At 39.5% G+C, this 57,671-nt stretch carries 57 protein-coding genes, 1 tRNA gene and 1 other RNA gene (1 of these 59 running past the window's edge); 2 read left to right on the top strand and 57 right to left on the bottom strand.

From position 1 onward, the window contains the following. Positions 1 to 104: 104 nt before the first annotated feature. From ssrA to AC1UFB_RS18095, 15 genes are all read right to left on the bottom strand, one after another. Positions 105 to 466, bottom strand: a transfer-messenger RNA (tmRNA) gene (gene ssrA / locus AC1UFB_RS18025). Positions 467 to 603: 137 nt separating this feature from the next. Further along, a complete protein-coding gene (smpB, locus tag AC1UFB_RS18030; protein WP_076512327.1) occupies positions 604 to 1,071 on the bottom strand; it encodes an SsrA-binding protein SmpB in 468 nt (155 codons plus the stop codon). Between the two features lie 64 nt (positions 1,072 to 1,135). Then, positions 1,136 to 3,490, bottom strand: a complete 2,355-nt coding sequence (gene rnr / locus AC1UFB_RS18035) for a ribonuclease R (protein ID WP_328100798.1) — start codon at positions 3,488 to 3,490, stop codon at positions 1,136 to 1,138. A gap of 115 nt (positions 3,491 to 3,605) precedes the next feature. Then, entirely contained in the window at positions 3,606 to 4,346 is a 741-nt protein-coding gene (locus tag AC1UFB_RS18040; RefSeq protein WP_025907469.1) for an alpha/beta hydrolase, read from the bottom strand. 273 nt (positions 4,347 to 4,619) lie between these two features. Next, complete coding sequence (secG, locus tag AC1UFB_RS18045; protein ID WP_025907467.1) at positions 4,620 to 4,853, bottom strand: preprotein translocase subunit SecG; 234 nt, start codon at positions 4,851 to 4,853, stop codon at positions 4,620 to 4,622. Positions 4,854 to 5,033: 180 nt separating this feature from the next. After that, entirely contained in the window at positions 5,034 to 6,329 is a 1,296-nt protein-coding gene (gene eno, locus AC1UFB_RS18050; RefSeq protein ID WP_025907465.1) for a phosphopyruvate hydratase, read from the bottom strand. 25 nt (positions 6,330 to 6,354) lie between these two features. Further along, positions 6,355 to 7,887, bottom strand: a complete 1,533-nt coding sequence (gene gpmI / locus AC1UFB_RS18055; protein WP_328100797.1) for a 2,3-bisphosphoglycerate-independent phosphoglycerate mutase — start codon at positions 7,885 to 7,887, stop codon at positions 6,355 to 6,357. Beyond that, the gene (tpiA, locus tag AC1UFB_RS18060; RefSeq protein ID WP_025907462.1) at positions 7,887 to 8,642 is read right to left on the bottom strand and encodes a triose-phosphate isomerase; all 756 of its coding nucleotides are present in this window, start codon (positions 8,640 to 8,642) and stop codon (positions 7,887 to 7,889) included. The genes gpmI and tpiA overlap by 1 nt, the downstream gene beginning before the upstream one ends. Positions 8,643 to 8,829: 187 nt before the next feature. Next, a complete protein-coding gene (locus AC1UFB_RS18065; protein ID WP_025907460.1) occupies positions 8,830 to 10,014 on the bottom strand; it encodes a phosphoglycerate kinase in 1,185 nt (394 codons plus the stop codon). Between the two features lie 306 nt (positions 10,015 to 10,320). Continuing rightward, positions 10,321 to 11,328, bottom strand: coding sequence for a type I glyceraldehyde-3-phosphate dehydrogenase (gene gap / locus AC1UFB_RS18070; RefSeq protein WP_025907458.1), 1,008 nt, complete (start codon positions 11,326 to 11,328; stop codon positions 10,321 to 10,323). A 46-nt stretch (positions 11,329 to 11,374) separates the two neighbouring features. Continuing rightward, positions 11,375 to 12,403 carry a sugar-binding transcriptional regulator gene (locus AC1UFB_RS18075; RefSeq protein ID WP_025907456.1) on the bottom strand — a complete coding sequence of 343 codons (1,029 nt, stop codon included), beginning with the start codon at positions 12,401 to 12,403 and terminating at the stop codon, positions 11,375 to 11,377. A 132-nt stretch (positions 12,404 to 12,535) separates the two neighbouring features. Beyond that, on the bottom strand, positions 12,536 to 12,784 hold the full coding sequence (locus tag AC1UFB_RS18080) for a glutaredoxin family protein (protein ID WP_025907455.1): 249 nt from the start codon (positions 12,782 to 12,784) through the stop codon (positions 12,536 to 12,538). 25 nt (positions 12,785 to 12,809) lie between these two features. Further along, positions 12,810 to 14,117 carry an RNA polymerase factor sigma-54 gene (gene rpoN, locus AC1UFB_RS18085; RefSeq protein WP_100346631.1) on the bottom strand — a complete coding sequence of 436 codons (1,308 nt, stop codon included), beginning with the start codon at positions 14,115 to 14,117 and terminating at the stop codon, positions 12,810 to 12,812. A 117-nt stretch (positions 14,118 to 14,234) separates the two neighbouring features. Next, the gene (locus AC1UFB_RS18090; protein WP_100346630.1) at positions 14,235 to 15,038 is read right to left on the bottom strand and encodes a prolipoprotein diacylglyceryl transferase; all 804 of its coding nucleotides are present in this window, start codon (positions 15,036 to 15,038) and stop codon (positions 14,235 to 14,237) included. A 174-nt stretch (positions 15,039 to 15,212) separates the two neighbouring features. Beyond that, positions 15,213 to 15,284 (bottom strand) — tRNA-Arg (locus AC1UFB_RS18095). A 238-nt stretch (positions 15,285 to 15,522) separates the two neighbouring features. Here AC1UFB_RS18095 and clpP point away from each other — a divergent pair. Beyond that, on the top strand, positions 15,523 to 16,110 hold the full coding sequence (clpP, locus tag AC1UFB_RS18100; protein ID WP_062686797.1) for an ATP-dependent Clp endopeptidase proteolytic subunit ClpP: 588 nt from the start codon (positions 15,523 to 15,525) through the stop codon (positions 16,108 to 16,110). A gap of 32 nt (positions 16,111 to 16,142) precedes the next feature. On the opposite strand, the gene AC1UFB_RS18105 is transcribed toward clpP, so the two are convergent. The 25 genes from AC1UFB_RS18105 to uvrB all read right to left on the bottom strand — a co-directional run bounded on the left by AC1UFB_RS18105 (position 16,143) and on the right by uvrB (position 40,162). Continuing rightward, positions 16,143 to 16,400, bottom strand: a complete 258-nt coding sequence (locus AC1UFB_RS18105) for an HPr family phosphocarrier protein (RefSeq protein ID WP_025907448.1) — start codon at positions 16,398 to 16,400, stop codon at positions 16,143 to 16,145. Between the two features lie 23 nt (positions 16,401 to 16,423). Then, positions 16,424 to 17,368 (bottom strand): DNA-binding protein WhiA, encoded by a 945-nt coding sequence (gene whiA / locus AC1UFB_RS18110; protein ID WP_025907447.1) that lies wholly within the window; start codon positions 17,366 to 17,368, stop codon positions 16,424 to 16,426. 48 nt (positions 17,369 to 17,416) lie between these two features. Beyond that, on the bottom strand, positions 17,417 to 18,373 hold the full coding sequence (locus AC1UFB_RS18115; protein ID WP_061785536.1) for a gluconeogenesis factor YvcK family protein: 957 nt from the start codon (positions 18,371 to 18,373) through the stop codon (positions 17,417 to 17,419). Continuing rightward, positions 18,370 to 19,263, bottom strand: a complete 894-nt coding sequence (gene rapZ, locus AC1UFB_RS18120; protein WP_025907443.1) for an RNase adapter RapZ — start codon at positions 19,261 to 19,263, stop codon at positions 18,370 to 18,372. Before rapZ ends, AC1UFB_RS18115 begins: the two co-directional genes overlap by 4 nt. 53 nt (positions 19,264 to 19,316) lie before the next feature. Next, complete coding sequence (locus tag AC1UFB_RS18125; protein ID WP_025907442.1) at positions 19,317 to 19,775, bottom strand: 8-oxo-dGTP diphosphatase; 459 nt, start codon at positions 19,773 to 19,775, stop codon at positions 19,317 to 19,319. Between the two features lie 284 nt (positions 19,776 to 20,059). Continuing rightward, positions 20,060 to 21,010 carry a thioredoxin-disulfide reductase gene (gene trxB / locus AC1UFB_RS18130; protein WP_100346628.1) on the bottom strand — a complete coding sequence of 317 codons (951 nt, stop codon included), beginning with the start codon at positions 21,008 to 21,010 and terminating at the stop codon, positions 20,060 to 20,062. 88 nt (positions 21,011 to 21,098) lie between these two features. After that, a complete protein-coding gene (locus AC1UFB_RS18135; RefSeq protein ID WP_100346627.1) occupies positions 21,099 to 22,586 on the bottom strand; it encodes a tetratricopeptide repeat protein in 1,488 nt (495 codons plus the stop codon). Positions 22,587 to 22,724: 138 nt separating this feature from the next. Further along, the gene (gene hisIE / locus AC1UFB_RS18140; protein ID WP_100346626.1) at positions 22,725 to 23,354 is read right to left on the bottom strand and encodes a bifunctional phosphoribosyl-AMP cyclohydrolase/phosphoribosyl-ATP diphosphatase HisIE; all 630 of its coding nucleotides are present in this window, start codon (positions 23,352 to 23,354) and stop codon (positions 22,725 to 22,727) included. Further along, positions 23,351 to 24,109, bottom strand: a complete 759-nt coding sequence (gene hisF, locus AC1UFB_RS18145) for an imidazole glycerol phosphate synthase subunit HisF (protein ID WP_025907436.1) — start codon at positions 24,107 to 24,109, stop codon at positions 23,351 to 23,353. The genes hisIE and hisF overlap by 4 nt, the downstream gene beginning before the upstream one ends. Further along, entirely contained in the window at positions 24,106 to 24,840 is a 735-nt protein-coding gene (gene hisA, locus AC1UFB_RS18150; protein ID WP_025907434.1) for a 1-(5-phosphoribosyl)-5-[(5-phosphoribosylamino)methylideneamino]imidazole-4-carboxamide isomerase, read from the bottom strand. The genes hisF and hisA overlap by 4 nt, the downstream gene beginning before the upstream one ends. A 4-nt stretch (positions 24,841 to 24,844) precedes the next feature. Next, positions 24,845 to 25,474 (bottom strand): imidazole glycerol phosphate synthase subunit HisH, encoded by a 630-nt coding sequence (gene hisH, locus AC1UFB_RS18155; protein ID WP_025907432.1) that lies wholly within the window; start codon positions 25,472 to 25,474, stop codon positions 24,845 to 24,847. Beyond that, the gene (gene hisB, locus AC1UFB_RS18160; protein ID WP_025907430.1) at positions 25,475 to 26,062 is read right to left on the bottom strand and encodes an imidazoleglycerol-phosphate dehydratase HisB; all 588 of its coding nucleotides are present in this window, start codon (positions 26,060 to 26,062) and stop codon (positions 25,475 to 25,477) included. It lies immediately after the preceding gene. 17 nt (positions 26,063 to 26,079) lie between these two features. After that, positions 26,080 to 27,348 carry a histidinol dehydrogenase gene (hisD, locus tag AC1UFB_RS18165; protein WP_025907428.1) on the bottom strand — a complete coding sequence of 423 codons (1,269 nt, stop codon included), beginning with the start codon at positions 27,346 to 27,348 and terminating at the stop codon, positions 26,080 to 26,082. 14 nt (positions 27,349 to 27,362) lie between these two features. Further along, positions 27,363 to 27,995 carry an ATP phosphoribosyltransferase gene (gene hisG / locus AC1UFB_RS18170; protein WP_025907426.1) on the bottom strand — a complete coding sequence of 211 codons (633 nt, stop codon included), beginning with the start codon at positions 27,993 to 27,995 and terminating at the stop codon, positions 27,363 to 27,365. Continuing rightward, positions 27,995 to 29,176, bottom strand: coding sequence for an ATP phosphoribosyltransferase regulatory subunit (locus AC1UFB_RS18175; protein ID WP_025907424.1), 1,182 nt, complete (start codon positions 29,174 to 29,176; stop codon positions 27,995 to 27,997). Before AC1UFB_RS18175 ends, hisG begins: the two co-directional genes overlap by 1 nt. A gap of 195 nt (positions 29,177 to 29,371) precedes the next feature. Further along, entirely contained in the window at positions 29,372 to 29,905 is a 534-nt protein-coding gene (locus tag AC1UFB_RS18180; RefSeq protein ID WP_100346624.1) for an acyltransferase, read from the bottom strand. Further along, entirely contained in the window at positions 29,902 to 30,549 is a 648-nt protein-coding gene (gene ppaX, locus AC1UFB_RS18185) for a pyrophosphatase PpaX (protein WP_025907421.1), read from the bottom strand. The genes AC1UFB_RS18180 and ppaX overlap by 4 nt, the downstream gene beginning before the upstream one ends. Next, positions 30,539 to 31,483 (bottom strand): nucleoside recognition domain-containing protein, encoded by a 945-nt coding sequence (locus AC1UFB_RS18190; protein ID WP_025907418.1) that lies wholly within the window; start codon positions 31,481 to 31,483, stop codon positions 30,539 to 30,541. Before AC1UFB_RS18190 ends, ppaX begins: the two co-directional genes overlap by 11 nt. Before the next feature lie 4 nt (positions 31,484 to 31,487). Further along, complete coding sequence (gene lgt / locus AC1UFB_RS18195; RefSeq protein ID WP_100346622.1) at positions 31,488 to 32,312, bottom strand: prolipoprotein diacylglyceryl transferase; 825 nt, start codon at positions 32,310 to 32,312, stop codon at positions 31,488 to 31,490. A gap of 14 nt (positions 32,313 to 32,326) precedes the next feature. After that, positions 32,327 to 33,262: an HPr(Ser) kinase/phosphatase gene (gene hprK / locus AC1UFB_RS18200; RefSeq protein WP_100346621.1), complete on the bottom strand. Its 936-nt coding sequence runs from the start codon at positions 33,260 to 33,262 to the stop codon at positions 32,327 to 32,329. A gap of 147 nt (positions 33,263 to 33,409) precedes the next feature. Continuing rightward, positions 33,410 to 33,772, bottom strand: coding sequence for a phage holin family protein (locus AC1UFB_RS18205; protein WP_025907413.1), 363 nt, complete (start codon positions 33,770 to 33,772; stop codon positions 33,410 to 33,412). 5 nt (positions 33,773 to 33,777) lie between these two features. Continuing rightward, positions 33,778 to 33,972 carry a PspC domain-containing protein gene (locus AC1UFB_RS18210; RefSeq protein WP_025907411.1) on the bottom strand — a complete coding sequence of 65 codons (195 nt, stop codon included), beginning with the start codon at positions 33,970 to 33,972 and terminating at the stop codon, positions 33,778 to 33,780. 63 nt (positions 33,973 to 34,035) lie between these two features. Continuing rightward, positions 34,036 to 35,121 (bottom strand): DUF4097 family beta strand repeat-containing protein, encoded by a 1,086-nt coding sequence (locus AC1UFB_RS18215; protein WP_025907409.1) that lies wholly within the window; start codon positions 35,119 to 35,121, stop codon positions 34,036 to 34,038. Between the two features lie 174 nt (positions 35,122 to 35,295). Next, on the bottom strand, positions 35,296 to 38,175 hold the full coding sequence (uvrA, locus tag AC1UFB_RS18220) for an excinuclease ABC subunit UvrA (RefSeq protein ID WP_328100794.1): 2,880 nt from the start codon (positions 38,173 to 38,175) through the stop codon (positions 35,296 to 35,298). Between the two features lie 7 nt (positions 38,176 to 38,182). Then, positions 38,183 to 40,162: an excinuclease ABC subunit UvrB gene (uvrB, locus tag AC1UFB_RS18225; RefSeq protein WP_100346619.1), complete on the bottom strand. Its 1,980-nt coding sequence runs from the start codon at positions 40,160 to 40,162 to the stop codon at positions 38,183 to 38,185. Positions 40,163 to 40,452: 290 nt separating this feature from the next. On the opposite strand from uvrB, the gene AC1UFB_RS18230 reads away from it, so the two are divergent. Beyond that, positions 40,453 to 42,102, top strand: coding sequence for a sigma-54 interaction domain-containing protein (locus tag AC1UFB_RS18230; RefSeq protein WP_025907404.1), 1,650 nt, complete (start codon positions 40,453 to 40,455; stop codon positions 42,100 to 42,102). A 50-nt stretch (positions 42,103 to 42,152) separates the two neighbouring features. On the opposite strand, the gene AC1UFB_RS18235 is transcribed toward AC1UFB_RS18230, so the two are convergent. The 17 genes from AC1UFB_RS18235 to prfB all read right to left on the bottom strand — a co-directional run. After that, positions 42,153 to 42,314 (bottom strand): hypothetical protein, encoded by a 162-nt coding sequence (locus AC1UFB_RS18235; protein WP_156413431.1) that lies wholly within the window; start codon positions 42,312 to 42,314, stop codon positions 42,153 to 42,155. 117 nt (positions 42,315 to 42,431) lie between these two features. Continuing rightward, entirely contained in the window at positions 42,432 to 43,895 is a 1,464-nt protein-coding gene (putP, locus tag AC1UFB_RS18240; RefSeq protein WP_061786616.1) for a sodium/proline symporter PutP, read from the bottom strand. Positions 43,896 to 44,016: 121 nt separating this feature from the next. Then, positions 44,017 to 45,585, bottom strand: coding sequence for an L-glutamate gamma-semialdehyde dehydrogenase (gene pruA / locus AC1UFB_RS18245; RefSeq protein ID WP_076512312.1), 1,569 nt, complete (start codon positions 45,583 to 45,585; stop codon positions 44,017 to 44,019). 24 nt (positions 45,586 to 45,609) lie between these two features. Then, positions 45,610 to 46,524 (bottom strand): proline dehydrogenase family protein, encoded by a 915-nt coding sequence (locus AC1UFB_RS18250; protein ID WP_100346618.1) that lies wholly within the window; start codon positions 46,522 to 46,524, stop codon positions 45,610 to 45,612. Between the two features lie 202 nt (positions 46,525 to 46,726). Continuing rightward, on the bottom strand, positions 46,727 to 46,966 hold the full coding sequence (locus AC1UFB_RS18255; protein ID WP_482589666.1) for a hypothetical protein: 240 nt from the start codon (positions 46,964 to 46,966) through the stop codon (positions 46,727 to 46,729). Between the two features lie 119 nt (positions 46,967 to 47,085). Beyond that, positions 47,086 to 48,276, bottom strand: coding sequence for a PDZ domain-containing protein (locus AC1UFB_RS18260; RefSeq protein WP_482589668.1), 1,191 nt, complete (start codon positions 48,274 to 48,276; stop codon positions 47,086 to 47,088). Between the two features lie 297 nt (positions 48,277 to 48,573). Further along, positions 48,574 to 48,717, bottom strand: a complete 144-nt coding sequence (locus AC1UFB_RS18265; protein WP_326046382.1) for a hypothetical protein — start codon at positions 48,715 to 48,717, stop codon at positions 48,574 to 48,576. 127 nt (positions 48,718 to 48,844) lie between these two features. After that, on the bottom strand, positions 48,845 to 49,480 hold the full coding sequence (locus AC1UFB_RS18270; RefSeq protein ID WP_061786086.1) for an FMN-dependent NADH-azoreductase: 636 nt from the start codon (positions 49,478 to 49,480) through the stop codon (positions 48,845 to 48,847). 157 nt (positions 49,481 to 49,637) lie between these two features. Beyond that, positions 49,638 to 50,273, bottom strand: a complete 636-nt coding sequence (locus tag AC1UFB_RS18275) for an FMN-dependent NADH-azoreductase (protein ID WP_100346616.1) — start codon at positions 50,271 to 50,273, stop codon at positions 49,638 to 49,640. A 44-nt stretch (positions 50,274 to 50,317) separates the two neighbouring features. Further along, positions 50,318 to 50,635, bottom strand: a complete 318-nt coding sequence (locus AC1UFB_RS18280) for a winged helix-turn-helix transcriptional regulator (RefSeq protein ID WP_025907017.1) — start codon at positions 50,633 to 50,635, stop codon at positions 50,318 to 50,320. A 145-nt stretch (positions 50,636 to 50,780) separates the two neighbouring features. Continuing rightward, positions 50,781 to 52,223, bottom strand: coding sequence for a S41 family peptidase (locus tag AC1UFB_RS18285; RefSeq protein ID WP_482589671.1), 1,443 nt, complete (start codon positions 52,221 to 52,223; stop codon positions 50,781 to 50,783). Positions 52,224 to 52,396: 173 nt separating this feature from the next. After that, the gene (locus tag AC1UFB_RS18290) at positions 52,397 to 53,722 is read right to left on the bottom strand and encodes a murein hydrolase activator EnvC family protein (protein WP_025907020.1); all 1,326 of its coding nucleotides are present in this window, start codon (positions 53,720 to 53,722) and stop codon (positions 52,397 to 52,399) included. 111 nt (positions 53,723 to 53,833) lie between these two features. After that, positions 53,834 to 54,724, bottom strand: coding sequence for a permease-like cell division protein FtsX (ftsX, locus tag AC1UFB_RS18295; RefSeq protein ID WP_061786089.1), 891 nt, complete (start codon positions 54,722 to 54,724; stop codon positions 53,834 to 53,836). Continuing rightward, the gene (gene ftsE, locus AC1UFB_RS18300) at positions 54,714 to 55,400 is read right to left on the bottom strand and encodes a cell division ATP-binding protein FtsE (RefSeq protein WP_061786090.1); all 687 of its coding nucleotides are present in this window, start codon (positions 55,398 to 55,400) and stop codon (positions 54,714 to 54,716) included. Before ftsE ends, ftsX begins: the two co-directional genes overlap by 11 nt. A 303-nt stretch (positions 55,401 to 55,703) precedes the next feature. Beyond that, positions 55,704 to 56,012 carry a cytochrome c551 gene (gene cccB / locus AC1UFB_RS18305; RefSeq protein ID WP_482589674.1) on the bottom strand — a complete coding sequence of 103 codons (309 nt, stop codon included), beginning with the start codon at positions 56,010 to 56,012 and terminating at the stop codon, positions 55,704 to 55,706. A gap of 68 nt (positions 56,013 to 56,080) precedes the next feature. Further along, on the bottom strand, positions 56,081 to 56,878 hold the full coding sequence (locus AC1UFB_RS18310; protein WP_412760521.1) for a YitT family protein: 798 nt from the start codon (positions 56,876 to 56,878) through the stop codon (positions 56,081 to 56,083). Between the two features lie 181 nt (positions 56,879 to 57,059). Next, the gene (prfB, locus tag AC1UFB_RS18315; protein WP_138116421.1) for a peptide chain release factor 2 occupies positions 57,060 to 57,671 on the bottom strand (it continues 487 nt past the right edge of the window). Within the gene, positions 57,060 to 57,671 belong to an annotated coding region that runs on past the window's edge; the region does not span the whole gene.

The following is a 57,671-nucleotide window of genomic DNA, read 5'->3' on the forward strand; positions in this document are numbered from 1 at the left end:
TTCTCATCATCAAAATGCGATGATGAGAACCCTTTTTCATTATTTTTGGCTAGTTATGTCCCAGCCTCTATTATAAGTAAGGTTAGCCACCAAAATTATGTATTTGGTGGAGACGGTGGGAGTCGAACCCACGTCCAGAAATATCGCCACTTAAGCGTCTACGAGTGTAGTCAGCATATTCGCATTTCGCTCATTTATCTGCCTGCTGACAGGCGCCCAAAGAGCTAGTCTGATTAATCTCTTCCTTCGTCCTCAGACGGCGAACTCCGGCGTAGCCCACTTAAAGTGAGTCCCTTACCCTACCACATGGGCGATGGAGGGAGGAACCGCTAAGCTGTTATTAGGCAGCTAAAGCGAAGTTATTGTTAGATTTGCCAGTTATTATTGGCGTTGATGTTTTAACGAGGCCATCTCCTCGACTCGCAACCTAAGCTCGAACTATCCCTGTCGAATCCGTAACGTCCCCATTATGAAAAGGGAGTCGGAATGCGTAAGATTTTTCACTTACAGCAGATAGCGACTTGTGTTTGCAAAAGTCATCTAACGAATAACTATTTTTATTATAGCACAAAACAAGCATTTCGCAATTGTAAAATAATGTAACTATTCTTTTTGACGATCGCGGAAAGCTCGCTCTATATCGCGTTTCGCTTCTTTACGTTTTAAGTCTTCGCGCTTGTCATATTTCTTTTTACCCTTACCAAGACCTAATAAAACCTTAGCAAAGCCGTTTTTTAAATAGATTTTCAACGGTACAAGTGAATACCCTGTTTCCTTGGTATAGCCGATCAATTTATTGATTTCACGCTTGTGAAGTAAAAGCTTGCGAGTACGCAGCGGTTCATGGTTGTAGCGGTTTCCTTGTTCATATGGACTAACGTGCATATTATGTAAGAATACCTCACCGTTTTGAACGCGTGCGAAGGAGTCTTTTAAGTTTACGCGCCCGTTACGAATCGACTTTATTTCTGTTCCTTGTAGGACAATTCCTGTTTCGTACGTTTCTTCAATAAAATAGTCGTGTCTTGCTTTTTTATTTTGAGCAACTACTTTCCCTTCACCTTTTGGCATACTTGCTTATTCCCCTTTCATTCGCTCGTCTTTAGAAGCAGCCGTTAAGGCTGCTTCTATTCACTTATTTACGCTTCTTCTTTTTCTTTTTAAGATTTGGTGCGCCTTCAAAGAATTTTTTCTTTTTCTTCTTTTTCGGCTTTTGTGTTGTCCATTCACCTTTTGAATCGCCTGCTTTATCTTTGCGACGACCTCTGCGGTTTTCTTTATCGTCCTTGCGTGACTTTTGTTTCATGTTAATCACTTTTGGACGGTCTTTTGACAAACGCTTTTGACTTGTCTTCATGCCGACAATAACAAAGTCAATGGCACGCTCGTCTTTATTCACATCAGCAACTTTAATTTCAATTTCATCGCCAATACGGAACACTTTTCCTGTTCTCTCACCAATCATTGCATAATGGCGTTCATCATAGCGATAATAATCATCCGTTAAATCACTAACATGTACAAGACCTTCAATTGTATTTGATAGTTCAACGAACATTCCAAAGTTTGTTACTGAGCTAATAATTCCGTCAAACGTTTCACCAATTTTATCTGCCATAAACTCCGCTTTTTTCATATCGTCCGTTTCACGCTCTGCGTCAACCGATCTTCTTTCCATGCTTGAAGAGTGATCAGCAATTTCAGGAAGCTTTTCGCCCCATTTTTCTTGCGTTGCTTCATCCACCTGATTGTTAATTAAATACGTACGAATTAAGCGATGAACGATTAAATCAGGATAACGGCGAATTGGAGACGTGAAATGTGTGTAGAACTCCGCTGATAGTCCAAAGTGGCCAAGGTTATCTGCTTGATATTTGGCTTGCTGCATCGAGCGTAGCATTACTTTAGAAACCACCATCTCTTCTGGTGTTCCCGCTACTGCTTCTAAAATGTCCTGTAGCGCACGAGGATGAATGTCATTTCCTGTTCCCTTTACAGCGTATCCGAAATTCGTCACAAATTCTAAAAAGCGATTAAGCTTTTCTTCTTTTGGATCTTCATGAATACGGTACATAAACGGAACATTCATCCAGTGAAAATGCTCAGCCACAGTTTCATTTGCTGCTAGCATGAATTCTTCAATTAGCCTTTCGGATACAGAGCGCTCACGCAGTATCACATCGGTTGGATGACCGTCGTCATCAACTAATACTTTTGCTTCTTTAAAATCAAAGTCGATTGCTCCTCGGTCCATACGCTTTTTACGAAGAATTTCCGCCAGTTTTTCCATACGCTCAAACATTGGAATCAGCTCTTCATAACGAGCGCGAACGGCTTCATCTTTGTCTGTTAGAATTTTATTAACATCGGAATACGTCATTCGCTCAGTTGTTTTGATTACACTTTCGAAGATATCATGATTAACCACTTCTCCAGCTGAATTAATTTCCATTTCACAGGAAAGCGTTAATCGATTTACTTTTGGATTTAAGGAACAAATCCCGTTTGAAAGTCGATGCGGAATCATAGGAATTACGCGATCTACTAAGTAGATACTTGTTCCGCGTTCTGCCGCTTCTACATCAATTGGTGAACCTTCCGTTACATAGTGACTAACATCTGCAATGTGAACACCTAACTTATAGTTACCGTTTTCAAGCTCTGTTACCGTTACCGCATCATCTAAATCTTTAGCATCTGCCCCATCAATAGTAACAATCACTTGGTCTCGTAGATCTCGACGACCTTTTATTTCGTCTTCTGAAATCGTTTCAGGTATATTAATCGCTTGCTCTAAAACATCGCCTGGAAACTCCTGTGGAAGTCCATATTTATGAATAACTGAGATAATATCGACTCCTGGATCATTTTTATGACCTAAAATCTGTACAATTTTCCCTTCTGCATTCATGCGCCCTTCTGGATAGCTTGTTAACTCTACAACAACCTTATGTCCTTCTGCCGCCCCATTACGTGCATCTTTAGGAATAAAGATATCTCCTGCGATCTTTTTATCATCCGCAATAACAAACCCAAAGTTTTTACTTTCCGTGTACGTTCCAACAATTTGTTGTGTACCACGCTCAATGATTTTAACAATGGTTCCTTCACGGCGGTTACCTGAAGACTCTGACAGTACGCGAGCTAATACAATGTCTCCATGCATTGCATTGTTTATCTCCGTGGGTGGAATGAAAATATCATCCGCTCCTTGCTCTTCTGGGACAACAAATGCAAATCCCTTGGCATGACCTGTTACTTTTCCTTTAACGAAATTCATTCGTTCAGGTACACCATATCGATTGTTTCTTGCTCGAATTATAAGACCTTGTTCTTCCATGATTACAAGAGCTTTTACAAAATCTTTAAACTCAGCTGAATCTTCAATCCCAAACTCTTTCTCTAATTCTTGGACCGTTAAAGGTTTATACGTTTCTTCTTTCATAAACGTTAACAAACGGTCAATATACTGTTGAATTTCTTGTTCCAAGTCTTTCCCTCCTTTTCGTTGTGCTTATCAATAACACTATTTATCAAAAATAGCATTCATCCGTCCTCATTTACTTTTTTGGCCAACTTTAGGCTCTCATTTTTTGATTAGCCTTTTACCAATCTAATGATTCTAAGAATTGATAAACATCTTCATGCAGCTGGTCTCTTTCCTTATCTAACGTAATAGCATGACCCGATTCTTCATACCATTTAATATCTTTTACAGGTGACTCAACATTATTGTAGATAATATTTGCACTATCTGTATTAATCATATGATCGTTACGTGCTTGTACAACAAATGTTGGTGCATAAATCATATCAACAGAGTCTCTAACTTCTGAAATTAGTCCTTGTAATGCGTTCAACGTATTCATCGGTGTCTTCTTAAATTCTTCCATCTCTTGCTGGATTTGATCTTCAGATTTTCCTTCACGCTTTTTATATTCGCGAGCGTACTCTAAAACACCTTCATACATCACTTCTTCACTTTTGATATACATAGGTGCGCACATTGGGACAATACCCTTTATAGGTACAGTGTAACCTAATTTAAGCGAAAATACGCCACCAAGTGATAGCCCAACTGCTGCAATGCTTTCATGACCACGATCTTTTAAAAGCTGATAGCCATCCATTACGTCTTTCCACCAATCTTCAGGCCCTGTATGTACTAATTCTTCAGGTGCTACGCCATGTCCTTTATAATGAGGTGCATGACACGTGTACCCTTTCTTTTCTAAGAAGCGTCCGAGCATACGAACATCTGCTGAATTACCTGTGAATCCGTGTAATAACAATACGGCTTTATCTCCACCTTCAAAAGTGAACGGTTTTGGTTGTGCAATTTTCATTTCAATTAACTCCTTTTTTCTATAATGTCTACAACTATGAAGAAATCAGTCATTTTTTTATGTGATATGTCTCACAAAGCATGACCTAATCATTGTGTTTGTTTATGTAATTCCATTTGTCCAAGCAAAATGGAATCTTTTTCATTAAATATTCATTATATCATTACATGAATTTAAAGTTAAAGAATTGAACACTTATGAAAAATACCACCTGATGTATACAACTTGGCACATACCAAATTCGTATACATCAGGTGGTATTTACAAACGAACTTACAGTTGAAAATATGATACCGCAATCGTTAATAAGAAAAACAGCACGGATAATACAACCGTTAAACGATGCAGTACTAAATCAAGTCCACGCGCTTTTTGCTTACCGAATAATGTTTCAGCACCACCTGAAATTGCTCCAGATAAGCCAGTGGATTTGCTTGTTTGAAGAACAACAACCACGATTAGCGCAATCGAAACAATAACTAGCAGCGTGATTAGAAATGTGTGCATATGCTACCTCCTGTAGATAAGGAAAATAAACTGTTGCTATCTATACAAACTATTTTTATATGCTAAAAATCAGACTACTTTAAAGTAAATTTATCATAAAATGGCTATTGGTACAAGTCAAGACAATAAAAAAAAGATGGATGAAAAGCTTTCATCCATCTTTTTTATCACTCATATAACTTATTTCTTTAAGTTATAGAAAGATTTAGCGCCATCGTATACAGCTAGAACACCTAGCTCGTCTTCGATGCGTAGTAATTGATTGTATTTTGCAATACGGTCTGTACGAGACATAGAACCAGTTTTGATTTGGCCAGCGTTTGTTGCAACAGCGATATCAGCGATTGTTGCATCTTCAGTTTCACCAGAACGGTGAGAAACTACAGCTGTGTAACCAGCGCGTTTAGCCATTTCAATTGCTTCAAATGTTTCAGTTAATGTACCGATTTGGTTAACTTTGATAAGGATAGAGTTACCTACACCTTGTTCGATACCTTGAGCAAGCTTTTTCGTGTTTGTTACGAATAAATCATCACCAACAAGTTGTACTTTACCACCGATACGATCAGTTAAAAGTTTGTGACCATCCCAGTCATTTTCGTCTAAACCGTCTTCGATTGAAACGATTGGGAATTCGTTAACTAGTTCTTCGTAGAAGTCTACCATTTCAGCAGAAGTTAAACCGTTACGGCCTTCTCCAGCTAAATCGTATTTACCAGTTTCTTTGTTGAAGAATTCAGAAGAAGCAACGTCCATACCTAATTGGATGTCTTGACCAGCTTTGTAGCCAGCTTTTTCGATTGCTTCAACGATTACTTCTAATGCTTCACGGTTAGAACCAAGGTTTGGAGCGAATCCACCTTCGTCACCTACAGCTGTGTTTAAGCCTTTTGCAGATAATACAGCTTTTAACGCGTGGAATACCTCAGCACCCATACGGATTGCTTCTTTAAATGTAGGAGCTCCTACAGGTAAGATCATGAATTCTTGGAAGTCAACGTTGTTATCAGCATGAGAACCGCCGTTGATGATGTTCATCATTGGAGTTGGTAATTGCTTAGCGTTGAATCCACCAAGGTAACGGTATAATGGAAGACCTACGAAGTCAGCTGCTGCATGAGCTACTGCCATAGATACACCAAGGATAGCGTTAGCACCTAGTTTACCTTTATTTTCAGTACCATCTAGCTCGATCATAAGGCGGTCGATACCGATTTGGTCAGTTGCGTCCATACCTACTAATTCAGGAGCGATGATTTCGTTTACGTTTTCAACTGCTTTTAATACACCTTTACCTAGGTAACGAGATTTGTCACCATCACGTAGTTCTACTGCTTCGTGTTCACCAGTAGAAGCACCACTTGGTACGATTGCGCGTCCGAAAGCGCCTGACTCAGTGTATACTTCAACTTCAACTGTTGGGTTACCGCGAGAATCTAATACTTCGCGTGCATAAATGTCAAGAATTGTTGGCATTTTAAAACTCTCCTTTAAAAATCAATTATTTAATTAATGTTTTACCTGTCATTTCTTTTGGCTGAGCTACATCTAAAAGGTTAAGCATTGTAGGAGCTAAGTCACCTAGAATACCATCTTCACGAAGCTCTACGCCTTGCTTTGTTACGATAACTGGAACTGGATTTGTTGTATGAGCCGTCATTGGGTTACCTTCAAGCGTTACAACTTCATCAGAGTTACCATGGTCTGCTGTGATGATTGCTGTACCACCTTTAGCTAAAATCGCATCCACAATTTTACCTAGGCATTCATCGACTGTCTCAATTGCTTTAACTGTTGGCTCTAACATACCAGAGTGTCCAACCATATCTGGGTTTGCAAAGTTTAAAATAATAACATCTTGCTTGTCTCCTTCGATTTCTGCAAGCAACGCGTCCGTCACCTCATAAGCACTCATCTCAGGTTTTAAATCGTATGTTGCTACTTTTGGTGAATCGATTAAGATTCGCTTTTCACCAGGAAACTCTGCTTCACGTCCACCGCTCATAAAGAACGTTACGTGTGGGTATTTTTCTGTTTCTGCAATACGAAGCTGCTTCAAGTTGTTTTGAGATAATACTTCACCAAGCGTATTATCCAAGTTAACAGGCTTGAAAGCTACATATCCGTTAACTGTTTCACTAAAGTGAGTTAAGCATACGAAATGTAAGTTTTTCGGATGTTTTTCACCGCGATCAAACGAGCGGAAGTCTTCGTTTGCAAACGTATTTGAAATTTGAATCGCACGATCAGGACGGAAATTATAGAAAATAACTGCATCTTCATCTTTGATTGTCGCAACAGGTGAACCGTCTTCTTTTGTAATAACAGAAGGTAAGACGAATTCGTCGTATACGCCGTTTTCGTAAGAGTCTTTTACGCACTCTTCTGGGCTTGTATAAGATGGACCTTCACCGTAAACCATTGCGCGATAAGCTTTTTCAACGCGCTCCCAGCGTTTGTCACGGTCCATTGAGTAGTAACGTCCTGAAAGTGTTGCAATTTCCCCAACGCCGTACTCTTCAATTTTTTCATTTAATTCTTTTAAATACTGCTCGGCAGATTGAGGTGCTACGTCACGACCATCTAAGAAACCGTGGATATACACTTTCTCTAGACCTTCTTTTTTCGCTAAGCGAAGAAGAGCATATAAATGCTCGATGTGACTGTGAACACCACCGTCCGATAAAAGTCCGAAAAGATGAAGGCTTGTACCTTTTTCTTTTGCGTGTTTCACCGCAGCTACAAGCGTTTCGTTTTTCTCAAACTCACCTTCGCGAATTGCTACATTCACACGTGTTAAGCTTTGATAAACAATACGACCTGCACCGATATTTAAGTGTCCTACTTCAGAGTTACCCACTTGGCCTTCTGGTAGACCTACAGCTTCACCTGATGCTTGAAGTGTCGCATGTGGAAACTCGTTCCAGTAACGATCGAAGTTTGGTTTTTTTGCATGTTTAACTGCATTACCTTTTTCTTCATCACGTAATGCAAAACCATCTAAGATGATTAATGCTGTTGGTTTCTTACTCATTACTTACCAGCCTCCAAAAGCTGTAAGAATGAAGAAGCTTCTAAGCTTGCTCCACCTACTAAAGCACCGTCGATGTCTGATTGAGACATGTATTCTTTGATGTTAGCAGGCTTTACGCTTCCGCCGTATTGAATACGAACTGCATCTGCTACGTCTTGAGAGAATTGCTCTGCTACTACGCTACGGATATAAGCACAAACTTCGTTTGCACCTTCTGCAGTTGAAGATTTGCCTGTACCGATTGCCCAGATTGGCTCATAAGCAATAACAACTTGTTTTGCTTGCTCGTCAGTTAAACCTGCTAACGCTTTTTGTACTTGGTTAGCTACAACTGTTTTTGTTTGATCTTGCTCATACTCTTCATTTGTTTCACCGCAACAAACGATGGGTGTTAAACCATGTTTGAATGAAGCGATTGTTTTTTGATTTACTGTTTCGTCAGTTTCAGCGAACATTTCGCGACGCTCAGAGTGACCTAAGATTACATAGTTCACGCCTAAATCAGCTAGTGCAACTGGGCTTACTTCTCCAGTGAATGCTCCGCTTTCTTCAAAGTGCATGTTTTGTGCACCAACTTTTAAGTCTGTACCTTTAGTTGCTTGTACTAAGCGGTCTAAGAATAATGCTGGAGCACATACTACTGATTCTACGTTCTCAGGAGATGGTACTGCTCCCTTTACTTCTTCAACAAAGCTTGTTGCTTCTGAAAGTACTTTGTTCATTTTCCAGTTTCCTGCAATGATTGGTTTACGCATGTGTAACACCGTCCTTTGTTTATTGTTGGTTTCCCTTCACTCACGTTGGATTAAAAAGAGGGTGCTGTTCAAAAGAGGTCGGTCCACACTCTTTTTATCTCTTTCATGTCCCACTCGTTACTCTCTTTGATGTTCGTTCTTAGCATCAGTTTTCAGGTCGGTCCTCCATCTAACTGTTACGTTCAACTTACTTATCGTTTAGAGCAACTACGCCTGGAAGTTCTTTACCTTCCATAAACTCTAGTGACGCACCGCCACCTGTAGAAATATGGCTCATTTTATCAGCTAAACCGAATTTCTCAACAGCTGCAGCAGAGTCTCCTCCACCGATTACTGAGTATGTGTCAGTTGCTTCAGCTAAAGCTTCCGCTACTGCTTTTGTACCGTTAGCGAATGTATCTAATTCAAATACACCCATTGGTCCATTCCAGATCACTAGCTTAGAGTTTTTAATTACGTCAGCATAGATTTCACGCGTTTTTGGGCCCGCATCTAAGCCTTCCCAATCGCTTGGAATGTTCTCAATTGATACAGTCTGAGTGTTTGCATCATTTGAGAAGTCATCTGCTACTACCACGTCTACTGGCATGTAGAAGTTAACACCATTTTTCTTCGCTTTTTCCATGAATGATTTTGCAAGATCAATCTTATCTTCTTCAAGAAGAGATTTACCTACTTCATGGCCTAGTGCCTTAATAAATGTGTAAGAAAGTCCTCCACCGATGATTAAGTTATCTACTTTATCAAGCAGATTATCAATTACATCGATTTTGTCTTTAACTTTTGCTCCACCAACAATTGCAGTGAATGGACGGTCTGGGTTTGATAATGCTTTAGAAAGCACATCAAGTTCTTTTTCCATTAAGAAACCTGCTACTGCTGGAATATGGTGAGCAATTCCTTCAGTTGAAGCATGTGCACGGTGAGCTGCACCAAATGCATCATTTACGTAAACGTCTGCTAACTCAGCAAATGCTTTTGCTAATTCAGCATCATTTTTCTCTTCACCTGGGTAGAAACGTACGTTTTCAAGTACTAAAACATCGCCTTCGTTCATGCTGTCGATTGTTTTTTGTACGTTTTCACCAAAAGCTTCGTCAGCTTTTGCTACGTCTTTACCTAAAAGAGCTTGTAAACGCTCTGCAACAGCAGTTAAACGTAATTCTTCAACTACTTCGCCTTTTGGACGTCCAAGATGGCTAGCTAAAATTACTTTTGCACCTTGTTCTACTAGGTGTTGAATAGTAGGAAGAGCTGCACGAATACGAGTTTCATCTGTTACTTTTCCGTCTTTCATTGGTACGTTAAAGTCTACGCGACAAAATACTCGCTTTCCTTTTACATCGATGTCTCTCAACGTTTTTTTATTCATCGTCAAAAGGCCTCCTTAAGTATTATGGGGTACTAAGCGATTAGGCTTCTATGTAAATCACAATATAGCTAGCTGTAGTAACCTTTCATATATTGGCGCCTTACAATATGAAAAATGCCACGACTAGCAACAAGATGACGTTTATGCTGTAGAAGCCGATACATAAATCAAGGAAGAGGGGGGGGGCCCCTCTCTTCCTTAGCAAGTCTTATTATAGTATTTCTCATTTGAGATATCCAATAAAAACAAAGCAGTGTCCTATGGGATATCTATCTAGCTATGACTAAAGAGTCGATTTCGCTGTTCTTATAGTCCTTTAGCAGCGATGTATTGAGCTAAGTCTACTACACGGTTAGAGTATCCGCTCTCGTTATCGTACCAAGAGATAACTTTTACCATGTTACCTTCCATTACCATTGTAGATAATGCGTCGATTGTAGAAGAGTTGATGTTACCGTTGTAGTCACCAGATACTAATGGCTCTTCGCTATAGCCAAGGATCCCTTTAAGATCGCCTTCAGCAGCTTCTTTAAGAGCGTTGTTTACATCTTCAACAGTTACTTCTTTATCAAGCTCAGCAACTAAGTCTACTAGAGAAACGTTTGGAGTTGGAACACGCATAGCTCCACCGTTTAATTTACCTTTTAATTCAGGTAATACTAGAGATACAGCTTTAGCAGCACCAGTTGAAGTTGGGATGATGTTCTCAGCAGCTGCACGAGCACGACGGTAATCTTTATGTGGTAAGTCTAAGATTTGTTGGTCATTTGTGTAAGAGTGAACCGTTGTCATCATTCCACGTTTAAGGCCGAACTTGTCGTTTAACACTTTAGCGAATGGCGCTAAGCAGTTAGTTGTACAAGAAGCATTTGAAATTACGTTGTGGTTAGCTGCATCGTATTTGTCTTCGTTAACACCCATTACGATTGTGATGTCTTCATCGCTTGCTGGAGCAGAGATGATTACTTTTTTAGCTCCTGCTTCTAAGTGTTTTGCAGCGTCAGCGCGTTTTGTGAAGAATCCAGTAGATTCAACAACGATATCTACGCCTTGTTTGCCCCAAGATAATTGAGCTGGGTCACGCTCAGCAGAGATTTCGATTGTTTTACCGTTTACTACTAAGTTGTTGCCATCTACTACTACTTCTGCATCTAATTTACCGTGTACAGAATCATATTTTAAAAGATGAGCAAGCATGTTAGCGTCAGTTAAGTCGTTAATTGCTACTACCTCAACGTTATCGTTTTTTAAAGCTGCGCGGAATACGTTACGGCCGATACGACCAAATCCGTTAATACCAATTTTTACTACCATGGGTATTTCCTCCTTGAATGTAAAAAGTATTTTTTATAATCAGGGATTAATTAAAATCCCTTACTAACTCTTTTGCAGCACCTTCATCTGTAATCAGAATCGAATGATGTGCTTGTTGCATAAATGCTCGAATTGCCTTTGCCTTCGAAGAACCACCTGCTACCGCGATGACACATTTATTGTTCTTTAAATCATCGAGTTGTATGCCAACTGTTTTCACTTTATGAACAACTTCTCCCTTTTGATTGAAGTAATATCCAAAAGCTTCACCAACAGCATGTCCTTTTTTGACTTTTTCTAAGTCTTCAGAAGATGTCCTTCGACGCTCCGCCATTGTCATAGCGTCTCCTATTCCATGAACAACCATACTTGCTGACTTAATTAATTGAATCATCTCCCGAATGGAAGGTTCCCCTACAATTGACTTATAGGCTTCGTCACTTAGCTGGTCTGGGACATGAAGAAGACGATACTGACCCATCGATTTTTCAGCCATTTTTGCGCAAATAGTGTTCGCTTGGTTTTGAACATTTTCACCAAGTCCACCACGAGCTGGCACAAATAGAACATCAGGGTGCTTAATTTCGGGTGTCATCATATTGGCAACAGCGGCAAGCGTTGTACCACCTGTAACAGCAACAATCTTTTTGGAATCAACAAGGCGCTCTTTGATGCACGACACAGCAGCTCTACCCATTTCGTTTTTAACAAAAAGTGAAGAATCGCTATCTCCAGAAACAACAACGACTTCTGCTAAAGAAAAGGCTTCTTTTAATGTTGTTTCCAATAATCGAAGTCCGGAAACTTCTTTCATTACGACTTCTAAATCGTGTAGCAGTAGCTCACCTTCTGTCGTAAGTGTCATTCCAGTTGTCTGCACATCAATTAAATCTTGCTCTTTCAGAAATGTAACCTCACTGCGTAACACACGCTCTGTTAACCCTAAGCTAACAGCTAAGTTGCGTCTACCGATCGGTTGCATTAAGCGTATGTACTGCAAGATTTGATATCGCTTTTGCATAACAGATAGAAGTTCAGGCAATAATTTTCGTTGTACTTCTATTAATGAACGCATGTTTAAATCTCCTTAAGGCGCAAGTTCGTTGGACAACATAAGTCCCATATAGACATATTTTGTCCCACCCACGCAAAAAAAATTCACCCTGTTACATGTTTCATTCTAACAGGAGTGAATCCTTTATTCAACTCATCTGATGGCGTTTTTATAAAGTAAACGCTTTCTTATATTTTCTCTTTGAATTTTCCCATACATAACAACCTCACCATCGATTTCTATAACCGGAATCATAAGATGAAATTGTTCTAATAAACGTTCATCTGAGTAAATATCCTTTTCAATCACACTAAAGTTAAGGTCATGCTGTAAGGCAGTTAACATATCTTTAACCTCTTCACATAAAGGGCATGTTTTTCTTGTATACAAAACAACCTGCATCGACATCACCTTCTTTTTAATAGAGTTATACGTAAACTTTTCTTTGGTTAGATGAAGCAATGTTTAGCTGTTCCCGGTATTTAGCTACCGTTCTTCTTGATATTTTCACATCATGCTCTGTTAATAACTGGTTGGTGAGCTGCTGATCAGATAGCGGCTTCTTTTTATCTTCTTTTTCCACTAACTGTTTAATAAGCTCTTTTACCGTCATAACGGACGTTTCTTCAGTGGTACCCAGCTTTAAACTTGCTGTAAAAAACGACTTCATAGAAAATGTTCCAAAAGGTGTTTGAATATACTTATGAGTTGTCGCTCGGCTCACTGTTGACTCGTGGACGTTAATATAGTCTGCTAGTTCTTTCATCGTTAACGGCTGTAAAAAAGATGGCCCATGTTGAAAGAATCTTTGCTGTTTTTCTAGTAGTCCATGAACAATTGCGTTTAGCGTCTGCTTTCGAGTCTGGAGCCCTTTTAAAATCCATTGAAACTCTCGGTACTTTTCCTGCAAATACGGCTTAACCGCGTGGTTATCTTGGAGCATTAAGCTTTGTCTATATGCATCGTTAACTGATAACCGAAAATCTAACTCTTCATTGACGTAAGCTACTAGCTCATAGCCCTCTTTTTTTATAATATAGTCCGGAATAATAAAGCGCTCTGCTTGAGTGGCATATAGTAATCCTGGCCGAGGGTTCAAACGCTTAATTTGATCATGGTATTTTTGAACTTGCTCCAGTGATATACTGCACTCTTTTGAAATTTTACTCCACTTTTTATACGCAAACTCTTGAAAATATTCTGTCAAAATTATTTCTAACTCATCAGAAAGCTGCCCGCTTTGCTCTAGCTGGATCAGTAAACATTCCTGAAGATTTCTTGCCCCTACCCCTATAGGATCTAACTGTTGAAGAGAATTTAACACCATTTCCACTTCTTCTAAATTACAACTGCATGCTTGTGCTACAAGCATTAAGTCCTCCTTCAGATATCCATGCTCATCCAAGTTCTCAATCATATAGCAAATGATGTCGTGTTCCTTAGTGGTTAATTCCAAAAACACAATTTGACCTAGCAAGTGCTCTGTCAATGTTTCTTGCTTAGAAGCAATTGAGTTTAGTAAGTCTTTATCATCATTAGCGTTCTGCTTATAAACTGAAGGCCTACTTGTAACTAACGGGGCATCACCAAAATCGATAAGCGGATTTTGCATCGCTTGCTCTTGTATAAATGATGCAATATCCAACGATGAATATTGTAAAAGAGAAATTGCCTGCGATAACTCTTTCGACATGGAAAGCTTTAAAGACTGCTGTTGAAATAAACCTACCTCCATTGTTTCTCCCTCCCACTGTTTATTCTACTTTGAACCTTATTACTTAGCAACGAACTAGAAGGAGAAATATATTGAAATAGAAAAGGCTACGAATGTTTCGTAGCCCTTTCCAACGGTTTATTGAATCGTGTTCGCCATTTCAATAAATTTATCTGTTTGCTCAGCTGATTTAGCAAAAATCGTAATCTTAACAGGCTTTGTTCCTTTCGTTACAATAACTTGTACATTCATATCATTAGACTCTGCTTCATACCACTCTGCATTGGCAATCTTTCCTTCTGCAGGAACGCTTGCTTTTTGTACAGCGTTCGGGTCCACTGCCATTGCTGTTTGCTTTACTACTTCTACTGCTTGTTTTTCCGAAACATCTGATAGAAGCTCAATACGCATAAATTGAGAGCCATCCTCTTTATACATTACCGTATCACGACCAGGCTCTTCCCCAGCTAGTTCGTAGCCTTCAAGTACTTTAATTGCATACTCTTGATTATCGCTTTGGACTAATTCTTTGTCCTGAACTTCAGAATTTTCTTCTGGCTGCTCTTCAGCTGACTTTTCGTTTGATGCAGCATCATTTTGTTCTTCTGTTGGCTTCGTTACTTCTGCTTGTTCTCTATCTTCAGGTGACTCGGTTAAAGGCCTTTCCGTTGCCTCTTTACTTGTCTTTTCTTCGACTGCCGGCTCTTCTTTATCTAGTGTTGCTTCGCCTTTTGACTCTACGTCATTGCTTTCAGTCTCCTCTGACTCTTTGTTCGTCTGAGACTCTTTACTGTCAGACTGCTCCTCTGAAACTGTTTTTTCATTTTCTTGTTGCACTTGCTGAGACTTTTCTTGTGTTGCTGCTTCTTCATTCGATCCACATGCGGAAAGCAATAACGCAAGAGATGCACTTACAATAAAAAACTTATTAAGGGATTTCACAATTTTTCCTCCTTAGTTTTACTTTTCCTTATATACTTGTTTTATAGCATTCTGCCAAAATTGGCAACCATGACAAACGAATTAACTTACGAATTATTAGGCCTATCCACACATAAAATATACAGTTTTTACAGAACAAATAAAAAAGCGCTGCAAGTTTGCAACGCTTTTAGACGCCCTCGACAGGATTCGAACCCACCCTAAGAGAACCGGAATCTCTTGTGCTATCCACTACACTACGAGGGCATAAAATAAATCATTATTCCGATGATGACTGCTTTCATTATAGGAAAGAAAACCAATCTTTTCAAGTATACAACGTTTATTTTTGGAGCAATCGGGAAAAATTTATAAAGTACAGAAAAGGAATACATACCAGAAAAAGCGAATATGTGTAAAGAGCAGTTCTTTTGTTTGACCTTTATTGACCTTACATGTATTATAAGGTACATAACAAATTATTCTTGTTGAGGAGGAATTTTATATGAATCTAATTCCTACAGTTATTGAACAAACAAACCGCGGTGAGCGTGCATACGACATTTATTCACGGCTGTTAAAAGACCGTATCATTATGCTTGGAAGTGCAATTGATGATAACGTTGCAAACTCAATTGTATCACAACTTCTATTTTTAGCAGCAGAAGACCCAGAAAAAGATATTTCACTTTATATTAACAGTCCTGGTGGATCAATTACAGCAGGTATGGCGATTTACGATACAATGCAGTTTATCAAGCCAAAAGTATCAACAATTTGTATCGGAATGGCTGCTTCAATGGGTGCTTTCTTACTTGCTGCAGGTGAAAAAGGCAAACGTTTTGCGTTACCAAATAGTGAAGTAATGATTCACCAACCTTTAGGTGGAGCGCAAGGTCAAGCAACAGAGATTGAGATTGCTGCTAAACGCATTCTTTTCTTACGTGAGAAATTAAATCACATTTTAGCTGAGCGCACTGGTCAACCACTAGAAGTTCTTCAACGCGATACAGATCGTGATAACTTCATGACTGCTGAGCGTGCTCTTGAATACGGATTAATTGATAAAATTTTCACAAACGATCCGAAGTAATAAGAAGCCGTTCCCAATTGGGAACGGTTTTTTTATGCATCATTTTCTACATAAGAAGAAAGCGCTTGGATAGCTTCTTCTTCGTCACTACCTTCAGCAATCAGCGTGATAACGGTACCACGATTTAACGCTAAGCTCATTAACCCCATAATGCTCTTAGCGTTTACTACTTTTTCATCTTTCTTTAAAAACACATCCGATGTAAAACGGTTAGCTTCTTGAACAAACATGGCTGCTACTCGTGCTTGAAGGCCTGTTCTCAATTTAATTTCTACTTGTTTTTCCATTATGTTCTCCTCCCATGTCCCTTGCTTTACGTAACTGGTTGTCCAGCACGCAATTTATCGGCAATTTCATCTATCTTGCGTAGACGATGATTAATTCCAGACTTGCTAATTTGTCCGCCGGATACCATTTCCCCTAGTTCTTTTAGCGTTACGTCTTGGTATTCTACTCGTAAACGAGCAATTTCACGAAGCTTCTCAGGCAATACTTCGAGCCCAACTGTCTCTTGAATATAACGAATATTTTCCACCTGCCGAATCGCTGCACCGATGGTCTTGTTTAAGTTCGCTGTTTCACAATTGACGAGTCGATTAACAGAGTTTCGCATATCTCGTACAATACGAACGTCTTCAAAACGTAATAAAGCGCTATGTGCTCCAACAATACTTAAGAATTCCGTGATTTTCTCTGCTTCTTTTAAGTAATTGATATACCCTTTTTTACGCTCAAGCGTTTTACTGTTTAAGCCAAATGTATTCATTAACTCACAAAGGGCATCATTGTGCTCTCTATAGAGAGAAAAAATCTCTAGATGATAAGAGGATGTTTCTGGATTATTAATTGATCCTCCAGCTAAGAAAGCTCCCCTCAAATATGAACGCTTACAACACTTCTTTTTGACAAGCTCTTCTGAAATGTTATGAGTAAATGTGAAGCCTTCATTTAAAATTTTTAAATCCTCCAGTAAAAAACGAGCTTTTTCCACCAGACGAACAATGTAAACATTGTTCTTTTTCAACCTCATTTTTTTACGCACCAACAGCTCCACCGTTACGTTATACGATTTCTTTAGAAGTACATAAATTCTTCTGGCGATGGCTGCATTTTCTGTTTGTACGTCCACTGTTAAGTTACGATTAGAAAATGCCAACGACCCGTTCATTCGAATTAAAGCTGAAAGTTCTGCTTTTGCGCAGCAATCTTTCACTTCTAAATTAGTAAGTTCTTTTTTTGTTTCTGAAGCAAACGACACCTTTCCCACCTCCATTCTGTTGTCGTAGTAAGTTGCGGAAATTGACGTTTACGCCAACATATTAAAGATAAGGCGTGCCACTTTTTTCGTATCGTGACGAATAACACTACCGTCATATTGAATAATCTGTTCTTCCAACACTTCTAGTCCTAATTCAGTCAGCACTTCTCGGTCGTATTCCACAGGCTGTGCTTGTTCAACCTCATAGCGCTTCTTTAACGGTGCAGGAATTGGCGCATTATTTACAATAATTGCGTCTAAAAACGCACAAGGCATATGATCATACAGAGCCTTTACGTGATCACTTGCTTTAAAACCTAATGTTTCCCCTTGCTGGGTCATCACATTACATACATATACTTTTCTCGCTTTTGTCGTACATAGCTCATCTCGAATATCCGGAACAAGTAAATTAGGCAGGATGCTTGTATATAAGCTACCTGGACCTAATATAATTAAGTCAGCTTTGCGAATTGCTTTTAACGCTTCAGCAGAAGGCTTAATATCTTTTGGAGATAAAAATACGCGCTTAATTCTTTTTCCATACTCCGGAATCTTAGACTCTCCTGTGACAATTACTCCGTCTTCCATTTCTGCATGTAGCACTACGCTACGATTAGCAGAAGGTAATACTTTACCACGAACATTTAACACTTTGCTCATCTCACGAATCGCATGCACAAAATCACCTGTAATAGATGTCATTGCGGCTAAAAGCAAATTCCCCAGTGAGTGACCAATCAATTCATTTCCAGTTTCAAAGCGATGTTGAAACAGCTCTTCTACCAACGGTTCAACATCAGATAATGCGGCTAACACATTTCGAATATCACCAGGAGCCGGAATCTCTAGCTCATCTCGAAGCCTCCCAGAACTTCCGCCGTCGTCAGCAACCGTTACAATTGCTGTAATATCAAGAGGATATTCTTTCAACCCTCTTAATAATACAGGTAATCCTGTTCCTCCTCCAATGACAACGACTTTTGCAGGCTGTTCACTATTCATCTATATTTTTCCTTCCTCTTCTCGATGTCTCGATGAGAAATATGTGTTTTATAGTCTTTTTCAAAATGATGGCCGATATGTTCAGCCAAAGTGACTGAGCGATGTTGACCACCCGTACAACCAATCGCAATGACAAGCTGACTTTTCCCTTCACGCTTATACTGCGGCAGCATAAATGTTAAAAGATCAAGCACCTTTTCAACAAACTTCTGCGTTTCGGTCCATTTCAACACGTAGGAAGAAACTTCTTCTTCAAGACCTGTTTTCGGCCTCATATGATCAATGTAGTGCGGGTTTGGCAAGAAGCGAACATCAAAAACAAGATCAGCATCGATTGGCACCCCATACTTAAACCCAAATGACATAACGTTCACTGTAAAAACAGGTGAAGCATGTGAAGCAAACTGCGTAAGAATTTTCTCGCGTAGCTCTCTTGGTTTTAAGTCAGATGTTTCATAAATTAACTGGGCACGTCCTTTTAATTCCTCTAATAGCTCACGTTCCATACTAATACCTTCTAAAGGCAATCCAGAAGGAGCAAGAGGATGTGAACGCCTTGTTTCTTTATATCTTGTTACGAGCACAGAGTCTTTTGCATCCAAAAAGAGAATTTGAGGCATAACCCATGTCGTTTCACTCATATTATCTAAGGCTTCAAATAAGCTATCAAAGAATTCTCGCCCTCGCAAATCCATAACAAGCGCTACTTTGTTCATTTTATTTCCAGATTCTTTCATAAGTTCAAGGAACTTAGGCAATAGCGTTGGGGGAAGATTGTCCACACAAAAAAAACCTAAATCTTCAAAACTTTGAATTGCCACCGTTTTTCCTGCACCTGACATTCCAGTAATAATAACCAATTGAATATCGCTTACAGATCCAGTACTCATTTGTTTACCCCCTATTAAAACCGAATTTTTTCATTGTTTATCTAACCAAATAGTTAGCAAGGATCGATTCGATAAGACAATAACTCAAAGTCAGTCGTGTATGTAAAATTACCGTAGATTACACCAGAACCTTTTGCCACATAATCAATAATATGATGGTCTCCTGGTGCCATTGGTAATTCACTAACATCATTTAAGTTATGCCAACCAAGCTTTCCTTCTTCTGATTCTAGCACATTTGTTCCATCAAAGTCGGTAGCAAAAAAAGTAAACATCATCCACTCTGACGCAATTTTATCATTTTCTTTCATTGTAAACGTAAAAATACCTTTTACCGTTGGATTCTTCAGGTAGATGCCTGTTTCTTCACGAAATTCTCGAACAACGGAATCCTTTACTGATTCTCCTTGTTCCATTTTCCCACCGGGAGCTACCCACCAATTTCGCCTTGGCTTTTGAAGTAATAGTACTTTTCCGTCTTTCACTAATACACAATTCGTAACTCGTTGCATCTTTCCACCTCTTCTTCTCTTCACTTTTCTGTCTATCATTATACTACGAAACAAACAGCCCTCACAACGAAGACACTTACTTAATACTAAATTTTCTGAAAATATATGTCGATGGTACAAAAAACAGTCCAAAAAAAAGGCCTAGGAACAAGTCCTACGCCCGTCAAAGTTACTATTTTATAAAAGGGGGTCAATTACTACTTATATAGTACCCCATAAACATTTCACGTACGTTACAAAAACTTTAAAACAGAATAACTTTTTGTAAAGATATACGTAACAAATTAGTTAACGGCTTTTAACTTTTCTTTCAGTTCTTCAATATAATGTTGAGCTGCTTGAGCAGCAATACTTCCATCTCCCGTTGCTGTAACGATTTGACGAAGTGCTTTTTCACGAACGTCACCAGCAGCAAAGATTCCTGGGACACGTGTTTCCATTTGTTCATTCGTTTCAATATAGCCTTCTGCATTGGTGATGTTTAAGCCTTCAAACGGCTTTGTTAAAGGAACCATACCGATATAAATGAACACGCCATCTGCTCTGAATTCCTGTTCTTCACCAGTTTGTGTATTAACAAGCGTTACGCTACCTACTTTACCGTCTTTTTCATTCACTTCTTTTACAGTGTGATTCCAGATAAAGTCTACTTTCTCATTATCAAATGCACGCTGTTGTAAGATTTTTTGAGCACGAAGTTCCTCACGACGGTGAACAATCGTTACTTTTGTTGCAAAGCGCGTTAAGTACACACCCTCTTCAACAGCAGAGTCCCCTCCACCAACAACAACAAGCTCTTTTCCTTTAAAGAAAGCTCCGTCACATACTGCACAGTAAGAAACGCCGCGTCCTCCTAATTCTTTTTCACCAGGAACACCTAGTTTTTTATACTCTGCACCTGTTGCAATAATAATAGCACGCGCTTTATATTCTTTTTTACCAGCTACAACAGTCTTATACTCTTCGCCTTCAATAATTTCTTTAATGTCCCCATATGCATACTCAGCACCGAATTTCTTCGCATGTTCAAACATTTTATTTGAAAGATCTGGACCTAGAATATGGTCATAGCCAGGGTAATTTTCTACGTCTTCCGTATTTGCCATTTGGCCACCAGGGATTCCGCGCTCAATCATTAATGTTGATAAATCCGCACGAGACGTATATACAGCAGCAGTCATTCCTGCTGGGCCGGCTCCGATAATAATGACATCATAAATTTTTTCTTCTGTCATTGAGTAACACTCCTTTTAGGAATCTATTCATATATTTTTAATTAATTTTATCCTAATACGCTAACGACACTATCGTCTATTTTTTTGCTCACTTCAGCAGGTTATTTACAATTTTGACGTATTTGCGTACCGTTGATAAAGAAATACTATACAGTTGAGCTACCTTTTCCTGAGAAACAGCTTGTTGCTTTTGCTTCCGGTAGCAGTAAGTCGCTGCAGATGCCCATCCATTTACGTTGACATGGTGCCATTCGGCAGCCTGTATGTTATTCAATTCTACATATATGTTAAACCAAAACTGAATGATACCGGCTGCCTCTACTTCAGCTTCAATTTCAGCTTGGATTAAATCTGCAATTTCAAACATGATGTGCTGCTTATTCTGCCATACATACGTATATACTTCATCAAGTAATGAACTTGTATGTATGGATGGCTTAATTTTTTCTAATAGAAGCAACCGTTCTTTATCAGGAAGCTTCTTAGCCATATACAGGCTATACAGCTGATCATGAATATGTGTGCTTTCACATTTTTCTTGAGCGACAACATCGATTTCAGAATAGAAACGACGATTGTTCTTCTCATTAAATTGCCAAGGCGCTTCTAACTTCACCATTGAACCCGAATCACCAACGTTTTTCCATATATCTTTAGCAAACTGCTCAAACCCCACATGATAAGCAGCATAAGAAAGCCAATAATGAAAAGACGAGTCTGCTTGAAATCCTTTTTTATATAAACTCTTTAACCACCCATATGCTAACTTGTATTCCCCGACAAGAGCAAACGTTGATCCTAATTTATATTGATGCTCCAGAGATAAAGGATATACGCAGCTTAGCTGTTGAATCAAATAATTCACGACGTTCTGGTTATGCCCGTAATAGTGAAACACTAATTGATTACACAAAGCATGTAAGTTCCCAGGATTTTTTTCTAACACTTCATCTAATAAACCAATTGCTTTATCTGTTTCATTAAGATAAAAATGAGCTAACGCTAAATTATTGTACGCTGGCCAAAATTCAGGATAGTCTCGAATGATTTCTTCTAATAGCTGAATCGCTTTTTCAAACTGTGCATCTTGAAGCAACTGTTTTGCCTGTTCTTGCTTTAAAATCAGCGCATCTTCCTCATATTCTTCGTCTGATTCTAAATCAATGGAAAGCAGGTCTTCCAGCTCTTCCGCTTCCTCTAACAACTCGCCAGTTACATCTTCTTCCAAATAACATTGAACGTATTTATACGCTTCTTGAAATAATCCAAGATGCGCAAAATTATTAGCAATCACATAATAACAATTGACCATTGTAGAATCTAAATCGTTGATAATATGAAGCAACAGCTCGTTTGATTCTTTATATTCACCTAAATCATTTAAAATAGTCGCTAACTGATATAAAATTAACGGCTCATCCCGGTCTAACTCTGACGCTCTCTGAAGATATCGTTTTGCTTTATATAAATCTTTATATTGATAGGCTTTAAGTGCTTTTTCAAAATATTCTTCTCCCGTTTTAAAAAACGGAATTACCTTTGCTTTCTTCTCGTGCACTTTTGAGTTTTTTCTCATTAAGTCCTCCGATAAGTCCATGATTTCAACGTTGGTAGTATATCATAGTTTAAAGCTTACGGTAACACCTGTATTTTACTGAACCCAAAGAAATATTGGTCAATAAAAAAACTGACCGCAAAGGCCAGCTTTTGTTTATTACTTCGAATGTCTTTCTTTTAATACCGTTAAGACATCGTCAAGCGGAAGCTTTTGCTCACGAAGAAGTACCAATACGTGATAGAACAAATCCGCTACTTCCCATTTTAATTCTTCATGATCACGGTTTTTGGCAGCAATAATAACTTCGCCTGCTTCCTCACCGACTTTTTTTAGGATTTTATCGACACCTTTGTCAAATAAGTAGGTTGTGTACGCTCCTTCTGGCATTTCTGCTTCGCGCTTAGCAATTACTGATTCCAATTCATTAATAATATCAAAACGCCCTGATTGAGGAGATGCACTTTCGTCCTCTAGCAAGTTTTCATTAAAGCAGCTGTATGCACCTGTATGACAAGCAGGTCCGTTTGGATTTACTTTTACAACAATAGAATCCGCATCGCAATCATACGTCATTGCGACAATTCGCTGTGTATTTCCAGATGTAGCTCCCTTGTGCCAAAGCTCTTGGCGAGAGCGGCTAAAAAACCACGTTTCTTTTGTTTCAACTGACTTTTTTAACGATTCTTCATTCATATAGGCTAGAGTCAGCACTTCTTTACTAACCGCGTCCTGCACAATTGCCGGAACTAATCCGTCTTCATTGAATTTAACGTTTTCAATCTTCATCGAATGCTCACTCCTCGTTGTTTTGCATAGGTTTTAATTTCTTTAACAGACGTTTCTTTATAGTGAAAAATAGATGCCGCTAAGCCTGCGTCTGCTTTTCCTTCCGTAAATACGTCCACAAAGTCTTGACCATTTCCTGCGCCTCCTGAAGCAATAACAGGGATACTTACCGCTTCACTTACGGCTTTTGTTAATGCTAGGTTAAAGCCGGACTTGGCACCGTCTTGATCCATACTTGTTAACAAGATCTCACCGGCACCGCGTTTGACAACTTCTTGCGCCCAAGCAACAACTTCCCATCCTGTTGCGTTGCGTCCACCGTGCGTGTATACGCGCCAAGAGCCTAATTCTTCATCATATTTTGCATCAATAGCTACTACAATGCACTGTGCTCCAAAGAAGTTTGACCCTTCCGTAATAAGATCTGGATTTAAGACAGCAGCTGTGTTTAACGACACTTTATCTGCACCTGCTCGCAGCATTCGTTTCATATCCTCAACCGCATTGATTCCTCCACCTACTGTAAACGGAATAGCCAGCTGTGCTGCCACTTCTTCTACTACGTGAACCATGGTTTTACGACCTTCGTGAGATGCTGAAATATCTAAGAAAACAAGCTCATCAGCGCCTTCTTCATCATAAAATTTCGCTAATTCTACAGGATCACCAGCGTCTTTTAACTCCACAAACTGAACACCTTTTACAACGCGCCCTTCCTTTACGTCTAAGCAAGGAATAATACGCTTCGTAATCATGATGTCACCTCTTCAAGCGCCTGGCTTACCGTAAATTGATTTGTGTAGAGTGCTTTTCCAACAATCGCACCAATCACGCCGTCTTTTTCATACGCCTGTAGTGCTTTTAAATCAGCTAATTTACTTACGCCGCCCGATGCGATGACGCTTTTACCTGTTGCTTTTGCCATGCTGACAATACCTTCAACATTTGGTCCTGAAAGCATACCATCCGTTGAAATGTCCGTGAAGATAAACGTTTCAGCACCTGCTTCGGCAAGCTCTTTTCCAAGCTCCGTTGCTTTTACTGTTGACGTTTCAAGCCAGCCTTCCGTTGCTACGTAGCCATCGCGCGCGTCAATACCAATCGCAATTTTTTCACCGTATTGACGAAGCATCTTTTTGACAAATTCAGGATTAGAAATCGCTGCGCTTCCTAAGATCACTCGGTCAATTCCGTTTTCTAAGTAATACGCTACGTCTTCTTCTGAACGAATTCCGCCACCAATTTGTACATTGACCCCAAGCTTTTTCTTAACTTCAAGAACAAACTCATTATTTACTCGCTTTGCTGCTTTGGCACCGTCTAAGTCCACCATGTGAATCCACTTCGCACCTTCACCAGCAAATTGTGCTGCCATATCGACTGGTGAATCTCCGTATACCGTTTCTTTATCATAGTCTCCTTGCAAAAGGCGAACACATTTTCCGCCGCGCATATCGATTGCTGGATAAATTGAAAAATTACTCATGAGTTCAACCTCTTCCTTCTACAAAGTTTGCGTAGTTTTGTAAAATCTTCATGCCAATTTCACTGCTTTTTTCCGGGTGGAACTGCGTACCAAATACATTTTCCTTCCCTACAACTGCTGGAACGGCAACATCATATGAGCTTGTTGCTAGAAGCACATCTTGATCATCTGTCTTTACGTAATAAGAGTGCACGAAGTATACGTGGCCTTCTTCAATGCCCGCTAACAGAGGTGAGTTTACATGCATATGTAACGAGTTCCAACCCATATGAGGCACTTTATAAGCTTCACCTTCTGGCGTCACTCCAGGCAGCAGTTCAACACGTCCTTTTAAAAACCCAAGGCCCGTCGTCTTACCATTCTCATCACTTTCCTCAAACAAAAGCTGCATTCCTAAGCAGATCCCTAAAAGTGGCTTACCGCTTTCCACTTCTTCTTTTATAAAAGCTGTAAGATTGGTTTCATTCAGCTGTTCCATCGCATCTTTAAATGAGCCAACCCCAGGTAGAATATAGCCTTTTGCCTTACGCAGTTCGCTTGGCTCAGATGAAATAAAATAGTCATAGTCTAAACGTTCAAGCGCTTTGCTTACGCTATACAAATTCCCCATGCCATAGTCAATAATACCAATCATTTACAACATCCCCTTCGTTGATGGTACTCCTTTGACGCGAGGATCAACCGTTGTTGCTTCATCTAATGCTCTCGCCAAGGCTTTGAATACCGCTTCGATGATGTGGTGTGTATTTTGACCATAGTGAACGATAACATGAAGATTCATACGTGATTCAAGCGCAAATTTCCATAAAAATTCGTATACAAGCTCCGTATCAAAAGTACCCACACGTGATGCTGGAATATCGCCTTTAAATTCAAAATGAGGTCGATTACTTAAATCAACTACCACTTGTGCCAACGCATCATCCATTGGAACAAATGCATTGCCGTAGCGCTTAATGCCTTTCTTATCACCAAGTGCTTCTTTAAATGCATGCCCTAAGCAGATACCAATGTCTTCTGTTGTGTGATGATCATCGATCTCAATGTCTCCAATAGCTTTTACATCTAAATTGAACTGACCGTGCTTCGTAAATAAATCAAGCATGTGGTTTAAAAACGGGACACCTGTGTCAATTCCCGCTTTTCCTTCTCCATCAATGGCTATTGCAAGTGAAATATCCGTCTCATTTGTTGTACGTTTGATGCTAGCTTCTCTCATCATGTAACCCTCTCTTTACTTTATTTTTTGAATCGTTCTTCAACTGCTCGAGCGTGTGCTTCTAATCCTTCTAGCCTTGCAAAAGCGGCAATTTTCGAACTATTAGCTTTAAGCGCCTGCTCGCTATATGAAATGATGCTTGATTTTTTTACAAATGAATCAACAGATAACGGACTTGAAAACTTGGCCGTTCCGTTCGTTGGTAATACATGATTTGGGCCAGCAAAATAATCTCCTACTGGCTCTGAGCTATATCTACCTAAAAAAATAGCTCCAGCGTGACGAATTTTCCCGAGTATAGTCATCGGTTCATCCGTCATAATTTCAAGATGTTCTGGAGCCAATTTATTAACTACGTCAATCGCTTCTTCAAGCTCTTCTGTGACATAAATTGCACCATACTCTTGAATAGATGCTTCAGCAATCACTTTTCGAGGTAGCGTTTCAAGCTGTTTTTGAACCTCTTGTGCTACGGCTGCTGCTAGATTTAAAGACGCTGTTACCAAAATGCTAGATGCCAACTGGTCATGTTCTGCTTGTGATAACAGGTCAGCTGCCACTTCATTTGGTCTTGCTGTATCATCTGCTAATACAACGATTTCACTCGGTCCAGCAATGGAATCAATATCAACTAAGCCGTATACTTCTCTCTTTGCTAAGGCAACATAAATGTTTCCTGGACCCACAATTTTGTCGACCGCTTCAATTGTTTCTGTTCCATACGCCAATGCTCCGATCGCTTGTGCTCCTCCAACTTTATAAATCTCTTCCACACCTAGCTCAGTAGCTGCAACGAGAACACCAGCTGGTAACGAACCGTCTTTTTGCACAGGTGATACCATTACAATACGCTTAACGCCAGCTACCTGAGCAGGAATTACGTTCATCAACACGGATGATGGATACGCAGCTAAACCGCCTGGGACATAGACGCCAACTGCATCTAAAGGTGTCACCTTCTGCCCAAGAATCGTGCCATCTTCTTTTGTCACCATCCAAGATTGCGTAATCATGCGCTCATGGTAGTCACGGATATTAGCAGCAGCCTCGTTAATAATCTGAATAGTTTCATCATCGATGGCTTCATATGCGTTCTTCCGCTCTGCATCCGACACTTTCAGCGCTTCTAATAACACACCGTCAAACTTTTCCGTATATGAAAATAGGGCTTGATCTCCTTTATCCTTAACGTCTTGAAGAATGTTAAGCACCGCTTCACGCTGTGCTCCCGTGCCTTGATCAATCGTACGTTTTAAGCTAACGTCTTCCGTCACACGTGTAATCTTCATCAAATTCACCTCATTCATGATGCTTCGACAACTTTTGATAATCGGTTAACTAAATCATCAATGCGTTCATCTTTTAACCGGTAGCTAACTGGGTTTACAATTAATCGAGATGTAATATCACCGATATGCTCTAGTTCAACCAGACCATTTTCCTGTAGCGTTCTGCCCGTCGAAACGATATCAACAATACGATCTGCTAAGCCGATAAGCGGCGCTAACTCAATCGATCCATTTAGCTTAATAATTTCCACCTGTTCTCCTTGTTCTCGAAAATAAGTGGACGCGACGTTCGGATATTTTGTCGCTACTTTTTGCGCAATCTCTGATTTTTTCGCATTGGGAAGGCCCGCCACTGCAAGATGACATTTGCTAATCTGCAAATCTAATAGTTCATAGACATCTCTTTCTTCTTCAAGCATCACATCTTTTCCTGCAATACCTAAATCAGCTACGCCATACTCTACGTAAGTCGTTACGTCCATTGGCTTTGCTAAAATAAAGCGCATGTTTTCTTCTGGAATATCAACAATTAATTTACGCGAGTCATCAAACTCTGGAGGAAGTTGAAAGCCTGCTTGACGCAAAAGTTGAGCAGCTTCTTCAAATATTCTTCCTTTTGGCATCGCAATTGTTAGTAGTTCAGTCATTATTGTCCCCCCTTGCCACGTTTACCAATAAGAAACGATACTTCTTCAAGGCCAGCTGTAAATACGTCGACATCATCAACGCCTACAATATCTTGAACAACGACACGTTTACCTGCACGTCTTTGTTCAGCCGCAAGCGCTATTGCTTCTGATAACCGCTCCTGGCTATATAAAACGCCGTAAACAGGCACTTCTTCGTATGCTTCTTCATCTAGCGCTTCAATTAAACGGTCAAGCTGAATACCAAATCCAGTTGCCGGTGTTTTCGTTGAAAATTGTTCTAATAATTGATCGTAACGTCCACCGTTCCCAATATGAAAGCCTACGTGCTCAGCAAAGACTTCAAATAAAATGCCAGTGTAATAACTCATGTGACTTACAAGGTTGAAGTCAATTTTAATTTCTTCCGTTACGCCATAAGCGTCCAGCATGTTCCAAAGGCTTTGAAGATCCTCAGCAAGCTTTTTACCTTCTTTATTTTCAACAAGCTCAATAGCTTCTTGGATTTTTTCTTCTCCACCACGTAAGTTTAAAAGCTGTAAAAGACGCTGTTTATCAATGGAGGAAAGGTTTAAGCTCTTCACGTGATTACGATAACCAACATAATTTTTCTCATATAAAAAGCGGCGTAAAACATTGGCACGCTCTTCGTTTCCGACAATCTCTAAGAACAATGAGTTAACGAATCCAATGTGGCCAATGGCTACTTTAAATGATTTTAGCCCAGCACGCTTTAATGCACTAATCATCAACGCAATCACTTCTGCATCGCTGCTCATTGTTGCATCACCAATTAACTCAACACCAATTTGCTCAAACTCAGCCGGTCGACCACCTTCACGCTGCTGAGCTCGAAAGACATTCGCTTCATACGCAAGGCGAAGTGGTGAGTTATTTAAAAGTTTTGATGCTGCCACGCGCGCAAAAGGCGTCGTCATATCAGGTCGTAAAACAAGCGTATGACCTTCTTTATCTAATAATTTAAATAATTGTTGATCCAAAATGGCCGATGCGCTTCCAACCGTTTCAAAGTATTCAAGAGTAGGAGTAGCCATATATTGATAGCCCCAGCTACTAATTTCTTCTGCTAACTGATTTCGAACTTGCTTTTTCTTTTCAAAAAGAGATGGTAATGTATCCCGCATACCTAAAGGTTTTTCAAACATAAACAGCTTTGACATTATGACACTTCCTTTTCTCAACTTGGTTGCATCTATTTCTATATAAACAACTAATTTTCATCATAGAAGATCACTTTTCGCTTTATCACACTAATGTATTAGCGAAATAACAAATTAAAGTTATTAGTAGTTTACACCCCTTATAGGTAATCGTCAACTCATATAGCGCTATTTTCTTACAAAAAAAGCCACTCCTTATTGATAAGTCGTGGCTGATTCGTTTTCTTCTGTGCGCTTTTGCATTTCTTCTTTTGTATAAATGACCCTCATTGGATTTCCTCCAACAAAAGAGCCAGGCTCTATGTTTCTATGTACGACTGTTCCCGCAGCAACAATTGCTCCGTTACCAATCACTACTCCAGGTAAGATTGTACTATTAGCTCCAATCATTACCTCATCACCAATGATTACATCTCCAAGTCGATATTCTTTAATTAAATATTCATGGGCGAGAATCGTTGTGTTATATCCAATTACCGAGTTTTTTCCAACCGTTATCTTCTCTGGAAACATAATATCAAGCATAACCATCAGTCCAAAAGAAGTTTGAGGCCCTACCTCCATCTGTAAGAACGTCCGGTAAAGCCAGTTTTTAAATGATAAAAAAGGAGAATAGCGAGCAAGCTGAATGACAATAAAGTTACGCATTACCTTCCAAAATGGAACGGTTTTATAGACGTGCCAGAGCGAGTTAGGTCCTTCGACAAGAAATCGCTTCGTCTTTCTCACTGCTCTTTTCCTCCAAGCCATGGAATCAAGTCTTTCATCTCTTCTAAGATAACATCTGGCTCATAAGAAGCAATGTGTTCTCTTCCTTTTGCACTCCAAGCCACACCAGCTGTTTTCGTACCTGCATTTTTACCAGATAGGATGTCATGATGGTTATCTCCTACCATAACAGCTTCTTCTGGCTGTGCATTTAAAAGTACTAATGCTTTTTCGACTGGCTCTGGGTGAGGTTTTGCATGCTGCACGTCGTCAATTGCAACAATTACATCAAAAAATTGATCCAACTTCGTAAGTTTTAGCCCCAGCATGACCGTATTAATCTGCTTTGTTGTAACGATAGCCAACTTATACTTCTGATCATGTAACCATTTCACCGTTTCAAATACGCCTGCAAACTCTGTTACAAGTTCATCATGATGACTTAAGTTATGAGTACGGTACGTGTCAATCATTTCGTGTACTCGCTCTTTATCCATCTGTACAAAAGTGTCATAAAGAGGTGGCCCCATAAACGCCAAGACATCTTCACGTTTATATTGCTCGGGATAATAATGATTTAATGTGTGCATAAAAGATGAAATAATTAATTCATTTGTATCAATTAGCGTTCCATCTAAATCAAATAGAACGGTGTTAATGCTCATATGAAACTTCCTTTCTATGCCTTACTTCATTTTCTTTCCACATCCGTGAAATCACAATGGTTAACACAAGTGCAACAACTACCCGAATAATGAGCAGCGGCAGTACAGGAATACCTAGCGGAATAAAAATTAACGTATCTTCTACTACAGCATGACAAGCGACTAAAAAGATGAACGCAAGCGTTGCGTCACGCTTACTAACTCCCTCTTCTTGTACAGCTTGAATCATGACGCCAGCTCCATATGCCAACCCTAGTAGGAGACCTGTCACAAGCGTTGTAGACGTATTTTCTTTCATCCCTAATAAGCGTGTAAACGGACCAAGCATTGAGGAAAGCTTATCGAGCCACCCAATATCTTTCAGGATTTGAATTCCCACCATAACTGGAATAACAATAAGAGCCAGCTGTAGAATTCCAAAACCTGCTTTTTCAATCGATTGCCAGATGATTGCTCCCCATCCGCTTACTTCCTCGTGCTTCGTTGCTAAAAAACCGTACTGTGCCTGTTCGCCTCCGCCATTCCATACTAAGTTAATGATAATGGCTGAGATCACAGCGAGCCCGATACGAACCGATAAAATAACCCATAGCTTCACACCAACTTTTAAAGCTACGCTCGTTTCAATTAATAAATTATGAGAGAAAGACAGCATAACGGCTAGAATAAATACTTCTTTCACCGTTAAATCCAGTGATAAAATCCCTGCAATTCCCGCATATAAATTTAACAAGTTCCCCAGCACAAGTGGAATGGCTGCATCTCCCGATAGCCCAAATAACTTCATTAAAGGTGAAATTAACGTAGCAAACCAATCCAGCACCGGCGTGTATTGAAGGAGTGAAACAATTAGCGTTACTGGAAAAATGACTTTTCCTAGTGTCAGCGTTGTTTTGAGTCCTCCCATAATCCCCTTTTGTATCGACCTAAGCATTCCCTCACCCCTGTTTCTTTTTACTTGTTTCCAAATACGTTTCCTTATTTGTTTTTCGACGAATAGCAATAATAATGACTGCTACCGCAATTAAGACAAGCGAAATGACTTGTGCGATGCGCAGCGTATCCGTCAACATCAAGCTGTCTGTACGCATTCCTTCAATAAAGTATCGCCCAATTGAATACCAAATAACGTACGTTAAGAACAGTTCACCTCTACGCAAATTGACGCGTCTTAGCGCAATTAACAGAGCAAATCCGGCTAAATTCCAAAGCGATTCATATAAAAACGTAGGGTGGTAATATGTACCGTTAATATACATTTGATTAATAATAAATTCTGGCAGGTGCAAACCTTCTAGAAAAGCACGTGATACTTCTCCACCGTGCGCTTCCTGATTCATAAAATTCCCCCAGCGTCCGATTGCTTGACCAAGAATAATACTCGGTGCCGCAATGTCCGCTAGTTTCCAAAATGAAATCTTTTTCACACGTGAAAAAACAATCCCAGTTAAAATTGCTCCAATCAATCCACCATGAATAGCAATTCCACCTTTCCAGATTTGAGGTATCTCATTCAAATGCTGTGAGTAATAATCCCATTCAAACGCAACATAGTATATGCGCGCACAAATAATAGCAATTGGTACTGCAAATAGCACTAAATCGATAAACGTGTCTTTAGGCAACCCACGCTTCGTGCTTTCTTTTGTAGCAATATACAGAGCAAGCAGCACACCAGCTCCAATAATGACGCCATACCAATAGATTGTCAGTGGGCCTAGCTCTAAAAACACACGATCAAGCGGCTGAATATTTGCTTCCATCAAACCACCCTTTCTTAAATATCTTCTCTGTCACCGTCTTCAATTACATCCGTTAAGCGATTTGAGAACTGCTCAGCTGCATTAATTCCCATCCGTTTCAAGCGGAAATTCATTGCGGCTACCTCAATAATAACAGCTAAGTTACGCCCTGGACGAACAGGTAACGTGATTTTTGTCACATCTGTGTCAATAATCTTCATTTTATCTTCTTCAAGGCCTAAACGATCATAATGTTTATTTTGGTCCCATGTCTCAAGCTGAATAACTAATGAAATACGCTTATAGCTACGTACTGAACCTGCACCAAATAGCGTCATCACGTTAATAATACCAAGGCCGCGAATTTCAAGTAAGTGTTCAATTAACCCCGGAGCATTACCGACCAGCGTATCTTGATCTTCTTGACGAATTTCTACACAGTCATCCGCTACTAGACGATGTCCACGTTTCACAAGTTCAAGCGCGGTTTCACTTTTACCAACGCCACTTTTCCCCATGATTAAGACACCGATTCCATAAATATCTACAAGCACTCCGTGAAGAGCTGTAGACGGTGCTAAACGACTTTCTAAAAAGTTCGTTAAATGACTTGAAAGTCTTGTCGTTTTAGAAGGCGATCGTAGTACAGGAACTGCTTCGCGTTCAGAAGCTTCAATCAATTCTTTCGGCACAGACATATCACGAGAAATAATAATGGCTGGCGTAATATCTGTACACATTTTTTCCGTTCGGACTTTCTTTTCTTCATCATCTAAACGCTCAAAAAATGATAATTCCGTTTTCCCTAATAGCTGTATGCGCTCTGCTGGATAATATGTAAAATAACCAGCCATTTCAATCCCTGGACGTGAAATATCACTTGTTGCAATCGGACGGTCAATTCCTTCTTCTCCACTGATTAACTCTAAATTAAACTTTTCAATTAAGTCTTTAGTACGAACTGTTACCACCTGAAATCCTCCTTTAGTTTAAAACCATGTACCCATTAGCTTTTTGTCTATGATAGTATTTACCATTAAAGGTTCACTCTATTTTATCATTAAAAGCAAGAGAAGAGAAAACAAAGTAGCGCTAGCTTCGTTGAAGCTAGCGCTACTTTATTTGGATCGCAACGGATCAATAATAACCTTTTGAATCAATAGGTTCAGAATGGACATAACAATAGCAGCTAAAATAGCTGTACCAAATCCATCAATAACAAACGAATCACCCATAATACCTTGCGTAATCATTAACGTCGCTGCGTTTATGACGAATAAAAACAGTCCAAGTGTTAGAAATGTCACTGGTAACGTCAAAAGAATTAAAATGGGTTTCACGATAATATTTAAAATGGATAAAATGATGCTGGCAATAATTGCAGCACCAATCGACGATAGTTGAAATGCATCGATATAACCTGCAATTACTACAAGTACAAGAGCATTAATTAAAATGCTAATAATCCCTCTCACAAGCATGCTTATTAGGCTCCTTCTTCATTTGGCAATACAAAGATTAAAATGAAGTAGATAACTACCAGTGGTGTTCCAATAACGAATAGAACGCTCAATGCAAAAATCAGTCGAAGAATCGTAGCACTAATCCCTGTATACTCGGAAATTCCGCCGATAATTCCAGCCAATTTTCTATTTCTGCGTGATCTATATAACTTTTTCATTTATCAATCTTCTCCTTTTCCTAATCATTCTGATTACAAAAGGCTTCTTTATATGCCAACGTTTTACTTAATTGTGATTGAACCAGCTTTAGACTCTGCTAATAATTTATACGATTTAGCTGTTTCAAGATATGCTCGGAAGCGCATCTGCTTCATGACCGTCTCTTTTTTCTCTTCAATTACCTCCATTTGAGGTAAGTTACAGACGAATTTACCTAGATTTGATTTCAAATCTCCTTCGATGCCAAGATGAGACGGCGTATAAAGCTCGATATGCCCCGTAGTCGTTTTTAAAAATGCTAACTCAACACGCTCTCCTTTCAGGTACCCTTCAATATCTCCATTAAAAGTTTGCGCATCGATTTTTTTATAATCCCCATCAAATTTTATAGAGCCGTTAATCGTCTCCATCTCACATTTTGATGAGAAAACGCGTGAGAGCTCAATGTGACCATTAGATGTTTCCGCTTCAAGCTGTCCACTATTCACTTCATAAAAGCGAATTAAACCGTTGGCTGTTTTGGCCTTTAATTCTCTTACATTTAATCTTTCCCCTTCAATAGGTCCATTAAACACACGTACATTCACTCTCTCATACTCGGTTTCAGGTATATAAACAGTCGCCTTCACCTTCATATGTTTTTTTTGCACATTAAATTTTAGCTTCCCGTTCTCAATTGAAAATAAGACATCTTTTAAAAACGCTTGTCGCGCTTGCTCCTGCCCCTCTACCTTATAAACATCTGATTCGCACTCGATTCGCACATCCGGACTTCCCCATGGTTTTACCTTCACACTTCCGTTTGCAATATCGATATCAATTGCCTGAATATAAGCTTCTGTTTGTTGGAAAATATGCTGAACTTTAACTGAGGGCCCAAAGTTAAAGTCTAAATCAACGTCCTTTACTTTTTTGACTGTCTGATCGACAAAGCTAAATAGCTTTTCTTTAAAGGATGCAGACGAAGGTTTAAAAGTCGAAGAACTGCTGCTCGATTTACCAACATAAGGCGTCAACTCCGATGATGCATTCACTTTTACAGTTGGCTCAGGGTTTGCTTCAAGTGAATTTAAAAGCGTTAATGCTTCATCTACCGTCAACTTCCCCTCTTCTACCATCTGTAAAATCTGCTTGCGCTTTTCTAGCATGTGACTCTCTCCTTTTGGTTTATAATTTCATCTATCTTAGCTCGTTATTTCATACTTTCACTGCCTTTTTATTAAAGAAAAAGCAGGCTATTATGTAATACGGTTTATGCTACAAAAAGTTTCAATATACATAAAATAGAAAAAAGCGCTACCTTTAGCGCCTTTTTTTCTATTTTATGCTTTGCCAACTGTTTGAACTTCCTTTATCTTCTCATCTATACGCTTTCGATCACGTTCTAAAATTGGCTTTAAATACTTACCTGTATAGGAACCTTTCACTTCAGCGACTTCTTCTGGTGTACCTGTACCAACAATTTGACCACCTTGATTTCCGCCTTCAGGTCCTAAATCAATTAAATAATCTGCTGCTTTAATAATATCAAGATTGTGTTCAATAACGAGAACCGTGTCACCATTTTCAACGAGTCGTTGCAATACTTTTAGAAGTCGTGCAATATCGTCAATATGCAGACCTGTTGTTGGCTCATCTAAAATGTAAAGCGTTCGGCCCGTTGATCGGCGATGCAGCTCAGAAGCTAGCTTTACACGCTGCGCTTCCCCTCCTGATAGGGTTGTAGCAGGCTGCCCAAGCGTAATATATCCAAGTCCTACGTCATAGATTGTTTGTAGCTTACGCTTGATTTTCGGTATGTTTTCAAAGAAATGCAGAGCATCCTCGACCGTCATATCCAGCACGTCTGAAATATTATGGTCTTTATATTTAACTTCTAACGTTTCGCGGTTGTAGCGCTTGCCATGGCATACTTCACAAGGTACATATACGTCCGGCAAAAAGTGCATTTCAATTTTAATGATTCCGTCTCCACGACACGCTTCACAGCGACCTCCCTTTACGTTAAAGCTAAAACGACCTTTTTTATAACCACGTACTTTTGCTTCGTTCGTTTGGGCAAATACGTCACGAATGTCATCAAAAACACCCGTATACGTAGCTGGATTAGAGCGCGGTGTACGTCCAATTGGAGATTGATCAATATCAATCACTTTATCTAAGTGCTCAATTCCTTTGATTTCTTTATGCTCTCCAGCCCTACTTTTGGCTTTATGAAGCTTTTGAGCAAGCGTTTTGTGTAAAATATCATTTACCAGCGTACTTTTCCCTGAACCTGATACGCCTGTTACTGCTGTAAACGTTCCAAGTGGAATACTTACCTTCACATTTTTTAAATTGTTTTCTTTTGCACCTACAATGTCAATCATTCGGCTCTTATCAATTGCGCGGCGCTCTGTTGGCAGCGGAATAAAACGCTCTCCCGATAGATACTGACCTGTTAATGAATTTGGATCTGCCATCACTTCTTTTGGTGTTCCCTGTGACACAACCGCTCCTCCATGCACACCAGCACCAGGACCAATATCAATTAAATAATCGGCAGCAAGCATCGTATCTTCATCGTGCTCAACAACAATTAATGTATTCCCAATGTCTCTCATATCTTGCATCGTTCGAATAAGGCGATCATTATCACGCTGATGGAGACCAATGGACGGTTCATCTAAAATGTAAAGAACCCCTGTTAAACGTGAGCCAATTTGCGTTGCTAGTCGAATACGCTGTGCTTCTCCACCAGATAACGTTCCAGCTGAACGATTAATTGTGAGGTAATCTAAGCCCACATTCACTAAGAAACTGAGGCGTTCTTTAATTTCTCTTAAAATCATGTCTGCAATTTTCATTTCTTTATCAGAAAGCTGCAGGCTGCTAAAGAAATTGTACGCTTCTTGTACAGAAAAATGCGTCACGTTACCGATATGCTTAGAATCAATTAAAACAGCAAGCGCTTCTTTCTTTAAGCGGTGGCCCTTACACATTGGACAAGGCTGTTCGGCCATATATTTTTCCATTTGCTCACGAATATAATCAGAGCTGGTTTCATGATAACGACGCTCTACGTTTGGAATTACACCTTCGAACAAGATTTCATTTTCACGCACTTGTCCAAAGTCATTTTCATAGCGGAAATATATTTTTTCGCCATCGCTTCCATGCAAGATTTTATCTAATAAATGCTTAGGTAAGTCTTTTACCGGCACGTCCATATCGATGCTATAATGAGCGCAAACTGCTTCTAGCATTTGTGGATAGTACTGAGAACTTGTTGGAGCCCATGGAGCAATAGCATTTTCTCGTAATGTTAACGTATCATCCGGAATCACCAGTTCATGGTCAACTTTAAGCTTCATTCCTAGTCCATCACATGCTGTACAAGCACCATAAGGACTGTTGAATGAAAACATTCTCGGTTCAAGCTCTCCAATTGAAAAACCACATTTTGGACATGCATGATGCTCACTAAATAAAAGCTCTTCTTCACCAATGATGTCGATAATAACCTTTCCATCACCGAGTTTTAGAGCCGTTTCTAGGGAGTCAGATAAACGAGACTGTACGCCTTCTTTTACCACGATTCGATCGATAACCACTTCAATCGAATGTTTTTTATTTTTGTCTAGCTCAATTTCCTCTGTTACTTCGCGCATTTCTCCATCTACGCGCACACGCACGTATCCTTGCTTTTTAATATCTTCTAAGGCCTTTACATGCGCACCTTTTCGCCCAGACACAACGGGAGCCAGCACTTGTAATTTTGTACGCTCTTTGTACTCTAAAATACGGTCCACCATCTGCTCAATGGTCTGAGATGTAATTTCAATCCCGTGGTTTGGACAAGTCGGTCTCCCTACACGCGCAAACAGCAAGCGTAAATAATCATAAATTTCCGTAACGGTTCCTACAGTTGAACGAGGGTTGCGGCTCGTTGTTTTTTGATCGATTGAGATAGCCGGAGACAAACCTTCAATGGAATCCACGTCCGGCTTGTCCATCTGACCAAGGAACTGCCGAGCATACGCTGATAATGACTCCACGTAACGTCTCTGACCTTCTGCATAAATCGTATCAAAAGCAAGCGATGATTTACCAGAACCTGATAAGCCCGTTAGTACGACCAGCTTATCACGTGGAATTTCAATATCGATATTTTTTAAATTATGAGCGCGCGCGCCCTTTATTACGATTTTCTCCATGGCCATCTTGCCATCACCCTTCTGCTTTTAATTCTAAAAGAAGATCACGAAGCTCAGCTGCTCGTTCAAAGTTAAGAGCTTTTGCTGATTCCTTCATTTCTTCTTCCATTTCTTGAATTATTTTTTGCTTTTCTTTTCCAGTCATTTTATCAAACGCAGGTGCTTGATCGTAGCTTTCAGTATCCTCAGCTACAATTGTTGCTCGAATTGCACCTCGAACTTCTTTTTGAATTGTCTGCGGCGTAATGCCGTGTTTTTCATTGTATGCTTCTTGAATGCTGCGACGACGATTCGTTTCACTAATCGCAATTTCCATCGAGTTAGTGATGCGATTTGCGTACATAATAACGTGACCATTAGCGTTACGAGCCGCTCGACCAATTGTTTGGATAAGTGAACGCTCTGATCGTAGAAATCCTTCTTTATCTGCATCTAATATCGTGACAAGTGACACTTCAGGAATGTCGAGTCCTTCCCTTAGAAGGTTAATTCCAACTAAAACGTCAAATTTACCAAGACGCAAATCACGAATAATTTCAATTCGCTCAAGCGTTTTAATTTCAGAATGCAAATACTGTACTTTAATGCCGATTTCTTTTAAATAATTCGTTAAGTCCTCTGACATTTTTTTCGTTAGCGTTGTAATGAGAACGCGCTCGTTTTTCGCAATTCGATCTTGAAGCTCTCCAATTAAATCATCAATCTGCCCTTCAATTGGTCTCACTTCAATATTTGGATCCAATAATCCCGTTGGTCGAATGATTTGTTCAATAACATCAGACGCTTTTTCAAGTTCATAAGGCCCTGGCGTTGCCGAAACGTGAACAATTTGATGGATATGATCTTCAAATTCATCGAATTTCAACGGACGATTATCAAGCGCTGAAGGAAGACGAAAACCATGGTCAACAAGCACTTGTTTTCGCGCTTGGTCCCCGTTATACATTCCGCGAATTTGTGGAATAGTCACATGTGATTCATCGACTACAAGAAGAAAGTCTTCTGGGAAGAAATCTAGCAGCGTGTATGGTGTCGATCCTGGTGGACGTAGCGTTAAATGACGAGAGTAGTTTTCAATTCCGGAACAGAACCCCATCTCTCTCATCATTTCTAAATCATAGTTTGTGCGCTGTTCAAGGCGCTGAGCTTCTAATAATTTGCCTGCTTCTCGCATCTTTTCAAGCTGTTCTTGAAGCTCTTTTTCAATATTTTTAATCGCTACTTTCATCTTTTCTTCTCGAGTGACGAAGTGAGACGCCGGGAAGATGGCCACGTGTTCTCTATCGCTAAGGACTTCTCCGGTTAAAGCATCAACTTCTCGAATACGATCAATTTCATCTCCGAAGAACTCAATGCGAATGCAGCGCTCATCTCTTGATGCTGGGAAAATCTCCACCACATCTCCACGCACGCGAAATGTTCCGCGTTTAAAGTCGATGTCATTGCGTTCATACTGCACGTCCACAAGATCTCGAAGTAGCTGATTTCGCTCCTTTTCCATGCCGACACGAAGCGAAACAACCATTTCTTTATATTCTTCCGGTGAACCTAATCCATAAATACAAGATACGCTGGCAATAATGATAACGTCGTTTCTCTCAAACAACGAAGACGTTGCAGAGTGACGTAGCTTATCGATTTCGTCATTAATGCTTGCATCTTTTTCAATAAACGTATCGGTTTGTGGAACATAAGCTTCAGGCTGATAGTAGTCGTAATAGCTCACAAAGTATTCCACTGCGTTATCTGGAAAGAACTCTTTAAACTCGCTATATAGCTGCCCAGCCAACGTTTTATTATGAGCAATAATTAAGGTAGGCTTATTAACCTCCTTAATTACATTAGAAATCGTAAATGTCTTACCTGTTCCTGTTGCACCTAATAACACCTGCTGCTGTTTTCCTTCATGAATACCTTTGACAATTTTTTCAATTGCCTTGGGCTGATCCCCTTTAGGTTCATATGAGGATACTAGCTTAAATTGATCTGCCACAGAGAGGCCTCCATTTCATTAGTGTTAAAATTATAGCACTGTAATCCTTAAAAACACGAACTTATATTCGTATTTTATCATTTCTTTTTATATAATGGAACTGAATAGTATTGGACTGTTCAAATTTTCCTTATTTCTTCATCTCTCCTTTGTATACCCAGTCTGAGCAAATATATAATCCCATTGCGAATTAGCTGGAAAATCGGACAAAAGAAGCGCTTTGCGACCTTATAAAAAGTGTGATACATTTAATTAAAAGTAAGAATATGAAAGGGGTTTAGTACAATCCAATGAGCTCAATTAAAATAAACGACTCCTTTATTTTAACCAGTCCATCTACATCCATATCCCAAATAAAATCGGAACTTTCTAACTTTGAATATGTCATCGTTTTTGATAAGCATTATTACATCTTTCATACAAAAGAACAGTTTGCCCTCCAGAGTGCTTCGATGAGCATGCCTATTATTGATTGGATTCACAAAACCAACTGGTCTCCTTCTACTATCTCTACTTGGCTTGACCTCAAAACATCAAAGGTTAACTGGGAGCGCCCAGTTCTTATTCAAGCATATGAAACTAATTCTATTCACGGTGTACTTCACCCTTCTGACTGGATTCACTATCTACAAGCTGAAAATGAAGATGTTTTCTCTTATTTTGAAACATTAGGAGAGACGATCAACGACGCCGTAACCGTTGTTGACGATAAAGGGAAAGTAGTGCTATGGAATACCGCCGCTGAAAACACTTACAAAATTGCAAAACAAGCAATTGTTGGCGAGTTCATCAATACGTATTTCGATGATGAGTCCATTGTGCTACATAAAATCTTAAACGAAGGTCGACCGATTCGGGGAGCTTACCATAAGCCAAATAAAGAAACGCACGTGTTAGTGAATGCTTCTCCTATTGTAAAAGGCCATAAAGTTATTGGTGCAGTGGCAACTGAGCATGATATTACCAATATTATTCGACTGCACGAAGAAGTGGAACAAGACCCACTGATAGGAGATAAGAGCTTATTTTCTTCTATTATTGGCGAGAACTCTACCCTTGAAGAAGAAATTGAAATGGCTAAAAAAGTTTCGTCTACAAATATTCCTATTTTATTAACGGGTGAAGTAGGATCTGGAAAAGAGCTTCTTGCTCAAGCTATTCATTATGATAGCACAAGGCGAAACGAACCCTTTATTACGCTAAACTGCGCAACCATTCCTCCCGGCCTCATTGATATGGAGTTATTTGGATATCAACAAGGCGTGTTTTCACAGCCTACAACCGATAAAAGGCCTGGGAAATTAGAGCAAGCAGCAAACGGCACCTTATTTATTCAAGACGTTCACAAGATGCCTTTAGACGTTCAAATTAAACTGTGTGACTATCTGGAAAACGCCGCTTATTACATGACGGGAAGTAATGAGCAAGTTCAGGTTAATACAAGAATTATGGCTTCAACCTCTGTACTGTTAGAGAGCTTAATTGAACAAGGAGAGTTTTATGAAGGTCTCTATTATCAACTAACGGTCATTAATATTCATATTCCACCGTTAAAAGAGCGTCAGAATGAAATTCCAACGCTCATTACACAATTTATTGAAGAATTCAGCACAAAGCACGAAAAGGTAAAACCAACTCTTGATGAAGAAGTGGTTGAAACGCTTTGTCATCACGATTGGCCTGGTAATGTAAGAGAACTTCGAAATACCATTGAACGGTTAATTTTACTTAACGATTTGCCAACTATTACGGCACAGCACTTACCAGCTGAGTTAAAACGCCAAATCACTCTTCATGAACCCTTGAATGAAACCTCATCTGAAAAGCAGCTCATTCAAGATACGCTAAAAAGAACCTATGGTAATAAGAGCGCCGCAGCTGATTTATTAGGGATTTCAAGAGGAACATTGTATAACAAAATTAAAGAATATGGTTTGTAACGAAAAAGAGTTTGGGACATAACAAAATGATTGCTTCTAAAAGACGAACACTAGCTGTTCCCATCTCTTTGATTTGTCTCAACCCGTTCGTTCCATTGCGCTACGGCCACTCGCTTTCCGCGGGGAGGAACCTGAGCTTCCTCGCTGCGCTGCGGGATCTCAGTTTTCCCTCTCTTTCCCGCAGGAGTCGAGTGTCCTACGCTCCATTCCACCCTGTTTCCAACATTGTTTTCACAATCAACAAAAAACCTGAACGATTAAAAGTTATGAACTCTCAGTCGTTCAGGTATAGTAAGGAATGAACTACTTATGTCTCAGTCTCTTTTTCGTTACGCTGATTGATTATATTCTTCAAACTCACTTTGCGTTTTCTCGTTCGGAGCAGGTGTTAATAAGCTTACTACTACAATTCCAACTAAGCTAATTAAGAAACCCGGAATCATTTCGTATAATAAATCCGATAATCCAGGGATTTTTGTCCATACAACAACCGTCACGGCACCAAGCACCATACCTGCTAGCGCTCCCCATTTGTTCATTCGCTTCCAATAAAGGCTCAATAAGATAACAGGGCCAAAAGCAGCTCCAAATCCAGCCCATGCATAGCCGACTAACGATAAGATTGTACCACTTTTATTAAATGCAATCATGACACCAATGATGGATACAAGAAGTACAAATCCACGTCCAATCAACATTAGTTCTTTATCACTTGCTGATCGGCGGAAAAATGTTTTGTACAAATCTTCTGTCAATGAGCTCGAAGTTACAAGAAGTTGTGATGAAATGGTACTCATTACGGCTGCTAATAATGCTGCTAATAAGAACCCTGTAATAATTGGGTGGAATAAAATTGTGCTTAACCCGATAAATACTGTTTCCGGGTCAGCAATTTCTAGACCTTGATTCGTGTAATAAGCTAAACCGACAAACCCTGTCAGCATGGCTCCAACGACTGAAACAAGCATCCAGCTCATTCCAATACGACGAGCAGGCTTGATTTCTTTTACAGATGAGATAGCCATAAATCGCACGATAATATGTGGTTGGCCAAAATAACCTAACCCCCAGGCAAACAGCGAGATGATACCTAAGAAGCTTGTGCCACTAAAAATATTGAATAAGTCCGTATCAATGTTTCGAACCTCACTCATTGCCGGACCAAATCCACCCATCTGTGTAAGAACTACAACTGGCACAAGGATTAAAGCAACAAACATTATAATTCCTTGAACGAAATCGGTCCAACTAACGGCTAAAAAGCCACCAAACAATGTATAAGCTACGACTACTCCAGCTACAACCCATAAGCCTATCTCATAGTCTAGATTCAGCGTTGTTTCAAAAAGAACGCCTCCTGATACGATTCCTGATGAAACGTAAAAAGTAAAAAATAGAATAATAACAATAGCCGAAATCATACGTAGCATTTTGGAATCATCGTTAAAGCGATTTTCTAAAAACGCTGGAATGGTCATTGAATTATTAGCCACTTCTGTATACTTACGAAGACGAGGTGCAACAAACAGCCAGTTAGCATATGCACCTAACGTAAGCCCAATTACAATCCACGAAGCGCTTACCCCCTGAACAAACATAGCACCAGGCAACCCCATCATCAACCATCCACTCATATCTGAAGCTCCTGCACTTAAAGCCGTTACGCCTGGGCCTAGCGAGCGTCCTCCCAATACATAGTCTGATAGATTAGAAGTCCTTCGGTACGCATAATAACCAATTAACAACATACCGATCATGTATACCACAATGGAACTTAACAGCTGAATCTCCATCAAATCTCTCCTCTCAAATTTGCATAGAAATAATATACTAGATTTTAATTCAGAAGTAACCAAAAATTTTATGATAAAAAAATAATCAGAAAGGGCACAGTGCCCCTCTGATTAAATCCATTTAAATCTTTCTAGCTGTCATTTTCCCTTGTGTAAATAGAAGTAGATAGTCATAGCCACCCGCTTTAGAGTCCGTTCCTGACATATTGAAACCACCAAAAGGATGTACTCCTACCAACGCACCCGTACATTTTTTGTTAATGTACAAGTTTCCGCAGTGCATTTCATTTAGAGCAGTCGAAATACGATTCTCATCGCGAGAGAAGAATCCGCCCGTTAACCCGTAATCTGTATCGTTATAAATCTCAATTGCTTCTTTCCAGTCAGCTGCTTTTGCCATCGCAAGAACAGGCCCAAAGATTTCTTCTTTCATGATGCGGGCCTGCGGACTCACATCTCCAAATACAGTTGGTTCGATATAGAAGCCATTCCCTTCAGCCGGACCACCGCCTGTTAGAAGCGTTCCTTCACCTTTTCCAGTCTCAATATACGACAAGATTTTATTGTATGCTTTTTGATCAATTACTGGACCCACTGCATGATTTTCTTCCGGCAGTCCAATGCTAAGCTTTTTCGTACGTTCTACGACCTTTTCTACCACTTCATCATAAACAGATTCCACGATAATTGCACGAGAACCTGCTGAACACTTTTGTCCTTGGAAGCCGAATGCTGCTGCCACAATTCCATCAGCAGCTGCATCTAAATCAGCTGTTTCATCTACTACAATTCCATCTTTACCGCCCATTTCAGCAATAACACGCTTTAACCAAATCTGTCCAGACTGTACTTTAGACGCCCTTTCGTAAATACGACAACCAACTTCACGTGAACCCGTGAAGGAAACAAAGCGTGTTTTTGGGTGCTCAACCAAGTATTCGCCTACTTCAATACCGTCTCCTGGCACAAAGTTTAAGACTCCTTCCGGTAAGCCTACTTCTTTCATGAGCTCCACAAATTTAGCCGCAATAACCGGAGCTGAATCAGCTGGTTTTAAAATAACTGTGTTCCCCGATACAATTGCCGCTACGGTCGTTCCTGCCATAATTGCGAGTGGGAAATTAAATGGTGAGATGATCACCCCTACTCCAAGTGGAATATACGCCATTCGCGTCTTTTCACCATCTACAGGCGTTAATGGCTGATTAATGTGCGTCTCGCTAAGGCGAAGCATTTCTCTTGCATAAAACTCCATAAAATCAATTGCTTCTGCTGTATCTGCATCTGCCTCAGCCCAATTTTTCCCTACTTCATAAACGAGCATCGCAGAGAATTCATGCTTACGTTGACGCATCAAATCCGCTGCTTTAAATAAATAGTCCGCACGCTCAGCCGGTGAAACGTTCTTCCACATTTCAAACGTTGTTAACGCTTGTTGCATTGCTTGCTCCGCTAAAGCCGTTGTTCCTTTGCTCACGCGCCCAATGACGTCATCTTTACTTCCAGGATTGATTGACACAATATAATCTCCTGTATCAATTGTTTCGCTACCAATTGAAATTGGGTAGGTTCCCCCTAGCTTACCCTTTACTTTTTCTAACGCTTTTTCCATCGCTACTTTATTTGCTTCAACTGTAAAATCAGTGAAAGGTTCATTTTTAAATACAGATGGTTTTGTTGTAATTGTCATATTCATCTACCCCTTTATGTGAAATTATTTTACAAAATTCTTTAATACAAACCATACATTCGCCGGGCGCTCAGCTAAACGGCGCATAAAGTACCCAAACCAATCTACACCGTACGGTACGTATACGCGCACCTTGTAACCTTCTTTAATAAGCTTATCTTGTAAATCAACACAAATACCGTACAGCATCTGAAATTCAAATTGATCCTTTGGAATATTCAGTTTTTTAACCAACTCTTTCGTATAGTCAATCATTGCCTCATCATGGCTTGCCACGGCTGTGTAGTTGCCGTTTTCTAAATGCATTTTAATAATTTCTTTAAGGTTTTCATCCACATCTTTTTTTGCTGGAAATGCTACTTCAGGTGACTCTTTATATGCCCCTTTTACTAAGCGTAAGTTTGCTTGATATTGATTTAGGTCTTTAATGTCTTGCTGCGTACGATATAGATATGCTTGAATCACAATTCCAACGTTATCATAGTCTTTTCGCAGCTCTTTATATATATCTAGTGACTGCTGACAATGAGCATAATCTTCCATATCAATTCGAACAAAAATCCCATGCATTTTGGCAACCTCAAGAATTCTGCGCATATTATCCATGCAGAGCTCTTTGCTAATATCTAAACCAAGAGATGTCATCTTCAATGATAAATTCGAATTAACATTTGAATGAGCAATCGCATGTAATGTTTGCACACACATATCGGTAGATTCAGCCGCTTCCTCTTTGGTATACACAAATTCTCCAAGGTGATCTAACGTTGCAACCTTACCTGCAGCGTTCAGCTCTCTACAAGTGTTAATAGCAGATTCAATTGAATCACCTGCCACAAATCTTGCCGCACCCATTCGTAGACCATACCTTTTTGCTAATTTATTCATTGAGTGATTTTTGCCTAACGATTGAAACATCGTTCTCATTAAAACCTCCATCAATACCAAGCCTCCTTCATTACATTAAGATTTAAAAAGATTCTTAACTTACTATATGTTCAGTATACTCTCCTTTCTACAATTTTGTAAACGCTTTCTATATATTTTTTGAACAAATTTGTTTATTTTTTATAAAATATACACTTTTGTTCAATTCGTAACTTGATTATATCTAACACAATAGGAATATACTAGAAAATTGTTAAGACATCTGCCATACTTTTTTTACAAAAAAACGAGTTTGGGATATAACAAAATGATTGCTTCTAAGAGACGAACAATAGCTGTTCCAATCTTTTTGGTTTGTCTGAACACGTTCGTTCCATTGCGCTACGGTCACTCGCTTTCCGCGGGGAGGAACCTGAGCTTCCTCGCTGCGCTGCGGGATCTCCGTTTTCCCTCTCTTTCCCGCAGGAGTCGAGTGTCCTACGCTCCATTCCACCCTGTTTCCAACATTGTTTTCACAATCAACCAAAAAACCTGAACGATTAAAAGTGAGAAACTCTCAATCGTTCAGGTTTATCATTGGCTGAATTACTTATGTCCCAGCCTCTTTGTCACTTAAACAGCTTCCGATGTTAGCTGCTTGTAGTTATGAACGAATAAAATACCTAGCTCGTGATGTTCATTATCATACAAAGCGCGCTGAGCAAAGCGAACCTCGCCAGAATAATCAAGCACCTCTAATTTACAGAAAGCACGATTATTAACCTGAAGCGCTGCATAAAATTTAGCAACTTCTGATACAGGAACACCGTTTACTTTCGTAATTAACTCTCCAACCTGTAAGCCCATTTTTTCAGCGGGCGATCCTGGAATAATACCCAATATGATAACACCTTCTGATTTTTTTGTGAAAAATGGTGCAGCATTCTCATCTGCTAGACGTTGCTTCGTACTAATCCACTGTCTAACCACAATGGCGAGAGCCGCCACAACAAATGAAAATAGCGGAACAACTAATGTCACAAGCGCCACTAAGACCAAACCAACACCTAAAAACAACACTCTTTTTCCAGTAAATGAAATCGATGCGCTTGGCAACATACTTTGAATGCGCTGGCTAAAACCTATAGCAAATGGAACAAAAAATAAGCTAAATGACGTTTGACCTACTGTAAGCACTGGCCACCAGCTGAAGGTAGATGTAATTGCATCACCAGGAACTAATAAAAACACAGGAACAACCCAAAGCTTTTGAGAAAAGTGAGCACCAATCTCTTGGCCTCTTTTGCTCTTAATGATAGCAGGAGAGGTTCCTTTTACGCCAAACTTCCAAATCAAATATCCTTCTGCTGCTACTAGTAGCGCTAACAAAAACGTTAACGATGGTAAATTTGCATCCTTTAATTCAAGTGACCATGTATGAACAATCCCATCTCCAATTCCCACATTTGGAATAACTAGCGTAGCAAAAATGGTTACGCCCAATACATAAGCGGGCGATAACCACCGAAATGTCCACGGCCCACTCAAAAGAAAAGTAATCAAAGCAACAAACACAAGTGTTCCAATCGTTACGTATGTCCCTACTAAAACAGTGCAAATTGAAAGGATAACGCCAATAATAATGCCTGGAAAAAATAAATACTTCGCTTCTAAGATAAAATCAAATACCCGAACATGAAAGTTTTTTCGTTCACGCTTAACGCGTGCCAGACCAACAAAGAATGAAACCAGTAAAAATAAATAGGTGAGCGGATGTATAAAAAGCTTTCCCGCTCCTTTTAGGATTTCTATTACAATTTCCATCTTTCCACCGCCTACTACTCCCTCAACTTCTTATTTTTTATTTATCACCGCAGATTTGTATGTATAACCAGTAATTTCATTTTAACAAAGTATGATAACAACCGCCAATGTTGTTTTTTTCTAAAAAACAGTCCTCCAAGTACTATGAGAAAAGGAACAAATCATTCATATTTGTATGTTAACTGTCCGTTATACACATATGTGTTCAATTCTATTTACCAAAAAAAAAAAAAAAAGAGTTTGGGACATAACAAAATGATTGCTTCTAAAAGACGAACACTAGCTGTTCCCATCTCTTTAGTTTGTCTCAACACGTTCGTTCCATTGCGCTACGGCCACTCGCTTTCCGCAGGGAGGAACCTGAGCTTCCTCGCTGCGCTTTGGGATCTCAGTTTTCCCTCTCTTTCCCGCAGGAGTCGAGTGTCCTACGCTCCATTCCACCCTGTTTCCAACATTGTTTTCACAATCAACAAAAAACCTGAACGATTAAAAGTGAGAAACTCTCAATCGTTCAGGTGTAGTAGAGGCTGAACTACTTATGTCTCAGTCTCTTTTTCTTACTTCTTTATTAAAATTTACGCGCTGCTTCTTTCGCTTTTTCAATGCCGCTTGCTTTAATCTCTTCTGCTTTTGCAGGCATTGCATTATGACCTTCTACAAATAATCCTTCAAATGATGGAACTCCAAAGAAGTTCATCATAATACCAATGTAGCGATGTCCCATCTCCACATCTGCTGCTGGACCTTCTGAATAAATACCGCCGTTTGCTTGGATATGAAATGCTTTTTTATCTGTTAATAACCCAACTGCTCCTTGCTCTGTATAGCGGAATGCTTTTCCTGCTACAGCAACAGAATCTAAGTATGCTTTCATAACAGGTGGGAATGAGAAGTTCCACATTGGATTTACAAATACATATTTATCAGCATTTGCAAATTGATCGCTCAGTTCATTTAAACGAGCAATTTTACGCTGCTGGTCAGCTGATAGCTTATCAAATGCTTCACCTGCTCCTAATTTACCCCATCCACCAAAGATATCTGCATCTAATTGTGGGATATCCTCTTTATAAAGGTCAATGTGTACAACCTCATCGTTTGGATTTTCTTCTTTATATGTGTCAATAAATGCTTTTCCTGCAGCCATACTAAATGAAGTTTGATGGTCATGCGGATGTGCTGTAATATACAATACTTTTGCCATGTTGAATTCGCACCTTTCTTTCACTTTTTAATAACTATGTTACTAATAGTAACTTAGGTAATCTTTTTAGTCAACTATTTTATTCTCATTTAAATGATTACCCTGTTTGTTAGTATGCCTTTTAAACATAAAAAAAAAAAGACTGGTAAAAGTCTTTTTAAAAAGTTGTAGCAATAGTCAACGCTTGATTCATTGCTTTTTCTTTAATTTCTTGTGCTTTAGTTGGAAACTTTACCTGACCTTCAATAATAATGCTTTTAAAGGATTCAATCCCAAAAAAGTCCATCATTACTTCCAAATAGCGATGTCCCATTTCACGGTTCACTTCTGGTCCTTCTGAATAAACATCACCTCGCGCTTGAATATGAAGTGCTTTCTTTCCTTTTAACAAACCTTCAGCGCCTTCTTTTGTATATGTAAACGTCTTGCCTGATACAGCAATTGCGTCAATATAAGCCTTCATAATGGCAGGTACCGAAAAATTCCACATCGGTGTAACAAACACGTATTTATCTGCTAGTAAAAATTGTGCACCTAGTTCTGCTAGGCGTCCTACTTTCATTCGTTCATCTGATGATAACTCTTCTAAAGAACCTGTTTCACGCAGCTTCTTCCAACCGTTAAACACATCTTTATCTAGAAATGGTATGTCAGCCGTATATAAGTCTAAATGAACGACTTCATCATTTCGATTTGTTTCTTGATAGGTTTCAATAAATTGCTTACCTACCGCCATGCTTAATGATTCATCTTCACTTAGTGGATGTGCAGTAACATAAAGAACGTTTGCCATCTTTGACATTCCTTTCTGTAGCTAGTCTTCTGCTTCTGTGCTTGTTAGTCTTTGATCCAACTTTCTGCCCATTGCGTAATCGGACCTAAAATTTGCCCTAATTCTTTTCCTTTTTGAGTCAGCGTATATTCTGTGCGAATCGGACGCTCCGGTATAACAGTGCGTAGCACAATACCATGCTCTTCTAACTCTTTAACTCGCTCAGTTAGTAACCTTCTGCTTAAAGCCGGAATCGCCTCATTGAGCTCGCTAAAGCGCTTTGGACCACTCATCAGTACATAAATGATTAATCCTGTCCATTTTTTACCGATTAGTTCAAAGCTCTTCTCTACCTTTGGCTGTAATTCTTTTTGTTCTTCCATATTAGTGAGCTCCTCCTTTATTAATATGGATGAAAAACCAACTTGTTCACTTATTGTAACAGAAAAAGAGAATAAACATGCTCACTATTTCTACAAAAACCCCCTCTCTGCAAGCCTACAGAGAGGGGGTTTTTCTGTTCATTCATTATTCGCTCGCAAGCTTTAGAGCTGTTTCTAATTGACGGTCATCTTCTTTTGACTTGATTTTTTCGAGCAGCTTTGTCTGAAGTAATGCCGCTGTATCTTCATCAATTTCTCCCGTCACTTTTTGATCATTTGTTTTTTGAAACGCTTTTACAGCCGTTTCTGTTTCTTTACCGAAATATCCATCGGTACGGCCAGGTTCAAACCCTAATCCCTTTAACATTTGCTGTGCATTTTTGATTTGATCATCTGTCATATTAAATTTTAATGTTTTAGTAACTTGAATTGGATTTGTGTAGTAATAGTCAGGCTGTTTTACTTCAACAGTTGGCTTAACTCCTTTTTCATTAATCCAATTGCCATCTGGCGTTAACCATTTGTAGAACGTCAGCTTTAAGTTACTGCCGTCTTCCATTGGCACTGCTTGCTGAACTGTTCCTTTACCATATGATTTTTCACCAACGATGTCATATCCGCCAGCTTCTTTTAATGCACCAGCTAAGATTTCTGAAGCAGATGCACTACCACCATCGATCAGTCCTACAATTGGATAATCTTTTGGTTCTTTTAAAGAAGACTTAACCGTTTGACGATCACCGTCACGCTCTTCAATTTGTACATACGGCTTGTCACCTGTTACAAGTTCTTCTAACATTTTCTCCACGCTTTGGAGATAACCACCTGGATTTCCACGCACATCAAGGACAAGTCCTTCAATATTTTTCTTTTCAAGTTCCTTTAGCTGCTTTTTAAATTCATCTTGGGTAGATTCAGAAAATGACGTAATCTCCATGTAGCCAATTGATTTGTCATTTACTTTCTTCACAGATGAATAAACAGTTTCAATTGGAATTTCATCACGTACCACATCAACTTTCATCATGTCTTTTACACCGGGACGCTGAATATCTAATTTAACTGTTGATCCTTTTTCACCACGAATTTTTAACACAGCATCATAAAGCTCTAATCCTTCAATGCTTTTACCATCAATTTTTAAAATTTGATCGTTGGGCTTTAAACCAGCTTTCTCAGCTGGTGATTCTTTAAATGGTGCTACGATTGTGACTTTACCATCTACCATGCTAACTTCTGCACCAATTCCTTCAAAGGATGAGTCAAGTGATTGTTCAAACTGCTTTGCTGTTTCCTTATTCATATAGGACGAATGGGGATCATCAAGCGTCTGTACCATTCCTTGAATAGCACCTTCTAGTAATTTTTTTTCGTCTACATCCTTATAATATTGGGATGATATAAGGTCATAGGCTTGCTTAATCTTGTCAAATTCACCATTTACATCTACATTATTTGTCCCTGTAGCTGACGAGAGACTTGATAAACCAACGCTTCCAGCGCTTGCATATTGTAATCCAAAATAAGTACCTACTGCTCCAACTACAAGAGAGAGCACCATCAATAATGCCACTATTTTCCGATTCAAGCTCTTTCATCCTCCTCAACCCTGACCCATCTCTTTTTATTATAATAGATAGCCTTGAAACTATGTAATAAAAAGGATGCATGTGTTATTTGTAGCAAAAGGCACCACACAAATCAAGTGTGATGCCTTTTTGTTAAGATTTTATGATAGGCTTGTACAACATATGCACAAAATTAGAAGTTAATATAATTTTCAGGGTTTACAGCAGAGCTGCTTCCTTGCCAGTCTCCTTTGTGAAGTTCAAAGTGCAAGTGTGCACCGAATGAACGACCAGTATTACCCATGTAGCCTAGCTGTTGACCTTTTCCGATTGACTGACCGCTAGACACATTATAACTTTCTAAGTGAGCATAAACAGATACCCAAGTTTGGCCATTGACGTTATGGCGTACAAATACAACATTCCCGAATGATGATGAGTAATACGCTCGAATAACTGTGCCATCCGCTACGGATACAATTGGTACACTACTACCACGTTTTCCAATATCAATTCCGTAATGCATGCGACCAAATTTTTCACGGTAACCATATCGAGATGTGACTGGTCCGTTAGCTGGACGCATGAATGAACCGCTTGTTACAGCTGGTGCTGGTGCAGCTTCTGCTTTTTGAGCTGGCGCTGCGCTTGGTGCCGATTTTGCTGCTGGCTGTGACTGGCTTGCCTTCGCTTCTGCTTCAGCTCTTGCCTTTGCCTCCGCTGCAGCTTTCGCTTTTTCACGCTGCTCTTGTTCCCAAGCTGCCTTTTCACCTTCTGCTGCTTTCTTTTGATCTGCTAGTAGAGCCGCTTCTTCTTCTAAGCCAACAATTTCATCGTTTACTGATTGCTCTTGCGATTGTAACGTAGCAATTAATTTATCTTTTTCATCGACTTGCTTCTCAAGATCTGCTGACAATGTTTCAAGGTCTTTTAGCGCTTTTTCAAGTGACTCTAGTTTTGTTTGAACAGCTGTTTCTTTTGTTTGAAGTTCTTTTTTGTCTTGCTCATGTTGAATTAATAACTCACGGTCTGCTTCTACAATTGTAGATACTGCACTAACACGGCTGATAAAGTCACCAAAGCTTTGTGAGCCTAGTAGAACTTGCATGTAATCCACTGAGCCACCGCTTTCCTGTAACGCTACAGCTCGATCTTTTAACAGTTCATTTCGCTTTTCAATACGTTCTTTTACTTCTTCAATATCTTTTTTTAATTTTTCAATTTCTTTCTTTGTTTCTGATATTTCAGACTCACGATTTCGAATTTTCTCGTTTGTCTCACCGATCTTCTCATCTAAACGCTTCATTTCGGCTTCTGTTTTTTTCTGTTGCTCTTGTAAAGATTTAATTTCTTCTTTACCTTCATTAATGTTTTTGTTTACATTTGAACTTTTTTCATTTAAATCGCTAATCTTTTTATCAATGTCTCCGTTTGCATAAGCGATATTCCCCGAACTTAACCATACACCGCTTAGCCCGACAAAAGCCGCTGCTGTAACCGTTAATACTTTGCGTTTCATTTGTCTGTTCTCCTCATTTGTACGTGTTTTTTTATGTACTTATCATCTTTATATGTAAGAAGACAAATCTAACGTTTAGGCTAGATTTGTCGTGGTACTGAATAATATAACTTATTTTTTTAAGAATTTTCGAACTGATAGCATACTTCCCCAAACGCCGATAAATCCACCGACTACAGCAAGTAATAGCGCAATTTGAAGCGTGAATGGGAACGTTGGTAAAAGCTCAAAATATCCGTTGAATTTTGGCTCAGATTGGTTGAATACAAACGTGTATACACCAATTAAGACACCGATTGGTACAACTGAACCTAATAATCCAAGCAGCAAGCCTTCAATGAAGAATGGCCAGCGAATAAATAGGTTTGTTGCTCCTACTAATCTCATAATCTCAATTTCTTCACGACGAGCAACGATGGTAATCTTAATTGTATTAGAAATTAAGAACATTGCTGTGAAAAGCAAACCGATAATTAAAGCAATTCCAATGTTACGGGCAACTTCTAGGACGTTAAACAGTTTTTCAACTTCACCTTGTCCGTATTGCACATTTGTAACATTCGAGTATTTTTCAACTTCTGTAGCAACCTTAGCTACATCGTTTGGTGTTTTTGTTTTGACAATAAATACGTCATTTAATGGGTTTTGCTGTTCAAAAGGCTCAAATGCTTTCCCTTCTTCACCCATACTATCAATTAAGCTCTTGAGCTCTTTGTCTTTAGAAGAAAATGACACCGTATCAACACGGCTAATTGCTTTTAACTTCTCTTCAATAGCCGACTGCTCTTCATCTGTAGCTGCTGGATCGACGTGTACTCGAATTTCAACGTCGTTTTCAATTAACTTGGCTACGTGATTTAGGTTAAGCATAAGCGTTAAAAAGACACCAACTAGTAGTAGGGTAACTGTTACCGCACTAGCTGATGCAAAAGTCATCCACCCGTTTCGACTAAGACTTTTTGCTCCTTCTCGTAAGTGGCGACCGAATGTTCTAGCCTTCATATCCGTAATCACCTCTTACTTCGTCACGCACAACTTTTCCATTTTCAATAGCAATTACTCGTTTACGAATTGCATTTACAATTTCACGATTGTGAGTTGCCATTAAAATCGTTGTGCCACTTTTATTAATTTCTTCAAAAATGTCCATGATCTCCCAAGAAGTTTCAGGGTCTAGGTTCCCTGTCGGCTCATCTGCAATGACCACTTTTGGTTTATTTACAATAGAACGCGCGATTGATACACGCTGCTGCTCTCCACCAGATAGTTCATCGGGGAACGCTCGCATTTTATTTTTCAGCTTTACAAGATCAAGCACTTCCATTACGCGCTTTTTAATTTCCTCTGGGTGCTGCTCAATCACTTCTAAAGCAAACGCCACATTTTCATATACCGTTAGCTTTGGTAGAAGCTTAAAGTCTTGGAAGACTACCCCAATATTACGACGGAAAATTGGTACCTTGTGACTTTTAATTTTGGCTACGTTTGAGCCATTGACAATGATATCGCCCGTAGAAGGTTTCTCCTCGCGATACATCATTTTAATAAATGTAGATTTACCCGCTCCGCTTGGTCCTACGATATAAGCAAACTCACCTTGATTAATCTTGATGCTAATCCCATTGATTGCTTTCACACCGTTCGGATACGTTTTATAAACATTTTGCATTTCAATCATCAGTTATCACCTAATCAAGTGTGTTATTTTCATTCCCCGTCTTTCGACAAAGAATTACAAAAAAATAAAAAAAAAACGACTCATTTCAGTTGCTTTCTCATTATAACATCACTTTTCGAGAATTTAAGCCCTAAAAATATTACATTTTTATTTCAAATATGACATTAGTCGGATTCATACACCTTCCTATATCCCCCTAAAAAGGAGTCTGCTCTCAAAGAAATTTAGAAAAACAGCAGGACTATCCTCGTCTATATTTTGTAAAAAAATAAAACGAGAAGCTTTTTTGCTCCTCGTTTTGCATCATTTCTTTTCGGCTAACCACTCGGCAATTTTGCTCGCTTCCTCTTCGCTCACCAAGCCTTTTGGCATGCTTCCTTTTCCATTATTGATAATGTCTTCAATTTCTTCTTGTGAATATTTCGCACCAGTCTTCTCAAGGTTTGGTCCTCTTGCACCTTCAAGGTTTTGGCCATGACAGCCCGAACAGTTTTGTTGGTAAAGCTCTTCCCCACTTGCTTCAGAAGCTGTTTCAGAAGACTCATTCCCTCCACCGCACGCTGCCAATGTAAAAGATGCTCCTGCAATGATTGCTAATGCTAATTTCTTCATGGCTATTCCTCCTCATTCCATAATAAAATTAACCATTTTGTGAAGTTTTTCACTCTATTATAACCTACTTACGAACGTTTAAAACCCTCTCCTAGTACCTCTGAAGCGTCTGCAACAATGACAAATGCAGATGGGTCAATTGCTTTAACCGTTTGTTTCAATTTTGTGAATTCTGTTTGTTCAACTACAACCATTAAAATTGGTCGCTCTTCATCCGTATACCCCCCGTAGGCTGACAAACGCGTCACCCCCCGGTCAATTGTATGTAAAATTTCATGGCGCACTTCTTTTTCTTTATTGGTAATGATGAGCACCATTTTTGAGCGCCCGACGCCTACTTGGACAAGGTCAATGGTTTTACTTGTGACATAAAGGCCGATTAGCGCATATAGCCCTCGTTCTAGATCAAATACGAAAGCAGCCGCAATCACAATGAGCCCATCAATTAAAGCTACACAAATACCGAGCGATAACGATGTATACTTATGAATAATTTGCGCAGCTAAATCCGTGCCTCCAGTGGATGCGTGTCCTCGAAACACCAGACCTAACCCAACACCCACACCAATTCCACCAAACAACGCTCCAAGAAGCGGATCAGTTGTAGCTGGCTCAATATCGCTTGTTAATAAGACAACAAACGGTAAAAAAACCGTACCAATTAAGGTTTTAGCTCCAAATTGCCAACCAAGTAGCAACGCCCCTAAAAGAAAAAGCGGTACGTTAAAAGCCCACTGAACATAGGCTGGAGACCAATTAAATAATGCATTTAAAATTGTGCTGATACCGCTTACACCACCAGATGCAATACGGTTAGGAAGTAGGAATATATTAAAGGCTATCGCGACGATACTTGCTCCAACCATGACATAAACAATTTGCAGCAGTCGGTCGGATACAGAAAATACGTCTCGTTTCAATCTTTTCATGATAGTCACCTCAGTTAACGACTTTTACCATAGCGTATGTAACTTTTAAGCAACTCATGCTGTCAGAAAAAAACCCTGGTTCCACGCTTGCGCGAAAATCCAGGGGTAGCTATCACTCTTAAATATGTGAACGTAAGTAGGCATCAATAAATAAATCAATGTCTCCGTCCATTACGCTTTGTGTATTTCCGATTTCAGTATTTGTACGGTGGTCTTTTACAAGAGAATATGGGTGGAATACATAAGAACGAATCTGACTTCCCCAACCGATATCCTTTTGCTCACCGCGAATTTCGGCTAGCTGTTCTTGCTGCTTTTCAATCTCTAGCTGATAAAGCTTCGATTTTAACATTTTCATCGCTTGCTCACGGTTTTTGATCTGTGAACGCTCTGTTTGACAAGAAACAACTACGTTAGTTGGTAGATGGGTAATACGAACAGCTGAATCGGTCGTATTAATATGCTGACCACCCGCACCACTTGCACGGTACGTATCTACTTTTAAATCCTCTGTACGAATATCAATATTGATTTCATCGTTAAACTCAGGCATGACGTCACATGATACGAACGATGTATGACGACGACCAGATGAATCAAACGGCGAAATACGTACAAGACGGTGTACGCCCTTTTCTGCTTTTAAATAGCCATATGCATTATGACCTTTAATTAGTAACGTAACGCTCTTAATTCCAGCTTCGTCTCCAGGAAGATAGTCTAACGTCTC

The organism is Priestia sp. KCTC 13724, assembly GCF_056820425.1.

What these genes read in the sequence shown, in the direction of transcription:
- hisIE (WP_100346626.1), bottom strand. Translation starts at nt 23,354, where the DNA reads ATGAAGATTGAAAACGTTAAATTCAATGAAGACGGATTAGTTCCGGCA.
- hisD (WP_025907428.1), bottom strand. Translation starts at nt 27,348, where the DNA reads ATGAAGATTACACGTGTGACGGAAGACGTTAGCTTAAAACGTACGATT.
- AC1UFB_RS18175 (WP_025907424.1), bottom strand. Translation starts at nt 29,176, where the DNA reads ATGTCAAAGCTGTTTATGTTTGAAAAACCTTTAGGTATGCGGGATACA.
- AC1UFB_RS18310 (WP_412760521.1), bottom strand. Translation starts at nt 56,878, where the DNA reads ATGGTTGGAGCAAGTATCGTCGCGATAGCCTTTAATATATTCCTACTT.
- gap (WP_025907458.1), bottom strand. Translation starts at nt 11,328, where the DNA reads ATGGTAGTAAAAATTGGTATTAACGGATTTGGTCGTATCGGCCGTAAC.
- lgt (WP_100346622.1), bottom strand. Translation starts at nt 32,312, where the DNA reads ATGGAAGCAAATATTCAGCCGCTTGATCGTGTGTTTTTAGAGCTAGGC.
- uvrA (WP_328100794.1), bottom strand. Translation starts at nt 38,175, where the DNA reads ATGGCCATGGAGAAAATCGTAATAAAGGGCGCGCGCGCTCATAATTTA.
- AC1UFB_RS18125 (WP_025907442.1), bottom strand. Translation starts at nt 19,775, where the DNA reads ATGCAACGAGTTACGAATTGTGTATTAGTGAAAGACGGAAAAGTACTA.
- AC1UFB_RS18065 (WP_025907460.1), bottom strand. Translation starts at nt 10,014, where the DNA reads ATGAATAAAAAAACGTTGAGAGACATCGATGTAAAAGGAAAGCGAGTA.
- AC1UFB_RS18135 (WP_100346627.1), bottom strand. Translation starts at nt 22,586, where the DNA reads ATGAGAAAAAACTCAAAAGTGCACGAGAAGAAAGCAAAGGTAATTCCG.
- AC1UFB_RS18115 (WP_061785536.1), bottom strand. Translation starts at nt 18,373, where the DNA reads ATGAATAGTGAACAGCCTGCAAAAGTCGTTGTCATTGGAGGAGGAACA.
- smpB (WP_076512327.1), bottom strand. Translation starts at nt 1,071, where the DNA reads ATGCCAAAAGGTGAAGGGAAAGTAGTTGCTCAAAATAAAAAAGCAAGA.
- AC1UFB_RS18230 (WP_025907404.1), top strand. Translation starts at nt 40,453, where the DNA reads ATGAGCTCAATTAAAATAAACGACTCCTTTATTTTAACCAGTCCATCT.
- AC1UFB_RS18280 (WP_025907017.1), bottom strand. Translation starts at nt 50,635, where the DNA reads ATGGAAGAACAAAAAGAATTACAGCCAAAGGTAGAGAAGAGCTTTGAA.
- hisB (WP_025907430.1), bottom strand. Translation starts at nt 26,062, where the DNA reads ATGATGAGAGAAGCTAGCATCAAACGTACAACAAATGAGACGGATATT.
- pruA (WP_076512312.1), bottom strand. Translation starts at nt 45,585, where the DNA reads ATGACAATTACAACAAAACCATCTGTATTTAAAAATGAACCTTTCACT.
- hisA (WP_025907434.1), bottom strand. Translation starts at nt 24,840, where the DNA reads ATGAGTAATTTTTCAATTTATCCAGCAATCGATATGCGCGGCGGAAAA.
- AC1UFB_RS18205 (WP_025907413.1), bottom strand. Translation starts at nt 33,772, where the DNA reads ATGCTTGTGAGAGGGATTATTAGCATTTTAATTAATGCTCTTGTACTT.
- eno (WP_025907465.1), bottom strand. Translation starts at nt 6,329, where the DNA reads ATGCCAACAATTCTTGACATTTATGCACGCGAAGTATTAGATTCTCGC.
- hisF (WP_025907436.1), bottom strand. Translation starts at nt 24,109, where the DNA reads ATGATTACGAAGCGTATTATTCCTTGCTTAGACGTAAAGGAAGGGCGC.
- hisG (WP_025907426.1), bottom strand. Translation starts at nt 27,995, where the DNA reads ATGACTGAACTACTAACAATTGCGATGCCAAAAGGAAGAATATTTGAA.
- AC1UFB_RS18270 (WP_061786086.1), bottom strand. Translation starts at nt 49,480, where the DNA reads ATGGCAAAAGTATTGTATATTACAGCACATCCGCATGACCATCAAACT.
- ppaX (WP_025907421.1), bottom strand. Translation starts at nt 30,549, where the DNA reads ATGAGCATTAACACCGTTCTATTTGATTTAGATGGAACGCTAATTGAT.
- secG (WP_025907467.1), bottom strand. Translation starts at nt 4,853, where the DNA reads ATGCACACATTTCTAATCACGCTGCTAGTTATTGTTTCGATTGCGCTA.
- AC1UFB_RS18075 (WP_025907456.1), bottom strand. Translation starts at nt 12,403, where the DNA reads ATGCGTTCATTAATAGAAGTACAACGAAAATTATTGCCTGAACTTCTA.
- ftsE (WP_061786090.1), bottom strand. Translation starts at nt 55,400, where the DNA reads ATGATTGAAATGCAAAATGTTTATAAAACGTATCCGAACGGTGTGAAA.
- hisH (WP_025907432.1), bottom strand. Translation starts at nt 25,474, where the DNA reads ATGATTGGTATTATTGACTATGGCATGGGGAATTTGTATAGCGTAAGC.
- gpmI (WP_328100797.1), bottom strand. Translation starts at nt 7,887, where the DNA reads ATGAGTAAGAAACCAACAGCATTAATCATCTTAGATGGTTTTGCATTA.
- AC1UFB_RS18250 (WP_100346618.1), bottom strand. Translation starts at nt 46,524, where the DNA reads ATGGAGGTTTTAATGAGAACGATGTTTCAATCGTTAGGCAAAAATCAC.
- rapZ (WP_025907443.1), bottom strand. Translation starts at nt 19,263, where the DNA reads ATGAGTACTGGATCTGTAAGCGATATTCAATTGGTTATTATTACTGGA.
- rpoN (WP_100346631.1), bottom strand. Translation starts at nt 14,117, where the DNA reads ATGGAGGTAGGTTTATTTCAACAGCAGTCTTTAAAGCTTTCCATGTCG.
- cccB (WP_482589674.1), bottom strand. Translation starts at nt 56,012, where the DNA reads ATGAAGAAATTAGCATTAGCAATCATTGCAGGAGCATCTTTTACATTG.
- AC1UFB_RS18215 (WP_025907409.1), bottom strand. Translation starts at nt 35,121, where the DNA reads ATGCTAGAAAAGCGCAAGCAGATTTTACAGATGGTAGAAGAGGGGAAG.
- AC1UFB_RS18080 (WP_025907455.1), bottom strand. Translation starts at nt 12,784, where the DNA reads ATGCAGGTTGTTTTGTATACAAGAAAAACATGCCCTTTATGTGAAGAG.
- AC1UFB_RS18190 (WP_025907418.1), bottom strand. Translation starts at nt 31,483, where the DNA reads ATGCTTAGGTCGATACAAAAGGGGATTATGGGAGGACTCAAAACAACG.
- putP (WP_061786616.1), bottom strand. Translation starts at nt 43,895, where the DNA reads ATGGAGATTCAGCTGTTAAGTTCCATTGTGGTATACATGATCGGTATG.
- AC1UFB_RS18210 (WP_025907411.1), bottom strand. Translation starts at nt 33,972, where the DNA reads ATGAAAAAGTTATATAGATCACGCAGAAATAGAAAATTGGCTGGAATT.
- AC1UFB_RS18040 (WP_025907469.1), bottom strand. Translation starts at nt 4,346, where the DNA reads ATGAAAATTGCACAACCAAAACCGTTCACTTTTGAAGGTGGAGATAAA.
- AC1UFB_RS18260 (WP_482589668.1), bottom strand. Translation starts at nt 48,276, where the DNA reads ATGGAAATTGTAATAGAAATCCTAAAAGGAGCGGGAAAGCTTTTTATA.
- AC1UFB_RS18290 (WP_025907020.1), bottom strand. Translation starts at nt 53,722, where the DNA reads ATGAAACGCAAAGTATTAACGGTTACAGCAGCGGCTTTTGTCGGGCTA.
- AC1UFB_RS18275 (WP_100346616.1), bottom strand. Translation starts at nt 50,273, where the DNA reads ATGGCAAACGTTCTTTATGTTACTGCACATCCACTAAGTGAAGATGAA.
- trxB (WP_100346628.1), bottom strand. Translation starts at nt 21,010, where the DNA reads ATGACAGAAGAAAAAATTTATGATGTCATTATTATCGGAGCCGGCCCA.
- tpiA (WP_025907462.1), bottom strand. Translation starts at nt 8,642, where the DNA reads ATGCGTAAACCAATCATTGCAGGAAACTGGAAAATGAACAAAGTACTT.
- ftsX (WP_061786089.1), bottom strand. Translation starts at nt 54,724, where the DNA reads ATGAAGGCTAGAACATTCGGTCGCCACTTACGAGAAGGAGCAAAAAGT.
- clpP (WP_062686797.1), top strand. Translation starts at nt 15,523, where the DNA reads ATGAATCTAATTCCTACAGTTATTGAACAAACAAACCGCGGTGAGCGT.